This window comes from Paracoccus gahaiensis, assembly GCF_005048225.1.
Taxonomy (GTDB): domain Bacteria; phylum Pseudomonadota; class Alphaproteobacteria; order Rhodobacterales; family Rhodobacteraceae; genus Paracoccus; species Paracoccus gahaiensis.
Genome location: NZ_SUNI01000015.1, coordinates 56,355 through 112,815, shown reverse-complemented (window position 1 = coordinate 112,815; position 56,461 = coordinate 56,355). Strand labels below are relative to the sequence as shown.

The window sequence follows — 56,461 nt, the reverse complement described above, 5'->3', positions numbered from 1 at the left end:
CCCCAGCCCCAGCCCCAGCCCCAGCCCCAGCCCCAGCCCCAGTTCCAGCCCTATCTTGCCGCGCAGGTGGCTCAGGCCTCCGCACTGGCAGATGCGGCCCGCGACCTTGGGCGGCTGGAGGCCACGTTGCTGGCGCTGCCCGCAGCGGAGGCTGCTGGGACATGCGAACGACTGATCCATCTCGAGGTCGAGGCGATGCTGCGGGCGCAAGGGCTGATGCTGGGTCGAGACGAGATCGGCCGCGTGCTGATGGAGGCACGCGCCGCATCGGACCCTGAGGCGTTGCGTCTGGCGCAGTGGGCTGTCCGCCGGCTGGAAGGGCCGGGGGCTTTGATGGACCTGCCGGCCTTTCCTAGGCTGCATCGCCGCGTCGCATCCTATGGGCGTTGTTGCAGAACTCGGCATTGAAGGAGGGCTTTGCCTTACCCCGTTAAGCTCATGCCACGCGCTCGATCTCGGCAGTGCCGAGTGCATTGAAGCGATTCATGAGGGAGATGCGGATGTGGACCTCGGCGGCTTGCCTATCTGGGTTTCGCGATGCGATACGCTCGCCGAAGGATTTGAAGCAGCGCATTCTTGCCTTGATCCGACTTTGGACGTGGTAGCCGGACCAGTGCTTCTAATTGGCCCTGCCATCCGAGAACACCGGCGGGCGGCCTGGACGTCCTGCCTTGGAGGCCAGCCATACCATGTCCTTGTCCAGCCAGATCAGAAGTGACCCACGGCGCCTCAAGGCGGCATTATAGGACGTCCAGTTCGTCGTGCGGTAGCGGGCAGCTTTTGGTTTGCTCATTCCGAGACGCTTACCTTACCAGTCCGCCCACGTGAATCCTCCGGCAGGCCGAGTTCTGCAACAGCGCCGATCGGCACCATCACCGGCGAAGAAGCGGCCGCGCTCACCAGATTGGCCCCGGTCGCGCATGACAGCGGAACCCTTTGCGGGAAACGAACCATCGCGGGTGGTCGCCGTGCCCTGCGGCACGTGATGTTCCAAGCGGCCTTAGTCGCGGCACATCACAACCCGAGCCTGAGGTCCTTCGCAGATCGCCTCCGCCACGCCGGAAAACCGCACAAGGTCATCATTACCGCCGTCGCGAGAAAGCTGGTCACCATCGCCAACGCTCTGTGCAAAAGCCGTCAGAAATGGATCGCCACGACGACCTGACAGATACAGTTTCTAGCGGACACGCCCGGCCAGCGACTCTGCCGACTGCCGGAGCAGTACGTTCGAGGCAGATCCCAGCAAGAGGAACTGACCCGTCCGAAGCCCCTTGCGCCGTCGCATGTCGATCTGGCCACGCAGGCTTCTGAACAGGCCCGGCATTTGCTGAACCTCGTCAAGAATGACCAGCTTTCCGGCCTGTTCGTCCAGGTACAGATTGGGTTCGGTCAGGACTTGCCGGTCGGAGTCGCGTTCGAGATCGAGGTAGACCGATGGTTGATGTTCTGCGATGCGCCAAGCAAGGGGCGTCTTGCCCACCTGTCGGGGACCCAGAAGGACGCCGGCAGCCTGACTTGCAAGAGCCGATTGAACGGCCTGATCAACGTTTCGCAGATACATACCTTGCACCGGAGCTTTCGAAATGGCGAATGCGCGTCTGGAACCCGCCGGCCTCGTCCGTTCCTCGCATCGTCACCCCCTGTCCTTTCCGTATCACAAGTGAATCATGTTCCGCACATCGGGACGAGCCTCGAGCGAAACGCAGCCTGTCAGGGACCATCGGAACGGGGGGGCTTTGGCAGGAGGTCAAAATTCCCCAAACTTGACAGATTGAATCGGAAATCCTAACGGAAGAACAGCCAGCCATGTTGCGCGTCGATCAAGTGCAGGCATGCAGCTTTTCCCCATGACCCGAATTCACGCGTGTCGCCCAAGGACCCATGATGAAACATCCGATGATTGCCTGCCTGCTTGCCGGCGTTGCCGCCCTTCCCGCTGGCGCCCAGGACGCATCCCCGATCCTGCTGCCCGAGATCACGCTGGAATCCGAAAGCGACACAACGCTTGCGCAGGACGGCTATGTTCCCGGCATCAGCCGCTCGGCGACGAAACTCGACACCCCGGTCGGCAGGATCCCCCAGGCCGTCACGATCATCACGCAGGACCAGATCGAGGATCAGGCCCCGCGCACCCTGAACGAGGCCCTGAGCTATTCCGCCGGTGCGAACCCGAACAATTACGGCTTCGACACCCGGTTCGATGCCTTTTTCCTGCGCGGCTTTCCGGCCTATTACAACGGCTATTTCCGCGACGGGCTGCGCCAGTACACTGCCCCGACAGCCTGGTTCAAGACCGAGCCCTACGGGCTGGAAGGCGTGGCGGTTCTCAAGGGACCCAATTCGTCACTTCATGGCGTCAGCGGGCCGGGCGGCATCGTCAACCTGATCACCAAGCGCCCCAAGAGCGACCGCTTCCGCGAGATCGATGTGACGACAGGCGCCAATGACCGCGCCCAGATCGCCGCCGATTTTTCGGGTCCCTTGTCGGATGGCAGCGATTTCAGCTATCGCTTGACCGGCCTCGTGCGGCAGGCGAACAGCGATCTTCCGGGCTATGCCGACGACAAGACCTATGTCGCCCCGGCCCTGTCCTGGGACAATGGCGTGACGCGGGCGACGCTTCTGGCCGAGCTGTCCAATTCGATGACGGGCGGCACTGCCGCTTTCCACAACCCCGCCTATGGCGAGGTTTCCGCGCTGTATCAGGGCGATCCCGAATACAACGATTTCGATCAGGACCAATGGCGCCTTGGCTACGAGGTCGAACACGATCTGAACGACAGCGTGACGCTGCGCCAAAGCGTCCGGGCCGCCCGCGTGGACATCGACCTGGAATATAGCGGGCATTATGCCCTGGGCGCCGGGCTGGCGCGCTATTGGGGGCACTATAAGGAGGATATCGACACCCTGGCGCTGGACAACGGCCTGCGCTGGCGCGTCGACAGCGGCGCGGTGTCCCATGAGATCCTGGTCGGCATCGACATGACCCGGGCCGATTACGAGACCTACAGCACGATCGGCTATGTCTCGGCGGCCGAGACCGCCGCGGCTGCCGTGCCGTTCGACGGTGCGCAAGAGCAGCGCCAGCTGGGCGCCTATCTGCATGATCAGATGCAATGGGGCCGTTGGGAGGGCTTCGTGAGCGCGCGTTGGGACAATGTCGAGACCACCACCACGACGGCCGACCGTTCCAGCAGCCGACAGGAAGAGAGCGGCCGATCCGGGCGGTTGGCCCTGAGCTATGGCTGGGACAACGGCATCATGGCCTATGGCAGCGTCTCGACCTCTTTCGCACCCAATATCGGCTTCATTTATGACGATCCCGGCGATGACAGCACGCAGCGCGCAGCGCGGCCCACGCAATCCACGCAGCGCGAGATTGGCCTGAAATATGCGCCCGATGGGACCAACCTGCTGCTCTCTGCTGCCATCTTCGACATCGACCAGCGGGATGGGACCGTCCTGGACGTCTCGACGGGCGAGAACCGCCAGCGTCAGCTGGACCTGACCAGCCGCGGGGTCGAGCTGGAGGCGCAGGCAAACTGGGACAATGGCTGGAACCTGATCGCCAGCTATGCCCATCAGCGCGTCCAGATCGAACGGGGTGCGGCAGGCACCGATGGGAACGAGCTGTCCGGGACCCCCAACGACACGCTGTCGCTGTGGGGCAAGTACGATGTCGGGGCGGGGTGGGCCCAGGGCCTCGGACTGGCAGCGGGCTTGCGATATGTCGGCGACAGCTATGGCGACGACGCGAATGTCATCGCCAATGATGATCGCGTCTTTGTCGATCTGGGGGTCAGCTATCAGCCGTCCCGACTGCAGGGGGTCCGCATGCAGCTGAACGTCAAGAACCTCTTTGACGAGCAAAAGCAGACCTGCACCGCCGGGTATTGCTATCGCGACGAGGGCCGCATCTGGACGGCAAGCGTCAGCCGTCGCTTCTGATGAGCGTGTCAGGCGCGTTGCCCGGACGGGGCCTGATCCTGTCCGGGCTTTGGGCCGCCTATGTCGCGCAAAGCGTGATCGGCGGCCTGACCTGGGGCGGGCTGCCCGCCGTGCTGCGGGACCAGGGCTTGCCGCTTGACAGGATCGGCCTGCTGTCGCTGCTGATCGCGCCATGGGCCCTGAAGGTCCTGTGGTCCCCCATGGTGGAAAGATGGCGGTTGCCGCCCGGGCGTGCGCCGCGCAGCGCGGTGCTTGTGTCCCTGTTCGGCTTGATCGCCGTTCTGGGGCTGCTGGCCACCGGGGCCGTGGGGCTGGTCCCGCTGATGCCCGCGCTGGCCTGCCTGATGGTGGTGGCCTTTGCCACCTCGACGGCGGACATCGTGGTGGACGGACATGCGGTCGGGGTCTTGTCGTCAGATCAGCATGGCTGGGGCAATGCCGCCCAGGTCGGAGGCGCCTATGTCGGATCGGCCATCGGGGCAGGGCTGCTGCTTGTCGTGGTGGCGCGGATCGGCTGGACGGGCGCGGTGTGGTCGATGGCTGCCCTGGTGGCGATCCTGCTGGCATGGTTCGCCCTGACGGCGCGGGCGGCCGGCCCCGGCCCTGCGGCGCGGAGCCGGCCCAGCCTGCGTCGCGCCTTGGCGCGCCCCGACATCCGCGAGGGGCTGGTGCTGACGGCGATCTTCGTCATCGCGCAGAAGCTGTCCCTGGGCATGCTCGGGCCGTTCCTGATCGACAGGGGCAATTCGCTTGGGATGGTGGGGCTGCTCAACGGATTTGGCAGCCTTGTCCTTGGGCTTGCGGGGGCGCTGCTGGGCGGGGCGGCGGTCCAGCGATGGGGCGCGCGGACGACGATGACCATGGCCCTGGCCCTGCAGGCCGTGCTGATGTCCTGCCTGGCCCTTGCCGGGGCGGGGGTGGCCCTGCCGCCTGCCGTGCCGGTCGCGGCGGCGCTTGTATCGGGATCGGCGCTGTCGGCCTTCGGGTTCACCGGGCTTTATGCCCAGTTCATGCGCTGGTCTGATCCGGATCAGGGCGGGGTGGATTTCACCCTGTTCCAATGCCTGGACGGAGCGGTCAGCATGGCCCTGGGCTTGACGGCTGGCGTCGTTGCCCAGCATGCGGGCTATGGATTCCTGTTCGGCCTCGGCGCGGTCCTGCCACCTTTGGCCATCCTGATGCTGCGAAGGCTGGCCATCTGCCCGACACGGACAAGCGGGCCCTGATCGGCGCCCGGGCCCCATGCGGGCTGAGATGGCCTGGTCCTCACATCGTCCCGGCCGCGCGGCCATTCCCGGACCGATCCGGCATGCCGCGCCCGGCAGGAGGCGGGGCGCGGCACCTTGAGCCGTCCGGCAGACGACCGGTGCGCCCGGATCAGAACGCGCGGGTCAGCGTGACCTTGACGTTGCGGCCCGGTGCAGGGCCGGTCAGCCAGGTCGCGGGGACATAGGAGCGGTCGGTGACGTTGTCGATGCCGAGGGTCACCTCGATGCCCTGCGCGGTGCCCGCCTGCGGCGACCAGGTGGCAAAGATGTCCTGCACGCCATAGCCCGCCCGGCGGCTTCCATCGGGCTTGTCGCGCCCTGCGGCAAAGGTTCTGAGGGCGCCCACCCGCCAGGACGGCCTGACCTGCCAGGATGCATTTGCCGTCAGGCGATTGTTGGGCAGGCTGTTCAGATCCGCCCCGTCCTGATCCTCGCCCCCGACCACGGCGATGGCGGCGCCCAGGGTCCAGCCGCCCGAGACATAGCTGGCCTCGAATTCGCCGCCATGCAGATAGGCGCGGTCGATGTTAACATAGGCGGGCGTGGGGAAGTGGGCGTTGGTGCGTTCGATCCGGTCGTGGATATGGTTGCGAAAGATCGTCAGCTTGGCCGAGACCTGATCCCCGGCGGCGAACATGTCGGTGGCAGCATAGCTGATCCCGGCCTCCAGATTGCGGCCCGTCTTTTCGGTCATAGGTGTCAAACACGGTGATGGCGAGGCAGTTTGCGCGCAGATAAGCCCAGAGGTTCTCAGTCGGGTTCAGCTCTAGCGCATAGGGCGGAAGCGTCACGATGCTGATGGTGTCGGGGATGCGCAGAGCGCCGGAGTTATGCCAGCCGGCGCCGTCCATGACGAGCACGGCATGGGCGCCCGGCGCGACGGTTTTCGCGATTTTAGCGAGATGGGCGTTGATCGCCGAGATATTAACACGTGGCATGACAAGTGCCGCAGTCGTGGCGCGCGATGGACAGACGGCGCCAAAAATATAGGCCCATTTGTAGCGGGTGTCGCGCGGCGCGCGAGGTCGGGTTCCGCACTCGGCCCAGGTCCGGGTGAGCGTCCCCTGCTGGCCCACTCTGGCTTCATCCTTACATGAGGGTTCGATAGTCAATCTCTGGTTTTGGTTTCCCTTCGATCCGTTGAGTGGAGCTTTGTTTTTGTCGATAAAGGTCCGGGGTCGATCGCTTTAGCAGCCGCGGCTGCATCACCTTACATACGGTCGAGTTTTCACCCGCACCACGTTGCCTCATTCACGAGGCCTTCCCCGGCGAGATGCGACCAACCTGAAACTCGGCGGTTTAAATTGGCCGCCAATGACGAAAACGGTCGCGCGTCCTTCTCGACGCCAGCCAGCGTCCTGCCGGCGTCGATTCTCTTACGCCTTGAGTTCTACACCCTCCGGCAGCACACCAGTCTCGACGTAGCGCCACAGGGCGACGAGTAGTTTGCGCGCCACGGCGACGATTGCGATACGTCGGCTACGTCCGGCCAAGGCGCCGACACGCTCACGGAACCAGGCGACCAGCCCGCTTTCTGGCTGGTAGCGTAGCCAGAGCCAGGCGAGTTGTATCAGCGTTGTCCGCGCTCGAGCGTTCCCTGCACGTCCGATCCCACGATCCTGATCCATAGCGCCGCTCTGATGCGGTGTCGGGGCAATGCCCACATAGCTCGCAAGCTGCCGGCGGTTATCGAAGTGGCGATAGAATACCTCACGCGTGAGCACGGCTGCAAAGTTGTCGCCCACGCCTCGGACGCGCGACAGCGCCGCGACCTTGCGAGAGGTGTCATCGGAGGGCGCCTTCGCCAGCATTGTTGACCGTTCTGCCTCGATCTCCCGGATCAACTCCTGGGTCAGTGTGAGCCTGCGCTTCAGGCGGTCAATCTCCGCACGAAGAAGCGGCGGCATGGCGCGACCGTCCGCTGTCCGCAAAGCGTCCATCTCGGCATCCCAACGACGCAGGGAGGGGCGCTTGCGAATGCCCTGAGTGAGCAAGAGGGCCTCTATGCGGTTCTCGATCCGGACGCGCTCCTGAACGAGACGCTCGCGCTCCCGATGCGGCCGCTTGGCGTCTTCCTCCTCGGGAGTGGGAACGCGGAGGACGCTGCAGATATGGTGGTCGCCCCGATGGCGGGTCATCAGCACTCGCAGCAACCCTTGTGCATCAAGCCGGTCCGTCTTTGCGCGTCGCGATCGGCGGCTGATGAGTATGCTGGTGGGCTCCACGATGACGTTGTCGATGCCGTTCGCGTCCAGAAGCCGATGCAGCCAAAAGCCGTCCGGCCCCGCCTCGAAGCAGGAGGCGACCGTGATGGGTGCCCCAAGGCTAGCCTCGGTGCGTGTGCGATGCGCCGCGACAAAGGCGAGCAGCGCTCCCGTATCCCCCGCCTTCAGGCGATGAAAAACGAGCTTTTCGACGCCAGGCAGTCGCACGGCGACAAGCCAGATCGCCCGACTAAGTTCGAGCGCAACATAGACAGTCGTGTCGGCGGTATTGTCGATGGTTCGCATGATCAGCTCCAAGGGCATGAGGGACCCCGTCACTATCCCCGAAGCCCCGCTTCATAGCATCTGAAACCATACCTCCAATGGCTTCCCGTGCGCCGTCTTCGGCAGGGCAGCTTTTACCGTAGCAGCAAAGTTCTTTTAAATGCCTCCTGTGCCGACGGGTCGGATTTGGGGTGCTGTGGGCGCACCGAAAGGCGGCGGAAGCCAAGGGCTGCCAGCTGCTTGCCGACCGTCCGCTCGTGCATGACCACGCCGAAGCGATCTTCGATCTTGCGCTTGAGATCGACGCAGCGCCAACGGACCACCCCGTCGGCCTCAAGGTCAGGCCCTTCACGGACCATCCGGGCAAGTTCCGCTTTCTGCTCAGAGTTCAGGAGCGGCGTCGGGCCTGCCCAATACCGGTTCGACAGACCGGTGATCCCCTCGGCGTTGTAGCGATGAACCCAATCGCGGAGGGTCTGCCGATCCATGCCGCAGGCCTCCGCCGCCGTCTTGCGATCCGCGCCCTCCAGAACAAGAGCGATCGCCAGGATCCGCCGCACCGCCTTCGCATCCTTTGTGCGCGCCGCCGCCGCCCGAAGCTCGCTTGTCGACATATCCGTTCGAGTGATCTCAACCGCCATCAAAACCTCCATCTCTTGATGGCGATGATTCAGATTTTCAGGTCGAAGGGAATCCCCCGGGTCAGAGCTCAGGGCTGTTGGTATTAGCAGATTGCGGCAGGCTTCGGCCGGTTACTTAGTTCAGGCTGAACAACGCTGCCCGTGGGCGAGATAACCATTTCCTGTCCTGATCACTTGCAAGATAGCGGTCAGAATGAGGGCCAACAAAGCCCTGAGATGGGCCAGGATCTTGCGGATGTTGTGGCCGCAGCCGCAGAGCACGGCAAAGATGGCGTCGCCGGACGTGCCTTTCAGTGGGCAGCGCGACAGGCGTCCGTCTGTCTTCATGTGTCCGATCTCGGGCTCGATGGCGCTGCGTCGCCTCAGCAGCGCTTTCAGCTTTTGCGTCAGGCCGCGGCGGGTGCCGCTGATCAGGACCTTCGTTTCCGACACGCCATGGCCGCGATACCCGCGGTCCACGACGGCCAGCTCCGGGGTCCTGCCAGTCAGGATGGCCACCTGCTCCAGGGCTTCGGGCAAAGTGTGGCCATCGTAAGGATTGCCCGGCAGGGCACGCATGCCCACGACAAAGCCCTCGTCGATGGTGGTGGCCAGGCTGACCTTGGTGCCGAACTCGTAGCGTTTGCGGGCCTTGCCCTTGGAGATGCAATCGACCTCGGGCTCATGCAAGGCGTAGATCTTGCCGCGGCTTTTGGGGGTCTGATGGAGCAGACGACCGACGAGCACGAGAGTGTCCAGAACCCGTTCGCGGAAGGACCCCTCCGCAATCCCGTCCAACTGCCGGCGAATATCCCGCAGGACACGACCGGTGTATCCCCTCAGCTGTTTCAGAGCCTTGCCCATGCGTTTGGACTGCCGGGCATGGGCGTAGCGCCCGATCCGCACCGCCAGGCGCGGCGCGAGACGATTGTAGTTCTGCCGCAACGTGATCCCGCCTTCATTGGCGAGGGCGACAAGCTTTCCACGTGCGGTCTCATACAGGCGCGCATCGGTCGGGTGGGCGATGTTCTTTTCCATCACCGTCGTATCCACGGCGACACGCGACAGGCTGCGATCCTCCACCGCGCCTGATCTGCGCCCGGCCTCGATCGTCTTGGTCAGCAGCCACTCCGCACCTTCTTCGCCGATCCGCTTGCGCCACCGGGTCAGGGAGGATGGGTCGATCGGTGGGCTGTGCTGGAAGAACGTCTCACCGGTAAAATGCTGGTAGTAGGGGTTCTCAACCCAACGAGCGACGACGGCCTCGTCAGAGAGCCGATAGGCGTGCTGAAGATACAGCAGGCCCGCTACCAGCCGCGGCGAGGTTGCCGGCCGCCCTGTCGGGGAGGGAAAGAAACCCGCCCATTCGGTCTCGAAGAACTCCCAGTCAATCAGCGCGGCCAGTTTCGCCAGTTCATGGCGCAGATCGATCATGTCGGTCAGGCGGGGACGCAGGAGATCATCCTGCTCTTCAGCGCGCGGACGAGGCTTCATCACAGCTCCGGAAATTCGCAAGGTTTCAAGTACCAGCATACGAAACCTTGCAATTCCCCGCTATCGCTTTGGGAGAATAAGCAAACAAATCTAAATGGTTAAATGTTGTTCAGGCCGGACTACTTAGTACCGACTATGATATTGGCGGCCCTGATGGCTCTATGCATCGCCAATAGCCAGATTGCCAGGGCTTACAATGCCTGCCGCGCACGTATGGCTGAAAACAGAAATCCGTCGAAGCTCGGATCGTCAGGATCTGAAAGCTGCATCAAGGTATGACTGACGCGGGCAATGTGATCACCCATCGATTTGCGAGCGCGGACGCTGTCTCGCGCGCGTAGTGCCTCAAAGATATCCTGATGATCACCCAGCCACCTGCTGCGGTAGGTTCCGTCGAAAATCCGACTGTGCAGCTTGGCCCACATCCGGCTCCGGGCGCGCCTGTCCCAAAGATCGGTCACCATGCCGACCAAAGCGCCATTCTGCGTCGCCTCGGCGATGAGAAGATGAAAGTTGCGATCGGCAGAGTAATCCCCGTCGCCTTCCTCAATACTGCGACGCTCCTGCTCAAGTGTCCTTCGTAATGCAGCGATATCGGCTTTGGTCACAGTCGCTGCAGCCAATCCAGCCACGGCACTTTCCAGGACCATGCGCGCCTCAAGGAGTTCGAATGGCCCAATGTCATCGTCGACTTTCAATGCCGTCGTGACGGGACTTTTGATCAAGTAGATGCCTGACCCCTGCCGGACCTGCACCAGCCCCTCGACCTCGAGCATCACGATCGCGTCGCGCACGAGGCTGCGCCCCACATCCAGACGCTGCGCGATCTGGCGTTCAGTCAGCAAACGGTCGCCGGGACGAAGACCCTTGGCGCGGATCAGGGTGCGCAGTTCTGCGGCAACGTCCTGATAGCGCCGCTGAGGGGCAGGGGTCATCATGACCCCCATCCGCACGCAAGGCGCGCCGCCTTTGCAATCGCCTGTCTCGCAAGACGCTGACCAAGTGCGGCGCGCGGAAGCATCACTCGGCTTGGGCGCGGATCTGGTCAATCAGCTCGGCCATGTCCTCGCTGCTGGCCCGAGCTTCATCAACCATCGGCTGCACCGCTGTGATGAAAGGAGCCTTGTCGACTTCGTGAACCTCGACACCCATCTCGCTTTTGGCCGCCTCGACGGCTGCGGTCGCCGCATCCCGCCACTCTTCGGCATGCGAGAGCATCGAATTGCGCGCCGCTGTCGACAAGGCAGCCTGTTCCTCGGCCGTCATCTCATCCCATGCGCAGTTCGAGATGAAGACCACGGCAGGGATCAGGGTATGTTCGTCCAGCGAGAAGTGCTTTGCGACCTCGCCGTGACGAGCGGTAGTCAGGGCCGTCGGGTTGTTCTCGGCACCGTCCACGACGCCCTGCTGCAGGGCCGAGTAAAGCTCTCCCCATCCGATAGGGGTCGGGCTGGCGCCCAACAGTTCCACCATGCGAACGGCCGAGGGGCTGGGCTGCACGCGGATCTTCATGCCTTGCAGGTCAGCGGGCGACAGGATCGGCTTGGTTGCATAGAAAGACCGCGCGCCCTCGGTGTAATAGGCCAGACCGCGGATGCCCTGATCAATACCGGAATCCAGGATGCGCTGCCCGATCTCACCAGCGACGACCTGATCGAAATGATCCTCACTTTCGAATAGATAAGGTAGATTGAAAACGCCATAGGTCGGGACGAAGGCTTCAAGTTCAGCCGCATTCGAACGCGCCATGTCCAGCGAGCAGTTCTGGACCTGCTCGGTCGACTCGCGCTGCGTGCCCAACTGACTGTTGGCATAGATGCGGATCGTCACCGATCCGTCGGTCGCCTGCTCAACCTCGTCCGCCATGCGCTGCATGGACAAATGCACCGGGTGATCCTCGGGGTTATTGTGATTTAGGCGTAGCGTGCGGGCCTCTGCAGTGGCGCTCAGCGCCAGCAGGGCCAAGGCAGAGCTACAGGCAAACTTTGTCGCGATGGTCATAGGATCCTCCCTTTAAACTCTGGCATGTATCCGGTCCTTCAGACCGCCGCCATGTCGGAGCAGTCTGACCGGTCATCGGCGGCGGTTGTCAACCAATTTGATAAATAGGTTGACCAATTTTTCTGCCAGCGCCATCCTGCGGCCCAATCGGGCATGCTCGAAGGGGGAGGATCGCATCGTGATCAACATTCGAATACTTGTGGGTGGCCAACCATGAGACGTCTGGCAGATGCCACCCTGCGCCTTGGCATCATCGCCGTCTTCGCGGTCCTGCTGGGTTGCGTCAGCTGGCAGGTCGTCAGCCGCTATGCCTTGGGAACGCCTTCGACCTTGACGGACGAACTGGCGCGGTTTCTGTTCATGTGGCTGGCTCTGGTCGGGGGCGCATATACCTATGGGCAGGGGCGTCATTTGGCGATCGACATGCTCCCGACCGCTCTCAGCGGACGGCGCCGCCAGTTGAACGAGGCGTTGATCACCCTGCTAATCGCTGCCTTCGCGGGGGTCGTCATGATCTGGGGAGGCTTCCAGTTGGTTCAGAGAACCCTTTCCTCGGGACAAATTTCCCCCTCGCTGCAGCTGCCGATGGGTTGGGTCTATGCGGCCGTACCCTTGTCAGGGCTGATCATCATTGCCTATGCGGTTGCAAATCTAATCCGCATTTCACAGGGCGGCACTACGCTGAATCCACCTGAGGACATCCCTGCCCCTTCGACGGAGACCACGCCATGAATTGGGCTGCACTCGTTCTGTTCGGGTCCTTTGGAGCGCTCATGGTCGTTGGGGTTCCCATTGCCTTCGCCATCGGTATCGCCTCGGCCATGACCTTTCTGCTGTTCATGTCGGTCGACCAGACGATCTTCATCGTTGCCCAACAGATGGTATCGGGGATGGACAGCTTTTCGCTGCTGGCAATCCCGTTCTTTATCCTCGCGGGAAACATCATGAACCGGGGCGGCATTGCGCTTCGACTGATCGAGTTCGCCAAGGTCCTGGGCGGGCGGTTGCCGGGTGCGCTGGCGCATTGCAATGTCATCGCCAATATGATGTTCGGGGCGATCTCGGGATCAGCCGTGGCGTCCGCCGCGGCGGTCGGAGGGGTCATGGCTCCCTTGCAGCGCAAGGAGGGCTACGACCCCGCCTTTTCGGCGGCTGTCAACATCGCCTCCAGCCCGACGGGCCTGCTGATTCCGCCCTCGACCACGCTGATCGTCTTTTCGTTGATCACCGGCGGCACGTCGATCTCGGCGCTGTTCGTAGCGGGCTATGTCCCAGGGATCCTGCTGGGGCTGTCGCTGATGATCGTGGCGGGCATCATCGCAAAGCGGCGCGGCTATCCGGTAGCGCCGCGCCCCAGCCTGGCTGAAGTGCAGCGGAAGACGCTGGACGCGATCCTGCCCTTGGGGCTGATCATCGTCATCATGGGCGGCATCATCGGCGGTATCTTCACCGCGACCGAGGCATCGGCGGCGGCAGTCCTTTATTCGCTGCTGCTGGCGCTTGTCTGGTATCGCGAGATCGGCCTGCGCGACCTTCCGAGGATCTTCCTGGATAGCGCAGTGACGACGACTGTGGTCCTGTTCATGATCGGTACTTCGATCGCAATGTCCCGCGCGATGGCTTATGGGGATATCCCCTTCGTGCTGTCGGACTATCTGCTGCAACTGTCGGACAATCCGCTGGTAATTCTTCTGATCATCAACGTGGCGCTGCTGGTCATCGGCACCTTCATGGACATGACCCCCGCATTGCTGATCTTCACGCCGATCTTTTATCCCGTAGTCACCGACCTGGGCATGGATCCCGTGCATTTTGGCATCATGATGACGCTGAACCTGTCCATCGGGATCTGTACGCCCCCGGTCGGGTCAGCCTTGTTTGTGGGGTGTTCGGTGGGTGGCGTTCCGATCGCCCGGGTGATCCGCCCGATGCTGCCGCTCTATGCTGCGATGATTGTCTTGCTGGTAGCGGTCACCTTCATTCCTGAAATCAGCCTCGCCCTGCCGCGCTGGCTGTTGAATTACGGCGGTTGAGACAATGAAGACCTTGAAGAACTGGACCTTGGCCGGGCGCGAGGGGGCCACCGTCACCCTCTCCCTGCAGGGCGGTCGCTGGATGCGCATCAGCGTGCTGGAACAGGACCTGATCAGGGTTTCAGTTCTGGGGGCTGAGGGCTGGCGGTTGGACCGCAGCTGGTCCGTCGCCCCGCAGCAGGACGTGCCCTTCGAGGGGCGGCATCGCGATCTGCTGGACGGCTTCACCTGCCCCGATTTCGCGCTGGAGGAGGCCGAGGCCGGGCTCAAACTGACGACCGGGACGCTGCGCTTGACCGTCGCCTGGCCCCTGCAGCTCATCTGGGAGGTACATCTGGACGACGGCTGGCGCGTCTTCGCCGCAGACCGCCCCACCGGCGCCTATATGGCCGGGACTCGCGATCATGCCCATGCGCATTTCCTGCGCCGAGACCCCGCCGAGCTGGTCTATGGACTGGGGGAAAAGGCAGGCGATCTGGAACGCTCCGGACGGCGCTTCGAGATGCGCAATCTGGACGCGATGGGCTATGACGCGGAAACGACAGACCCGCTTTACAAGCATATTCCTTTCACCCTGACCCGGACCCCCGAGGCGGGCTGCTGGTCCGTCTTCTACGACAATCTCGCCAATTGCTGGTTCGATCTGGGCAACGAGCTGGACAACTACCACACCGCTTATCGGGTCTATCGCGCCGAGGACGGCGATCTGGACTATTACATGGCTTGGTCGCCGGATCTGGCCGGGTTGACCCGCAAGCAGGCCTGGCTGACCGGCGGCACCGCCTTTCCGCCCCGCTGGTCACTTGGGTATTCTGGCTCGACCATGAGCTATACCGATGCGCCGGATGCGCAGGCGCAGGTCGCTGGTTTCCTTGACCAGATCACCGCCCATCAGTTGCCTTGCGACAGCTTCCAGATGTCCTCGGGCTATACCTCGATCGGTCCGAAACGATATGTCTTCCACTGGAACCTGGCGAAGTTCCCCGACATTGATGCGATGACCGCGCAGTTCGCGGATGCTGACATGCATCTGATCGCCAATATCAAGCCTTGCCTGCTGCACGACCATCCCCGCTATGCCGCCGCCGCGCAGGCAGGGCTGTTCATCCGCGACAGCGAGGGGGACGGACCCGAGATCTCGGTCTTCTGGGATGACGAGGGCTCGCATCTGGATTTCACCAACCCCGCCACGCTGGACTGGTGGAAGGATAACATCACGAGCGAATTGTTGCACCATGGCATTGGCTCGACTTGGAACGACAACAACGAATACGAAATCTGGGACCGCGGCGCCCGCTGCCACGGCTTCGGACAGCCGATCGACATCGCGCTGATCCGCCCCCTGCAACCGGTGCTGATGACACGCGCCTCGCGCGATGCGCAGGTGGCCCATGCCCCCGAGGTGCGGCCCTATCTGATCAGCCGCTCGGGCGCGCCGGGGATCCAGCGCTATGCGCAGACCTGGACGGGCGACAACCGGACGGAATGGAAGACGCTGCGCTACAACAACCGGATGGGCCTTGGCCTGTCCATGTCAGGCATCTTCAACATCGGGCATGACGTGGGGGGCTTTTCCGGACCAAGACCGGGTCCCGAGCTGTTCCTGCGATGGGTGCAGAACGGCATCTTCCACCCCCGCTTCACGATTCATTCTTGGAACGACGACGCCACGGTGAACGAGCCTTGGATGTATCCGGAGATCCTACCGCAAATGCGTGCGGCGCTGGCACTGCGCTATCAACTTATTCCCTATCTCTACACTCTCCTGTGGCAGGCAGTGACCCAGCATCAGCCGATGCTGCGCCCGACCCTTCTGGATCACCCTGACGATCCTCGCTGCCGTCAGGAAAATGACGAGTTTCTGTTGGGGCGCGACCTGCTGGTGGCTACCGTGATCGAGGAAGGCGCGGCTGCGCGCGACCTGTGGCTGCCTGAAAACGGTACGGGCTGGTGGGATATTCACTCAGGGCAATATCATGCCCCCGGACAGCAGCTAAGCATGCCCGTCAATCTGGACACGATGCCAGTGTTTGTGCGTGCAGGAGCCGTGCTGCCATTGTCCCTAGGTGCCATGCGAGCCGACCCGTCCTGCGACCAAGGCCGCAGATTGGCCGTCTTTCCCGCGCCGGGAAATTTTCACGACGAAAGCCTCCTTTACGAAGATGACGGACAGTCCCCCGATGCCCTGGATGGCAATCACTGGTGCCTGTGCATAACCTTAACCGGTCGCAGCGATGTCCTCGACGTTACCCTGACTGCCGCTGGACATTGGCTTCCCGCGTGGGATCGTTTGGAATTGTCTCTACCTGCAGGTGAGCATCGCCCCCTTCGGGTTAATGGAAAAGAAACTAAAGTACTTTATCTAAAAGATATTCCTAATTCTTAGGCCGTATAGCAATTGTGTCTAACTGATAGGCTTTGCTTGCCATGGGATGCTTGATTTAAGGCATGGCGTTTGCGATGGTTGCGGGTCTGCGTGTGATGGCGTCAATAATGAGCTTGTGCGATTTGCCCCGCGTTTTAAGCCGCAATGCGACCGGCATAAGAACCGGATTGTGACAAGTGGCGGCAAGTGCGTCTGTGTACAACACATGCCGCACGGCTCGGCGCCCTCCGGCGATCGCCCCGCCTGCCTCGCATCGATCCACTATAGTGTGGCACGGCTGCGACCTCACCGGCGGTCATCCCATCAAGTTCCGGCCTGTCCGCAATCAGCATGACCGCAGAAACCGGGCCGATACCGGGAATTGAACGCAGGAGTTTCGCTTTGGCGGCAGAAGTTTCTTCCTGCGCGATGACGCTCTCGCTCCGGCGATCAAGGGTACCAATTTGGATCTTCAACACGGTCTTGAGATCCTCATCCAGGCTTTCGACATCGGCAGGAACGCTCTGCTTCTTCCGCGCATTGATTTGCGCTGCAAGCCGCTTGCGCATATCGACGATCTGGGCCCTCCGTGGTGTCAACGCTCCAAGAATAAGGAGGTTCTTACTCGGCAACCTTCGTCCAGCGTCTGGCCAGAAAAGAATGAACCAGGCGATAAGTTCTGCATCCGGCGGTCCAAGGTTGGGGAGCAGCGCAACGGTTGCTCTGCTCCCTGAAAACTGGACCGTTTGAAACTGGAGTTTTCGGTTAACCTTCCCTGGCTGGGAGAGGAGCTGAGAACGATGAAAGCATCGAGGTTCACGGAGGCGCAGAAGGCGTTTGTCCTGAGGCAGGGCGAGGAAGGCACGCCGGTGGCCGAGGTCTGCCGGAAGGCGGGGATCAGCCAGGCGACCTACTTCAACTGGAAGAAGCGGTATGGCGGGCTGCTGCCTGACGAGATGCGCCGGCTGAAGGCGCTGGAAGACGAGAACAGCCGGTTGAAGAAGATCGTGGCCGACCTGACTTTGGATCGGGAAATGCTGCAGGATGTCATCCGCCGAAAGCTCTGAGGCCTGCCCGGACACGGGAACTGGTCGACGGGATGTTAGTGAGCTGGGGCATATCGATCCGCCGGGCATGTGAGGCCCTGCGCTTTGACCCGTCGAGCTACCATTACAAATCCCGCCGAACCGGGCAGGCCGCATTGGAACTGAGGATCCGGGAGATATGCGAAACACGGGTGCGCTACGGATATCGGCGTGTCCATGTCTTGCTGCGACGGGAGGGCTGGCAGGTGAACATCAAGAAGACGCGCAGGATTTACAATGAGTTGGGTCTGCAGCTCAGGAACAAGAATCCAAAACGTCGGGTGAAGGCGAAGCTGCGCGATGATCGCCAGGAGGCAGTCGGACCGAACGATGTCTGGGCCATGGATTTTGTTCATGACCAACTCGCCCTCGGCAACAAGCTGCGGATCCTGACGATCGTGGATACGCATTCCCGTTTCTGTCCAGCAGCCGACCCGCGCTTTGCTTACCGCGGTGAGGATGTGGTCCGGACCCTGGAACGGGTCTGTGCCGAGGTCGGCTATCCCAGGACGATCCGAGTCGACAATGGCAGCGAATTTATCTCTCGCGATCTCGACCTGTGGGCTTATGCCAACGACGTTACCCTGGACTTCTCACGCCCTGGAAAGCCTACTGACAATGGCTTTATCGAGGCGTTCAACAGCAAGCTCCGGTCCGAATGCCTGAACGCGCACTGGTTCATGAGCCTTGCGGACGCGCAGGAAAAACTGGAGACTTGGCGTAGGCACTACAACGAGGACCGACCTCATAGTGCGATCGGATATAACGTCCCGATCGCCCTGCATTATCCCGGCGGCGCAGCCAGCCCGTCGCCATGACCGAGCCGGAAAACTCCAGCATCCGGCGGTCCAAGGTTGGGGAGCAGCGCACGGTCCGGCAGCCTCTCGTTATGAACGAGGGACTAATGGGGGGCAGGTCATGAGGAAAAGCCGGATCAGCCGAATAGTCCGCATATGCGAAAGCCATTGATGCTGCATGAGGTCTTGCGATGGCGCTATGCACAGATGATATGTTCACATCAGATCATTTTGGCAGGACATGATGGCTCGACCTACAATTTCTGACCTGGCCCAAGCCGCCAAGGTCAGTACCGCCACCGTCGACCGGGTCCTGAACGGCCGCCCAAATGTGCGAGAAGAAACCGTCCGGCGCGTCCATCAAGCCGCCGAAGAGATCGGATACCACGCAGCAAACGTGATCCGGCAACGGATGCTGGCCGACCGGCCCGAATTGCGTTTGGGGCTGGTTCTGCAAAAGCCGCGCCATCAATTCTATCAGGAGGCGTTGGCAACCTTCGAACGCCAAGCGCGCGCGAACACGGAAAGCAGGGTGCAGATCCTGCCGCGCTTCCTTGAGACAACGCAGGCCTCCGAACTGGCCGAAGTGCTGCTGTCCCTGAAGGGGCGGGTCGATGCCATCGCCGCCACCGGTCAGGATCATCATCTGGTGACGCAGGCCGTGCAAGTGCTGCGCGATGCGGGAACGCCGGTCTTTTCGCTGCTGTCGGATTTCGCGCAGGGCGTACGCGAAAGTTATTTCGGAATGAACAATTTAAAGGTCGGGCGCATCGCTGGCTGGTTCATCTCAAAGCTCTCGGTGCAGCAGGGCAAGGTCGGGCTTTTTATCGGGGGCTCGCGGTTTCATGGGCATGAACTGCGCGAGACGGGGTTTCGCAGCTTTTTCCGTGACGAAGCGGGCGGATTTCAGTTGCTTGACACGCAGATCAACCTGGAAACCCGACAACTGACTTACGAAGCAACGATCAACCTGCTGACCCGTCATCCCGACCTGGCCGGCTTTTACGTGGCGGGCGGCGGGATGGAGGGTGCGATCCAGGCCGTTCGGGAAATGCAGGCGGGCCACCGCGTGGTGCTGATCGTGAACGAGTTGACTCCCGACTCGCAGGCGGGCCTGCAGGACGGGGTTCTCAGCATCGTGCTGGCAACGCCCATGCGCGACGTGGCCGGGCAAGTGATCGCGATGGCACAGTCAATCCAGACGAACGGCATGGCCGCGGTTCCAGGCCAGCGCTTTCTGCCCTGCGAGGTCTGGACCCCGGAAAGCGATATGATGAGGTAATTACATCATCGAGGCGGCACGTTTACATCACCATTGATGTTATCTGCCGGTGATGATCGTTGACCGATTGTCCTGACTCCGGGCATCTTCCTGTCCAGCGGGGGGACGTGGAGGTCCCTCGCCCCTGTTGCACAAGCACTCCGTTTGCAGCGCCTTTGGGCGTCCGGATGCTCATTGCCTGCAGGCAACACCGGCGCCGATGCGCCACTCGAGGAGGAGATCGACGTGACGAAATTCCTGATGACCACGGCCCTGATGGCCAGTCTGGGCTCTGCTGCCGCTGCCGAGAACATCGGTGTGTCGATGGCACTGTTCGACGACAATTTCCTGACCGTGCTGCGCGGCGGTATGCAGGATTATGCTGCGACGCTGGACGACGTCAGTCTGCAGATCGAGGATGCCCAGAACGACGTGGGCCGCCAGCTGAACCAGATCCAGAACTTCGTGGCCTCGGGTGTCGATGCGATCATCGTCAATCCGGTCGACACGGATGCCACCATCGCCATGTCCAATCTGGCCGCAGAGGCGGGCATCCCGTTGGTCTATGTGAACCGCCAGCCGGTCAATCTGGACGAACTGCCCGAAGGTCAGGCCTTCGTCGCTTCGGACGAGCTGGAGTCGGGAACTTTGCAGACGCAGGAGATCTGTCGGCTCCTGCAGGAACAGGGCAAGGGCGAGGGTGCCCGCGCAGTCGTCATGATGGGCGAACTGTCCAATCAGGCTGCCCGCATCCGCACCCAGGACATCAAGGATGTGATTGCCACCGACGAGTGCAGCTTCATCGAGATTGTCGAGGAACAGACCGCCATGTGGTCGCGGACCCAAGGCACTGACCTGATGACCAACTGGCTGTCGGCGGGGATCGAATTCGACGCCGTGATTTCCAACAATGACGAGATGGCGATCGGTGCGATCCAGGCACTGAAAACCTCCGGCGTGGCGATGGACGAGGTCATCGTGGGCGGCATTGACGCTACTGCCGATGCTCTGGCCGCGATGGAGGCAGGTGATCTCGACGTGACCGTCTTCCAGAACGCTGCGGGGCAGGGCGAGGGCGCCGTCGACGCGGCCCTGAAGCTGGCGCGCGGCGAAGAGGTCGAACAGAAGGTCTTCGTGCCCTTCGAACTGGTGACGCCCGAGAACCTGGCCGACTACCAGAACTGAACGCTTGGCCGGGCCGCCTTGCCGGCCCGGCCTGTTCCTGGGGAGGATCCATCATGCTTGATCACGCAGACGCGCCCGCGCGCGCCGTCCACGCGGGCGACTACATCCTGGAGGTGGACAATGTCCGCAAGGAGTTTCCGGGCGTCGTGGCGCTGGACGACGTCCAACTGAGGCTGAGGCCTGGCACCGTCCATGCCCTGATGGGCGAGAATGGCGCGGGCAAGTCCACGCTGATGAAGATCATCGCCGGCGTGTACACCCCCGACCGGGGCGAGGTGCGCTTTGCCGGGCGGCCCTTGAACATTCGCACACCGCTGGACGCGCTGAATTCGGGTATCGCGATGATCCATCAGGAACTGAACCTGATGAACACCATGACCGTCGCCGAGAACATCTGGATCGGACGCGAGCCGAAGTCCTCCTTTCGGCTGATCGACCACGGGCAGATGACACGAATGACCGAAGCCTTGTTTGCCGATCTGGGCATCCGGCTGGACCCGCTGGCCATGGTGGGCGACCTGACCGTTGCGCAGAAGCAGATGGTCGAGATTGCCCGCGCGGTATCCTACAAGTCCGATGTGCTGATCATGGACGAGCCGACCAGCGCCATCACTGAAACCGAGGTCGAGCACCTCTTCCGCATCATCCGTGATTTGCGCGCCAAGGGCGTGGGCATTGTCTACATCACCCACAAGATGAGCGAGCTGTTCGAGATCGCCGACGAGCTGACCGTCTTTCGCGACGGCAAGTACATCGCAACGGTGAACGCCGCCGATGTTACCCGCGACCAGATCATCAAGATGATGGTGGGCCGCGAGATCACCGACATGTTCCCCAAGATCGACTGCGAGATCGGCGAGACGATCCTGGAGGTTCGGGATCTGACCTTGCCCGGCGTGTTCCGCGATGTCAGTTTCTCGCTGCGCCGGGGCGAGATCCTGGGCGTGGCGGGCCTGGTCGGGTCGGGGCGGTCGAATGTGGCAGAGGCCGTCTTCGGGGTGCGCCCCGCGACCGGCGGGCAGATCCTGATCGACGGCGAGGTCGTGAACATCAAGTCGCCGCCCGTCGCCATGCGGCACGGGATGGCCTTCCTGACCGAGGACCGCAAGGAAACCGGATGTTTCCTGAACCTTGACTGTATCGAGAACATCCAGGTCGCGCTGCTGTCGAGCGGCAAGGTCGACAATCGCGGCTTCGTCAACCAGCGCGAGGTGAACCGGCTGGCGGAGGAGTTCTGCGCGAAGCTGCGCGTCAAGACACCGAACCTGGCCGAGACCGTCGCCAACCTGTCGGGGGGCAATCAGCAAAAGCTGCTGATCGCCCGCTGGCTGCTGACAAAGCCGCGCATCCTCATCCTGGACGAGCCCACGCGCGGCATCGACGTGGGGGCGAAATCGGAAATCCACCGGCTGATCACGCAGCTGGCCGCCGAGGGCGTGGCCATCCTGATGATCTCGTCGGAACTGCCCGAGGTGCTGGGCATGTCGGACCGCATCATGGTGATGCACGAGGGCCGCGTCAGCGGCTTTCTGGACCGCGCCGAGGCCGATCAGGTGCGTGTCATGGAATTGGCGGCGAAATAAGGGAGGAACGCCGACATGGCGACACAGACATTCGACGAGCGCGCGGCACCCAAAGCGCACCGCAAGCTGCCGTCCGAGATCAACATTCTGCTAGTCCTGATCGGCATTGCCCTGATCTTCGAAATCCTGGGCTGGATCTTCCAGGGGCAAACGTTCCTGGGCAATATTGGACGGCTCAAGATCATGATCCTGCAGGTCTCGGTTATCGGGATCATCGCGGTGGGCGTGACGCAGGTGATCATCTCGGGCGGGATCGACCTTAGTTCGGGATCCATCGTGGGCGCGGTGGCCATGGTTGCGATGAGTTTCGCGCAGGCTGCCGACTACGCCCGGGCGGTCTATCCGGCACTGACGGACATGCCGGTGATTGTGCCGGTGCTGATCGGGCTTTTCTGCGGGGCTGTGGCGGGGTTCATCAACGGCTGGCTGATCGCCTATACCAAGATCCCACCCTTCATTGCCACTCTTGGGATGATGGTCGCGGTGCGGGGTTTTGCCAAATGGTATACCAAGGGCCAGCCGGTCAGCTTCCCGACCGATAGCTTTGCAAGTCTGGGATCGGGCATGATGCCGGTCTTCATCTTCCTGGGCGTGGCGGCGGTCTTTCACGTGGCGATGAAATACACCCGCTACGGCAAGTACACCTATGCCATCGGGGCCAATCCGCAGGCCGCCCGTGTCTCGGGCATCGACGTCGAGCGGCATCTGGTCAAGCTGTATGTGGTGGCCGGCGTCTTGGCCGCGCTGGCCGGGATCGTGGTCGCAGCGCGCGGCCAGACCGCGCAGGCCGGCATGGGCATGATGTACGAGCTGGACGCTATTGCCATGGCGGTCATTGGCGGCACTTCGCTGGCCGGGGGACGCGGCTCTATAGTGGGCACGTCCATCGGGATGGTGATCTTTGGCGTCATTATCTCGGGATTCACCTTCCTGCGGCTGGACGCCTATTACCAGGAGATGATCAAGGGCGTCATCATCGTGGCCGCCGTGGTGATCGACACCCAACGCCAGAAAAAGCGCGTCAAGAAGACCTGACGGGGGCTCAAGATGAAACACACGCTCGACCCTCATATGATCCGACATCTGTCCCTGGAGGATACCTGCCGCAAGGTCGCTGATCTGGGCTATGACCATGTCGAACTTTCTCCCCGCCCGGATTTTCTGTCGTGGTGGACCCGGCCCAAGGTCTGGCCCGAGCGGATTGCAGGGTTCAAGAAGGCACTGAAGGATCACCGGCTTGGCCTTGCCACGCTGCAGCCGATGTACCGGTGGGCCAGTCCCTATCCCGACGAATGGGACGCGGCCATCGAGAACTGGAAGCGGGCCATCGAGATCGCGATCGAGATGGACTGCCCGATGTTCGTCTCGGAATTCGGTCGCGGCGGCAGCCCCGACCGCAGCCTGAATGACCGCAGTGGCCTGCATCGTCCTGAAACCTGCGAGACGCAATTCTTCCGCGCGATGGACATTCTCGTGCCGATCCTGGAGCGGGAGGGTCTCATCCTGTCGCTGGAGGCGCATCCCGAGGACTGGTTGGAAGAAATCGCGCCTGCGATGGACATCATCAGGACCATCAACTCGAAGGCGGTGAAGGCGTCGTTCATTGCGCCGCACACCTTCTTCTATGGACCCGACATGGTTGCCAACCTGCGTGCGACCGAGGGCCTTCTGGTCCATGTGCGCCTGGCGGACACCTATGACCATACCAAGTCGTCGCAACTGCGCTACGTCGTGAACCCTCCGGGGTCGAATGTCCGCGTACACCAGCATCTGGATTTCGGGCAGGGCGAGATCGATTGGGACATCTTCTTTGCCACCCTTGCCGACATGAAGTTCGACGGCGTGCTGTCAAACTGTGTCTTTGGGTGGGAAGACCGGGCCGAGGACAGCGCCCGCTTCATGCTGGACGAAACCAAGCGATACGTCGCGAAATACTGGAAATAGGAAGACAACATGACCCTGAAGATCGGTGTCATCGGAACCGGCATGATCGGCCGCGACCACACACGGCGCATTGCGCAAGTGCTGGCGGGGGCGCAGATCGTAGCCCTCAGTGATTACAATCCGGATGCGGCCCGGGCCGTGCAGGCGGATCTGGCGCCCAACGCCACCGTCTATGACAAGGGCGAGGATCTGATCGCAGCTCCCGAAGTGGATGCTGTGCTGGTCTGTTCGACCGGATCGACTCATGAGGCCTATGTCCTGGCCGCCATCGCCGCCGGAAAGCCCTGCTTTTGCGAAAAGCCGCTGGCCACGACTGCGGACGGCGCCAAGCGCATCGTCGATGCCGAAGTGGCAGCAGGCAAGCGTCTGGTCCAGGTGGGCTTCATGCGCCGCTATGATGCGGGCTACCGGATGCTGAAGGAGGTCGTGGACAACCAGATCGGCACGCCGCTGATGGTCCATGCCGCGCACCGCAACCCGACCGTGCCCGACCAATACCTGACGCCGATGGCGATCCACGACACGCTGATCCACGAGATCGACGTGTTCCGCTGGCTGCTGGACGACGACTACGTCTCGGCCCAGGTTGTGTTCCCGCGCAAGTCGTCCCACGCCCATGCGCAGCTGGCAGACCCGCAGATCGTGCTGTTGGAGACCGCAAAGGGCGTGCGCATCGATGTCGAGATCTTCGTGAACTGCCGCTATGGCTATGACATCCAGTGCCAGGTAGTGGGCGAAGAGGGGCTGGCCAATCTCCCAGAGCCGATGGCCATCACCCTGCGCAAGAACGCCACGCTGCAAAACGCCATCATGACCGACTGGAAGGACCGCTTCGTCGACAGTTATGACGTCGAGTTGACAGACTTTATCAAGGCCGCGTCGCAGGGCACCGCTTCGGGTCCGTCCAGCTGGGACGGCTATGTTGCCGCCATCAGCTCGGACGCCTGCGTCGAGGCGCAGGAAAAGACCGGCCAGATCATTCCCATCACCCTGCCGGCCCGCCCGGCGCTTTACGACTGAGATCACACCATGCGTTTTGCCATCAACCATATCTCGGCGCCGAAACTCGGTCTGGCGGAATTTTTCGCCATGACCCGCCGGCTTGGCGCGACCGAGGTCGAGATCCGCAACGACCTGCCCGACGTAATGGGCAGCATGGACCCGGCCGAGGTCCGCGCCGAAGCCGAGCGCCAGGGCGTCACCATTCTTTCGATCAACGCACTGTATCCCTTCAACGTCTGGTCGGGTGATCTGCCCGACCGCGCAGTGGCCATGGCGGACTACGCCCAGGCCTGCGGGGCGCGCGCGGTGGTGATGTGCCCGCTAAACGACGGGACCGAGGTCGCCTTTGACGACCTGGTCGCGGCACTAAAGGCGATGAAGCCGATCCTGCAGGAACGCGGCCTGACCGGACTGGTCGAGCCCTTGGGCTTTCCCGTCTCGTCCCTGCGCAGGAAGGCCACCGCGATCGAGGCGATCAAGGCAGCCGACGGGGAAGGCGCTTACAAGCTCATGCACGACACTTTCCACCATCATCTGGCCGGAGAGACCGAGTTTTTCCCCGAATGGACCGGCCTCGTGCACATCTCGGGCGTGACGGACCAGCATGTCGCTGTGGAAGACATGCTGGACGCCCATCGCGTGCTGGTGGACGGCGATGACCGGCTGGAGAACCTGCCCCAGATCAAGGCGCTGCTGGAGGCGGGTTATGACGGCCCCTTCAGCTTCGAGCCTTTTGCGGCCGAAGTGCATGATGCGGCCGATCCCGAAGCCGCGCTGAAGGACAGCATCGGCCATATCCAGGCTGCGGCCTGACCTGGACGGTGGGCGTTCGCGCCCATCGACAATCGCTGAAGGAGTGACGGGATGAAGTCTGTTGATGTGATCACGATCGGGCGGAGTTCCGTCGATCTCTACGGCAGCCAGATCGGCGGGCGGCTGGAGGACATGGGGTCCTTCGCCAAGTATATCGGCGGCAGCCCCACGAACATCGCTTGCGGGACGGCTCGGTTGGGCCTGCGATCAGCGGTGATCACGCGGGTGGGCGACGAGCATATGGGGCGCTTCATCCGCGAGCAGCTGCTGCGCGAGGGCGTGGACGTCCGTGGCGTTGCCACCGACCCCGAGCGCCTGACGGCGCTGGTGATCCTGGGCATCCGCGACGAGGACAGCTTTCCGTTGATCTTCTATCGCGAGAACTGTGCCGACATGGCCCTGTCCGAGGATGACATCGACCAGGAATTCATTGCCTCGGCGCGCTGCGTCCTGGCGACCGGCACGCATCTGTCCAACCCCCGAACCGAGGCTGCGGTGATGCGCGCACTGGAACTGGCCCGTGCGCATGGCGCGCGGACGGCGCTTGACATCGATTATCGCCCGAACCTGTGGGGCGTGGCAGGTCATGGCGACGGCGAAAGCCGCTTCGTCGAAAGCCAGGCCGTGACGGCGCGCCTGCAGACGACGCTGCATCTCTTCGACCTGATCGTGGGCACCGAGGAGGAATTCCACATCGCCGGCGGCACCACCGACACGCTCGCCGCCCTGCGCGCGGTGCGCGGCGTCAGCGATGCCACCCTGGTCTGCAAGCGGGGCGCCAAGGGGGCCGTCGCCTTCACCGGCGAGATCCCCGACAGCCTGGACGCGGGCGAGGCCGGTCCCGGCTTTCCGATCGAGGTCTTCAATGTGCTGGGCGCCGGGGACGGCTTCTTCTCGGGCCTTCTGAAGGGCTGGCTGGACGGAGAGAGCTGGCCGCGAGCGCTGGAATACGCCAATGCCTGCGGGGCCTTCGCGGTCAGCCGCCACGGCTGCACGCCCGCCTATCCCAGCCTCGAGGAACTGCGCTTCTTTCTGGATCGCGGCGTGGTGCGGCCGGACCTGCGCAACGATGCCGACCTGGAGCAACTGCACTGGTCGACCAACCGGCAGGGCCGGATGGGCGGCGACTGGACGACGATGCGCGTCTTCGCCTTCGATCACCGCATGCAGCTGGAACAGATGGAGGGATACAGTCCCGCCAAGGGCAGCGCGTTCAAGCGCCTGTGCCTGGAGGCGGCGCTGCAGGTCAAGGACGGGCAGGGGGGCTACGGCATCCTCTGCGACGACCGCATCGGCCGGGAGGCGCTGCATGCGGCCAGCGGCTCCGGCCTGTGGATCGGCCGGCCTGCGGAATGGCCGGGCTCGCGTCCGCTGGAGCTGGAGCCGGAGCTGGGCCCGGATTGCGGGGGCCTTGGCGAATGGCCGCGCGAGCAGGTCGTGAAGGTGCTGTGCTTCTGCCATCCGGACGACGCGCCCGACTTACGCGCCCGGCAGGAGGCGACGGTCGGGCGCCTGTTCACCGCCGCCCGCCGCAATGGGCTGGAGTTCCTGTTGGAGATCATCCCCTCGAAAGTGGGGCCGGTGGATGACGACACCACCGCAACGCTGATCCGGCAATTCTACGCGGCGGGCATCTTTCCGGACTGGTGGAAGCTGGAAGCTCTGGCCAGTCGCACCGCCTGGTCGACAGCCATCGCCGCCATCGAGGAAAACGATCGCCACACCCGCGGCATCGTGGTTTTGGGCCTGGATGCGCCCGAGAAGGCACTGGCGGACAGCTTCCGGATTGCTGCGGCCTTTCCCCTGGTGCGCGGTTTTGCGGTCGGCCGCACGATCTTTGGCGAAGTGGCGCGGGACTGGATGGCCGGAAACAGCGACGATGCGGCGGCGGTCGCCCGGATGGCCGAACGCTATGGGCGGCTGTGCGGGTTGTGGGACCAAGCCCGCGCCGCTCAGGCTGTCGAATGACACGGAACCCCCAGGGCGATGCGTCGCCCTCGACGACAGAACCGACACGAGGGCTGACGATGAGCGGAACGATACGATTGACGGCAGCCCAAGCCATGGTGCGCTGGCTGTCGGTGCAGATGACCGAGGACGGCGAGCGTTTCATCGAGGGGGTCTGGGCGATCTTCGGCCACGGCAATGTTGCCGGTCTGGGCGAGGCGCTGCACGGGATCGGGGAGGCCCTGCCGACCTGGCGGGGACAGAACGAGCAGACCATGGCCCATGCCGCCATCGCCTATGCCAAGGGCAAGGGCCGACGGCGGGCGCAGGCGGTGACGGCCTCGATCGGGCCGGGCTCGACGAACATGGTGACGGCCGCCGCGCTGGCCCATGTGAACCGGCTGCCGGTCCTGCTGATCGCGGGCGATGTGTTTGCCACGCGCAGGCCCGATCCCGTGCTGCAGCAGGTCGAAAGCTTTGGCGACGGCACCGTCAGCGCGAATGACTGCTTCCGCCCCGTCGTGCGCTATTTCGACCGCATCACCCGGCCCGAGCAGCTGCTGACCGCGCTGCCCCGTGCGCTGCGGGTGATGACGGACCCGGCCGAGTGCGGGCCTGTCTGCCTGTCCTTCTGCCAGGATGTGCAGGCCGAGGCCCATGACTGGCCCGAGGCGTTTTTCCAGCCGCGCACCTGGCGCATCCGTCGTCCCGCCCCCGATGCGGACGAGTTCGCCGCCGCCGCTGCCCTGATCCGCGCCGCGAGGTCGCCGATCCTGATATGTGGCGGAGGCGTGATCTACTCAGGCGCCGAGGAGGCGCTGGACAAATTCGCCAGCCAGCTCAACATCCCGGTGATCGAGACCCAGGCCGGAAAATCTGCGCTGGCGCAGGCGCACCCGATGAACTTCGGAGCCGCCGGCGTTGACGGCTCGGCTGCGGCGAATGCCGCGGCGCAGTCGGCGGACCTGGTGATCGCAGTCGGCACGCGCTTGCAGGACTTCACCACCGGCTCGCGCACCTTGTTTCCGCAGGCCAGGATCCTGGCACTGAATGTCCAGCCTCGTGACGCTGGCAAGCACGGCGCCACCAGTCTTGTCGCCGATGCGCGTGTGGCGCTGGAGGCGCTGTCGGCCGAGTTGGGCGATCTTCGCTTCGACGCGGCTGATCCCCGGGCGCGCGATGCGTGGCTCGCGGCGGTCGACGCCCATTGTACCACGGCACCTGAAGGGCTGCCAACAGATGCACAGGTGATCGGAGCCGTGCAGGCGGCCGCGCCCGATGGTATTGCCATGTGCGCCGCCGGCACCATGCCCGGGGCCTTAAAGTTGCTGTGGCAGGCCAGCCAGCATGGCTACCATATGGAATATGGTTATTCCTGCATGGGCTACGAAGTGGCGGGCGCCATGGGCCTCAAACTTGCGCGCCCTGACCGTCAGGTGCTGTGCTTCGTCGGCGACGGCAGCTACATGATGGCCAACAGTGAGCTGGCGACGGCGGTGATGCGCCGCATCCCCTTCACGGTCATCCTGACCGACAACCGGGGTTACGGCTGCATCAACCGCCTTCAGGCTCATTCCGGCGGTGCGGCCTTCAACAACATGTATGTCGATTGCCGGATCGAGACTCAGCCACAGATCGACTATGTCGCTCATGCTGCCAGCATGGGGGCGCATGCGGTGAAGGCTGGGGATCTGGCAGATCTGCAGGACCAGATCCGCGCCGCACGCGACCGCGACGTCCCCACCGTCATCGTGATCGACACCACCGCCCGACCCGGCCCCGGCGACGGGCTGGAGACGGCCGGGCATTTCTGGGACGTGGCCGTTCCCGCAGTGGGCGATACGGACAAACTGAAACAAGCCTATGCGCGCTATATCGAGCATGTTGCGCAGCAGGCCCTGATCAACTGAAGGCAGAGACATGATCCTCTACGGCACCAATCCGATTGCCTGGGCCAATGACGACGACCAGTCGATCGGCGCTCATATCCCGACCGAGCAGATCCTGCGCGAGGCGGGCCGTATCATCGGCTTCGACGGGATCGAGAACGGCCATCGCTGGCCCGACGACCCGCAAGCGCTGAAAGATCTGCTGGGCAGCTACGGGCTGCGCTTCATCTCGGGCTGGTACTCGACCGAGTTGCTGACCCGCTCGGTCGAGGAAGAGATCGTGTCGGTTCAGCCGCATCTGGCCAAGCTGAAGGCGAACGGTTGCAAGGTCTGCATCGTCTGCGAATGCTCGAACACCGTGCATGGCGATCCGGCAAAAGCAGTCAACGACCGGCCGCGCCTGACGGAAGCGCAGATGACCGACTTCGGCGCGAAGATGGAGGAGTTCGCGGCCTACCTGGCGGAGCAGGACATCACGTTGGCCTATCATCACCACATGGGGACCGTGGTTGAGAGCCCGCCTGAGATAGACGCCTTCATGGCCGCGACTGGCCCCTCCACGCATTTGCTGTTCGATGCTGGCCACTGCACCTTCGGCGGCGGCGACCCCGAGGAAGTGCTGCGCCGCCATGCGGGCAGGGTGGCACATTTCCATGCCAAAAACATTCGCCGTGTGGTCTGTGACCGGGTCCGGGCTGAAAGGCTGTCCTTCATCCAGGGCGTGATGACCGGTGCCTTCACCGTCCCGGGCGATCCGGAAGGAGCCATCGATTTCGTCCCGCTGCTGCGCATCCTGGCGGAAGCCCACTATGATGGCTGGCTGGTCATAGAGGCGGAGCAGGATCCCGAGTTGCGCAACCCGCTCCACTACCAGTCGATGGGGCTCAACGCTCTCAAGTCGGCGGCGCGCGAGGCTGGTCTGGATCAATCGATCGCGGCCTGAAGTATCAGAGAGAAGGAAGCTGGCATGGCAAACCTACTGCGCAAGCCGTTCGGTGCACACGGCGAGGTGCATCGCATTACGTCCACAGATGCCGGCTGGCGTTATGTTGGCTTCTCGCTCCATCGCCTCCGGGCGGGCGAGCGGATGGCCGAAACGACCGGCGATCGCGAAGTCATCTTGGTCATGGTTGAGGGGAAGGCATCCATTCAGGCCGCCGGCCGGGACTGGGGTACCTTGGGCGAGCGAATGGATGTCTTCGAGAAGACGCCGCCGCACTGTCTCTACCTCCCGAACGGGCAGGACTGGACGGCCGAAGCAGTAACTGATTGCGCCATCGCCATCTGCAGCGCGCCGGGCCGGGGAGGGCATCAGGCACGCCGGATCGGCCCCGACGGGATCACGTTGACGCAGCGCGGAGAGGGCACCAATACACGCTGGATCAACAACATCGCCATGGAGGCCGAAGATTACTGCGATAGCCTGCTAGTGACCGAGGTCTTTACGCCGGCGGGGAACTGGTCCTCTTATCCCAGCCACCGGCACGACGAGGATGATTTCCCCCGCATCACCTATCTCGAGGAAACCTACTATCACCGCCTGAACCCTGCGCAGGGATGGGCAGTCCAGCGAGTTTACACCGACGACGGCGAACTCGACGAAGTTATGGCAGTGCGCGACCACGACGTCGTCCTCGTCCCCCGCGGCCATCATCCATGCGCCGCCCCCTACGGGTTCGAGCTGTATTATCTCAATGTGATGGCAGGTCCTCGGCGTGCATGGCGATTTGTCTCCGCTCCCGAAATGTCACATACTTAAAATTCTGTGGCCTTAAGTTGTCAGCCGGAAAATACACACGACGTCGGCAAGCAGCTTACCTCGACGTCATGGTCCGTCCTTGCTGCAATTGCGCTTCGTCCCAGGCCCTCAGTCGAAGGCATCATTTAAGCAAAACGTTATCGGCTCCTGCTTTTTGACCATTAGGTTAACGAGCTGTTTAGTTGCAGAGACTGTGGAACTTCTTAAAGGCCCATATGGAACCGGACGTTGCCTGGGACATCTGCGAGCCGGATGTTCAGGTCGGCTTGCGCGGTATAAGGGACATCGGCCTGTAGCACACTCGTGAGTGCTACAGGCATGCAGCGTCGGCGTGAACGGCAAACATGACACTGGCATTCCTGCCTCACCAAAGGCTCAAATCGAGTGAGCAACGCGTTGGCGAGGCTGCCTGCGAACACGGATGTTCAAGTGGCTACAGCGCCCTAGCTGCGAGTGGCGATGAGGGCCTGCATCATCGCGACCTCTTCTTCTGTGAGGTCGGTCAGTGGCGCACGGACATGGCCCGTCTCGAACCCACGCAGGGCGACGCCTGCTTTGACTGCCGCCACTGCATAGCCCGCCTTACGGTCGCGGATCGCGGCGAAAGGGTAATAGAAGTCGCGCAGCAGCGTCTCGCAGGCGGCGTCGTCCCCGGCCTTGAAAGCGCGATGAAACTCGAGCGCGGTTTCAGGGACAAAGTTGAACACCGCCGAGGAATAGGTGGCCATCCCCGCGCCGCGATAGGCCTGCGCGAACAACTCGTGCGTGGGCATGCCGCCGATATAGGAAAACCGGTCGCCCATCAGCGCCGTGACGCGGCGCACCGTGTCGATATCGCCGGTGCCATCCTTGAAGCCGATCAGGTTCGGGCATTCCTCGGCCAGCCGAGCCAGGGCCTCGACAGACATGCGCGATTGGCCGCGATTATAAAATATGACGCCCATCTTGGTGGCGTTGCAGACCTGACGAACGCGGTCGGCGATTCCGTCCTGCGGGGCCTCGGTCAGGTAATGGGGCAGCAGCAGGATGCCGTCGCCGCCGGCCGCCTCGATCTCGCGGGCCAGATCACAGGCCATGCGCACGCCGTATCCGCAGCCCGCAATTACCGGGGCATTACCTGCCACCGCGCGGGTGGCACGGACGACATCGACGATCTCGGACGGGCTAAGCGAGAACATCTCGCCGGTGCCACCCGCCACGATCAGGCCCGCGACGGGGTATTGCGACAGCCATTCCAGATGCGCCTGAAATGGTCGGGGGGCGAAATTGTCCGCAGCGTCGAACGGTGTGACGGGGAAGGACAGCAGGCCGTGGCGGATGATCTCGCGCAGCTCATGGGGGGGGATCATGGTAGTCTCCTTTGGAATTGGTCAGGCCAGATCTGCGGACAACAGATTGGAGGGGATGTTCTGAAAACAGACCGGGCGCAGAAAGCGACGGATCGACATTGTTCCGACCGAGGTGGCCCCGAAATTGGTCGAGGCGGGATAGGGGCCGCCATGAACCATCGCATCGGCCACCTCGACGCCGGTCGGAAAGCCATTGACCAGCACCCGGCCCGCCTTGCGTTCCAGAACCCGCAGCAGGCGACGCGCCAGATCACTGTCGTCGTCATCCATGTGCAGCGTAGCGGTCAGCTGGCCCCGCAGCGCGCGGGCCAGATCCAGCATCTGGTCCGTGTCATCGACCCGCACGATCAAGCCCGCGGGGCCGAACACCTCTTCGGCCAGCGTCGTGTCCGACTGAAATGTTGCGGCATCGACCTGCCACAGATTGGGCCGCGCCTCGCGCCCTTCACCGAGATTGGTCAGCACTGGGCTCGCCCTGCTTGACAGATGCGCGACGCCGTCGTGATAGGCGGCGGTGATCCCCCGGCTCAGCATGATTTGCGGGCCGGTTGCGGCCAAGGCATCTCGGGTGGCGGTGACAAAGGCGTCTCCTTCGGCACCCGTCGGGACGAAGGCGATGCCGGGATTGGTGCAGAATTGCCCGGCCCCCATGGTCAGAGAGGCGGCCCATGCGGCGCCGATCCCGGCGGCCCGCGCAGCGAGGGCGTGGGGCAGCAGGAACATCGGGTTGACGGATCCCAGCTCTCCGAAGAAGGGGATCGGATCGCGGCGCGCGGCGCACAGGTCGAACAGCGCGCGCCCTCCCGCCAGGGATCCCGTGAACCCTACGGCTTGGATCAGCGGATGGGTGACCAGCGCGTGGCCCACATCGCGCCGTCCCCCCTGGATCAGGCTGAAGACGCCCTTATGCATGCCGGTGGCCTGAATGGCAGCAAGGATCGCTTCGGCGATGATCTCGCCGGTTCCGGGGTGAGCGCTGTGGCCCTTGACCACCACGGGGCAGCCGGCCGCCAGCGCCGCCGCCGTGTCCCCCCCGGCGGTCGAAAAAGCCAAAGGAAAGTTCGACGCGCCGAACACCGCGACAGGCCCGACAGGCCGCTGGATCATCCGCAGCTCGGGGCGCGGTGCGGGCCGGCGATCGGGCAGTGCCGGGTCCACGCGGCGGTCCAGATAATCGCCCTTGCGCAGATGTTCCGCGAACAGGCGCAGCTGGCCGGTGGTGCGGCCGCGCTCCCCCTGCAGCCGCGCCTCGGGCAGGCCGGTTTCCAAGGTGCCGATGGCGGTGATCGCCTCGGCACGGGCCTCGATCTGATCAGCAATGGCCTCGAGGAACGCGGCGCGGTCGTCGCGGCTGACATGGGCATAGGTTTCGAACGCCTCTTCGGCAGCACGGCAGGCGCGATCCACGAGGGTGACGGTTCCGGTTGCATAGGCAAAGGCCGGACCGGTCGCGGGGTCGGAGGTGAAGTTGCCCTCTGCCCCGACCCATTCACCCGCGATCAGGTGCTGTCCATGCGGGGCGGTCGTCGCGCTTTTCGCGTCCATGGTGTGTCCTTTGAGTGAATGATGCCTATCACAGGGCGCAGAGTGCCCTTGTGCGCATAAATACTAATATTTCAATTTGAGCAGACCGTCAAGCGAGGCGGGCCTGAAACGCGGCTATTTTGTCGCAAGATCGAGGGAGAACGAGGATCGTGTCGCGCCCGATGGTCTGGGCGGTGTCAGGTGAAGAAGTCGCGATGCTTATCGCGGAGTTGGGGGGCGTTCGTGACGGTTTCGCTAAGGTGGGCGCGCATGGCCGCCATGGCCTTGTCCTCGTCCTCGGACAGGATGGCCGCGACGATGCTCTTGTGGCCATCCAGGATATGACGGATCTTACGATCGTCGTGCGGCTGCATCTTGCGCATGCGGCTGAGGTGCCCGGAACGGGCGTTGATCAGCTGATGCAGGCGCTGATGCCCGACGCCCCCAAAAAGGGCGCGGTGAAAGCTGTCATCCAGCTCTTGAAAGGTGCGCAACTGATCCTGATCGTCCGCAATGGCTTCCTGCATGCGGATGATCGCCATGGCATCGGCCATCGTCTCCTTGGAGGATTGGTGTGCCAGGTGGCGCACGACTTCGGTTTCCAGGGCGACGCGCATGAAATGCGCCTCGTAGATCTGGGCGATGTCGATCTTGCTGACGACCGTCTTGGATTGCGGGTGGACGTGCAGCAGGCCGTCCTGTTCGATCCGTTGCAGGGCCTCGCGCAGGGGAGTCTGGCTGACACCGTATTCTGCCGCCAGTTCGGCCCGCAGCAGGACCGTGCCGGGCGGCAGGTCCAGCGAGATGATCCTCCGCCGCAGATCGTCGTAGAGCTGCGAGGCGACATTTCCATGCCCGGCGATCTCTCCTGTCCTGGACAGACCTGCCGGAATTTCACGCGCCTTGCTCATGCTGTCTCGTTTCGTGGAGGTGGCTTGACGCCGGTTATGTGGATTGACCGCCCAGTAACGGGACAGGCGCAGCTATTTCAATCCGCGCTTCCGGCGTCAAAGCGAAAATCCGTGTTCTGGCGTTCGATCATCGTCGCAATCTCGCGTTTGTCCACCGCCGACAAAACAGGTCCGGGCATGCGCAGGGCCGAACACCTCAGCGCCCCGCGCTGGCGCATCACCTCCTTGCGGATCGCGATGCCCCATTCGCCTTGGGCCTCGTAGCGCAACAGCGGCAGGTATCGCTCGAACAGATCATGCGCCGCTGGCAGATCACCGGCGGTGAAAAGATCATGTACCCCGGAGAGCATCTCGGGAAAGGAAAAGCCCGCCATCGGCCCGTCCGCCCCCCGCGCCAGTTCCTGCGGAAGATACAGACCGTTATTGCCGGTCAGGATCCGCACCCGGTCCCCCAATTCGTCGCGCAGCCGGGTGATCTTGGTGACGCTTGGCAGATCCTCTTCCTTGATGACCCCGATCTGGGGAAACGTGTCCACCAGCCGGCGAATCAGCGGCGGCGACATCCTGACCCCGGAATGCATCGGGAAATCCTGCAAGACGGTCGGGGTTTCGCCGATGCGGGCGAAGACGGCAGCGAAATACCGCATCAGATCCTCATCCGTCTGCGTTCCGCGCGGCGGGCAGATCATGACGGCATCGGCGCCCTCGGCCATGGCATCCCGGGTCACGGTGACAAGCTGCGCCAGACTTGGGCTGGACACGCCGACGATGATCCGATGGCCGTCGGCGACCCTGATGAACCGCCGGGCGACCGCGATCGCCTCCTGGGGGGTCAGCTTGGCCTGCTCTCCGCTGACGCCCAGAATGGTCAGGCCCCGCGCGCCATGGCTGTAATAGAAGGCCGAGAGCGTGTCGATGCTGTCCAGATCCACGGTGCCCTCGGCATGGAACGGGGTTTGGGCGACGACATGCAGCCCGGTGCAGTCCTTCAGGGACGATCTGCTCATCTACGTTCCTTGTGGCATGGGTTTGTGGCTGTCCGGATCGAACCGGCTATCTTTGCGCCTGCTCGCCCTGCGCCCTGATCTGGAACAGGGTGGCGCCCGACGACAGGGCCTCGGGGTCCAGGCGCAGTTCGATGACTGCCAGCGTGCCGGTCGCTTGGGCCCGCGCGAAGGCTGCGGGGAAGTCGGCCGTGTCATGGACGATCTCACCCGAGCCGCCATAGGCCCGCGCCAGCGCCGCGAAATCCGGGTTGGTCAGGGCGGTGCCCGAAACGCGGCCGGGATAATGGCGTTCCTGATGCATACGGATTGTCCCATATTGGCCGTTATTGGCAACGATGACGATCGGGACCGCCCCGTATTGCACCGCCGTGGACATTTCGTTCAGGGTCATCTGAAAGCAGCCGTCGCCTGCAAGGCAGACGACCGTACGGCCTGGGTGTTCGATCGCCGCCGAGACGGCGGCGGGAAAGCCATATCCCATGCTGCCCGAGGTCGGCGCCAGCTGCGTGAAGGGCTGCTTGTAGACGAAATACCGATGCAGGAATGCCGCGTAATTGCCAGCGCCGTTGGTCAGGATAGACTCCTCGGGCAGGTTGTCTGACAGCCAGTGGATGATCTGTTCCATCTTGACGCGGCCGGGAGTCTCCCTCGGGGTGATCCAGGCCTCGTAATCCGCGCGCGCCGCGGCAGTCCAATCGTTCCAGACGACGGCGTCCGGCACAGTCTGAGCAAGGGCCGCCAGCATCCCGGCGGCGGGCGCCACGATCCCGACATCGGGGCGATAGACGCGGCCCAACTCTGAAGCGTCGGGATAGACATGGACAATCGTCTTGCCGGGATCAGCCGGGTCCATCAGCTCGTATCCCCGGGTCATGCTGTCGCCCAGCCTGCCGCCGATCATCACAAGGCAGTCGGCATCCTTTAGCCGCGCGCCCAGCTTGGGATTCATGCCAATGCCCAGATCGCCCGCATAGGTCGGATGGCGATTGTCCAGATGGCATTGCCTGCGAAAGGGCACAGCCACCGGCAGGTTCCAGGCACTGGCAAAGCTGGCCAGATCGCGGGCCACCTGATGGTCCCAGAGTGTTCCGCCCACCATCAGCAAGGGCCGCCGGGCCTGCGACAGCGCCGTGGTCACGGCGTCGATCTGGGCGGGGCTGACCGGGGAAGGGACCGGCGCCCGTGCCGGGATGTCGGCGACAGCGGCCCGGGCGGAGAGCATATCCTCGGGCAGGGCCAGAACCACGGGGCCGGGGCGCCCCGACATCGCGACATGGAAGGCCCGAGAGATGTATTCCGGCAGGCGGTCGATCCGGTCGATCTCGGCCACCCATTTGGCGACCGGCCCGAACATGGCGCGGTAATCGACCTCTTGAAACGCTTCACGGTCGCGGTGGGCGCGGTCGATCTGGCCCACGAACAGGATCATCGGCGACGAATCCTGTCGTGCCACATGAACCCCTGCCGAGGCATTTGTCGCACCTGGCCCCCTCGTGACAAAGCAGATGCCGGGTTGGCCGGTCAGCTTGGCATGCGCCTCTGCCATCATGGCGGCCCCGCCTTCCTGACGGCAGACGATGTTCTCGATCGACGCATCATGCAGCGCGTCCAGCGCCGCCAGAAAACTCTCTCCGGGCACCGAAAAGACGCGGCTGACGCCCTGGATCTTCAGCTGGTCGATCAGAATTTGTCCGCCATGTCGCATGATGTCTGGTTCCTTGTGAGCGGGGGAGGATCGTCCGGCCCTTGTCAGGGCCGGACCGTTATGCGGCAGGCAGGGATTTCGGTTTGCGGATCACGATCATGTAGACGAAGGCTGCGGTCAGAAGCAGGAAGAACAGACTGTCCGGGCTGGTCAGGAAGATCAGCGGATTGTCATCAGACAGCGACATGGCGCGCCTGAAATACTGTTCCAGATCCGGCCCCAGAATGAAGCCCAGCAGCATTGCCACGGTCGAATAGTTCTGGCGGCGCATGTAGAAGGCCAGAATGCCCAGCACCAGCGACAGCGACATCTGAAAGACCGACAGCGTGGCCACATAACTGCCCACCAGCGCCACTACTGCAATCCCGCTGTAGAGAAGCCCGCGCGAGATGGTGACCATCTTCAGAAACAGCGGCCCCAAGAGGTACAGCGTCAGCGGGATCAGGATCAGCGCGCTGACGATCAGCGCCGCGAACATCGGCGAGATCAGGTCGGCTTGATTTTCCAGCAGCCGCGCGCCGGGCTGCAACCCGTTGATGACCAGAACCCCCAGCACGATCGCCGTGGTCGGATCCCCGGGAATTCCGAACATCAGCATGGGCACGAAGGCGCCACCGCACATGGCATTGTTGGCAGATTCCGCCGCAGCGATCCCCTCGCGGCTGCCTTGGCCGTATTCCTCGGGCTTGCGGGACGACCGCCGCGCCTCGATATAGGACACGAAGGCAGCCATCGATCCCCCTGCACCGGGCAGGATGCCGATCAGATATCCGATGATGGTGCTTTTCAGATAGAGCCAGATGCCGATTTCACGGACCTCGGACCACAGGGGAATAAAGTCGCGCCGCGTGATCTTGATCCTGTTGACGGCGTCCAGATCGATCGCCTTGTCCAGACGCCAGTTCTGAGCCTGCACCAGGATCTCGCTGATGGCAAAGGCGCCGATCACCAACGGCATCAGGTCGATCCCTTCGATCAGGCTCTCGGTGCCGAAGGTGAAACGGGGCACGGACAGCAGATCGTCGATCCCGATGGTGGCGATCATCAGGCCCAGCAGCATGGCGATGGCGGCCTTGGCGAGATTGCCTTTCTCGACGATGACGATGACGACCAACGCGAAAAAGATGAGTGCGAACTTGCCCGGCGTCTGGATCAGCAGCGACACCTTGGCCGCGATCGGCATGAAGGCCATCAGCAGCACCGCCCCAAGCGTTCCGCCGATCATCGATCCCAATGCCGCATGACCGAGCGCATTGGCCCCCTTGCCGCGCCGCATCAGCTTGTTGCCGTCCAGCGCGGTCATCATCGAGGAGGGCGCGCCCGGAATGTTGATGGTGATTGCCGTGATCGAACCGGAATACATGCCCGACATGAAGATCGAGGCGCACATGATCAGCGCCGGGACGACGTCAATCTGATAGGTCACCGGCAAGAGCAGGGCAATGGCCAGAACCGAGGTCAGGCCGGGCATCGCGCCGAAGAACGTTCCGATCAGGAACCCGCCCACCAGCATCGCAAAGTTCAAGGGATCCGTCAGGGCCGCGAAGCCGTTGAAGTAGCTGAGGAAGGTGTCCATCAGATGACCCCGAACAATTGCGGCAGTCTTACGCCGAAGATCACCGCATAAAGAATGTAGAAGGTGGCTGTCACGATCAGCGCGTACAGCGCGAATGCCGCCGGCTGCGCGGTCCTGAATTCAAAGATCACGAACAGGGCCGAGACGAAAAGCACCGTCGACAGGCCGTAACCCAGGGGCTGAAACAAGAAGATATAGGCACCGGTGGCCAGCATCACCAAAAGCGGCCGCAGGATCTCTCCCGGCTGATCGGGGGTCGTGTCCTGCCGGACCTGCCGCACCAGCACCACCAGAAGCAGCGCATACATCAACACCGAGGCGGCGATGGGCATGGCGCGCGGTCCCTGCCAGAACGCCCCGCTCTGTCCGCGGATCGCGAAGGTCTGGGCCAGATAAATCGTCGTCAGCACCAGAAAGAATGCCGGCAGGGCAAATTCCATCGTCAGAAGCCTGTGGCGACCGGTCATGTGCGTCTCCATGGGAAAGGGGGCGCGTCGGGCAGGGGCCCCGACGCGCAAGGCACGATGGGCCTGGTTACTTGGAGAGCACGCCCGCCTCGACCAGCGCATCCATCTGGCCGAACAACTCGGTCTGGGTCTCTTCCGCCCAGGCCGTCACGTCAGCGCTGCCCAGCCAGTCGGGGGTGACGCCCACGTTGGCGACCCATTCCTGGAATTCCGCGCTGTCATAGGCCGCCTGATAGGCCGCCTCGATCTTTGCCACGACATCGTCGGGCGTCCCTGCCGGGGCGGCCATGACGATGAAGCTGCCAATCTGCAGATCGACGCCCAGATCGGTGGCCAGCGGCACGTCGGGATAGGTCGGATTGGCCGTGGACGAGAATTCCGCCAGCCCGATCACCGTGTCATCTTCCAGAAGGTTGGCGAAATCGCCGAGCGAGGTGACGGCACCTTCGGCCTCGCCCGACAGGATCGCCTCTTTCTGAGGACCTGCGCCGCCAGGATAGGACACGGTCTTGAATTTGGTGCCGGACAGCTGTTCCAGCTGCAGCAGCGCCAGATGCACCCGGCCGCCGATATTCTGGATCGCGATGCGGATGGTGTCCGGCGAGTCCTTGGCGGCGGCGATCAGCGCGTCCAGCGTCTGGTATTTCGAACCCGAGTTGATGACGACCGAGTCGGGCTCGCTGGTGACGCGGGCGATCAGCTTGAGCTTGTCCATGTCATAGCCCGGCAGCATCTCCTGCCACGGGATGGTCACGACGCTGTCATAGGTCAGCGCCACGATGGTATGGCCATCCGGCTCGGCGCGCATGACCTGATTGACGCCGGTCGCGCTGATGCCACCGTCGATGTTCTCGACATACATCGTACCGCCCATCTCGGCCTCGGCCAGCAGGGTCAGCTTGCGGACGATGGCATCCGTGCCTCCGCCCGCGCCCCATGGCACGACGACACGGATGTCCTGTTCAGGGTAATCGGCCAGCGCCGCCAGGGGCGTGGCCATCACGGCACAGCTGGCCGCAAGGGCCATAAGAGTTGCGGAATTCATGTCGATCCTCCTCCGTTGCGATCAGGCGGTCAGCACAGGGCGCGGGCAATCTCGCCGGCCTGCACGGACCATGGGCACGGCTTGCCCGCCGGTCTCCTCCCGGCAGCCAAGCTGGCTGGTCTCAAACCATATATATTAATACTTGTGTTGGGAAGCAAATAATGGGAGCGTCATCGGAATTCGCGGATCCCGAACGAAGGGCCTTTGACATGATCTATGACCATCGCACCTATACCTGCCGCCCCGGCACGATCAGAAAACAGCTGGCCATGTACGCGGAACATGGCTGGCCGACACAGAGGCGTCACCTAGGCGACCCGGTGGTCTTTGCGGCGACCGAAACGGGGGACGTGAACGCCTATGTTCATATCTGGACCTATCAGAATGCCGCCGATCGCGACCGGCGCCGGCAGAGCCTGCAACAGGATCCCGCATGGACCGCTTATCTGAAGATGAGCGCCGAAGCGGGGAACCTCATCTCTCAAAAGAACAGCATTCTGATGCCGGCGCCGTTCTTTCCGAGCTGATCTCGGGCTTCCTTGGGTCGATGCCAGCCCGTCATCCGATCACCGGAAAATTTGCCATATCTGGCCATCCTGTATAAGACATGTTGGACAGGTAGAGGTGGTGCAATGATCAGACCCAAGGAACGGCTGTCCGCCAAGGTGGCGGATGCCCTGCGCAGCGAAATCGCCCAGGGCAGGGTCAAGCCCGGTGACCGCCTGCCCTCGGAATCCCGGCTGACCGAGATCCATGGCGTCAGCCGCACCGTCGTGCGCGAGGCCATCGCGACCCTGTCCTTCGAGGGGCTGGTCGAGGCGCGCAAGGGCGCAGGCGTTTTCGCGCAAGAGGCGCGCGGCGGCCCCTTCGTGAACCTTGATGCGGGGCGCGTGTCCTCGATCATCGAACTTCTGGAGCTGCGCATCGCCGTCGAGGTGGAAAGCGCCGCTTTTGCAGCGCTGCGCCGCAGCCCAATGCAGGAAGAACGGATCGCCATCGCGCATCATGCCGTCATCGACTGCCTAGCTGCGGGCAAGCCGACGCGCGATCTGGATTTCGATTTTCATCTGGCTATCGCGCAGGCCACCAACAACCCGCGCTTTGCCGAATTCCTGTCCCTGATCCGCCTTGGGATCATCCCGCGCGGCAAGCTGCAGACCGGACAGGATGACGTGCGGCCCCGTGACTACAACGTCCATCTTCAGGGGGAACATGACGCGATCTGCCGCGCCATCTTTGCCAGCGACGAAAGCGCCGCGCGCGAGGCGATGCGCACCCATCTTAAGGGCAGCCTGGCGCGCTACCGGGCGCTTCTGCACGAAACCAATCATACAGGTTCTTGACAGGTGTAGGACAACTTTTCTATGGTCCTCGCAATCAGCGGAGGACAAGATGATCATCACAGACGTGCAGGTGCGCCATTTTCTCAGCACCACGCGACGGCATTCCGACAGTGCCGGTCACGCCCATCCCGGTCCGCCGCATCAGGTCAAGACGTCGATCCTGACGATCCGGACCGAGGACGGCCATGAAGGCCACAGCTTTACCGTTCCCGAAATCGTCCGCCCGCACCTGATAGACAAGTTCGTCCGCACGGTCCTGATCGGTCAGGATCACCGGGACCGCGAACGTCTGTGGCAGGAACTGGCGCATTGGCAGCGCGGATCGGCCGCCCAGTTGAGCGATCGCACGCTGGCCGCTGTCGATGTGGCGCTGTGGGATCTGGCCGGGCGCGCACTGAACCAGCCGGTATACAAGCTGATCGGCGCCTATCGCGACAAGGTCCGGGCCTATGGCTCGATCATGTGCGGGGACGAGCTGGAGGGCGGGTTGGCCACGCCCGAGGATTACGGCCGCTTCGCCGAGACGCTGGTGGCGCGCGGCTATACCGGGATCAAGCTGCACACCTGGATGCCGCCGGTCAGCTGGGCGCCCGATGTGCGCATGGACTTGAAGGCCTGCGCTGCTGTTCGCGAGGCGGTCGGCCCCGACATCCATCTGATGATCGACGCCTTTCACTGGTATTCGCGCGTCGATGCGCTGGAGCTGGGAAGGGGCCTGGAGAAGCTGGGTTTCGATTGGATCGAAGAGCCGTTGGACGAACAGTCGATGTCCTCCTACAAATGGCTGGCGGACAATCTGGACATCCCGGTGGTCGGCCCCGAAAGCGCGGGGGGCAAGCACTGGCACCGGGCGGAATGGGTCCGCCACGGCGCCTGCGACATCCTGCGGACCGGGGTGAACGATGTCGGCGGCATCACGCCCGCGCTGAAGACGATGCGCATGGCGGAAAGCTTCGGCATGGATTGCGAGGTTCATGGAAACACGGCGATGAACCTTGCGGTCTGCGCCGCCTCGCGCAATTGCCGCTGGTACGAGCGCGGGCTGCTGCATCCGTTCCTGGAATATGACGACGGCTTTGATTATCTCAACCAGCTGTCCGATCCCATGGATGCGCAAGGCTGGGTCCATGTCCCTGACCGTCCCGGCATCGGCGAGGATATCAACTTCGACTTCATCGAGAACAACCGTGTCACCTGAGAAAGGCGATCGCCTGCTGTTGAACGTCTGGCGGGCAGACATGCCCGCCGGGAAAGATTTCTGCATCCAGCCGACCGCCCCAAATGCGGTGCAGATGCGCGAATGCCGGGGCGACGGCCGCAAGCGGCAGGTGTCGATCGGCATCGCCGGATCGCAGGAACAGCGGCTTCGGCGCGCCCGCCATGGCCAGATCGGGCAAGTCGGCCAGCCCGGTCAGGGACGGGTGCAGCATCCAGAAGGCGGCCTGCCCCGCGCTGAGGGGCGCCCCCAACCGCAGCAAGTCCCGCCGCCACGCCATCCATGAGATCGAGACCGCTGCCGTGACATGATCGCTGGTGGCCAGTGCCTGCCAAGCCCGGAAGGCGCCGAAGGAAAACCCCCATGCGGCAAGGCCAAGCCGCGCCTCTGGGCGGGCGGCGATCCAGGCGGCGATGTCGCGATCCTCGCCCGCGACCAGCCCGGCAAGGCTAGTGCCCAGGCCCATCGCTGTGCAGGCCAGCGCCTGCTGGTCGCCCGGCAACTGCCGGTCCCCCCAGCCCAATGTATCAAAACAGAAGACCGGATGCCCCGCCGCGACCAGCCGCTGCGCCGGCGGTCCGCCATAGAACCCCTGCGGGTCGGTGACCATCTTGCGCCAGCCCAGATCGAAGCGCCCACCATGGTCGTGCAGCATCAGGACGGCGCAGCCGGTGATGCGGTCGGGGATCAGCATCACGCCCGCTGCCTGCTTGCCGCTGGCAAAATGCAGCGCGCCGTCCTGAAAACCGGCGACGGGGTCGGAGGCGGGCATTGCCGCCGCCCATGCCGCGCGGATGCGGCGGTGCCAGTCCGGCGCGCCATGCGCCAGAGGCAGCGGAGCCTTCAGTCGCCGCCGCCAGTCCTCAGGCCAGTCGTCACATGGCGCGGTCATAGGCGATCGAGGCGTCGATCAGCTCGCGGGCATAGGGGTGGCGGGCCTGTTCCTCGGGGATACCGGTCAGGGCGCCGCGGGTCAGGGTCTCGACCAGATGGCCCTTCTGCATGACCGCGAACCGGTCGCACATATGGTCCACCACCGCCAGATCATGACTGACCATGATATAGGTGAAGCCCCGCCGCGCCTGCAGATCGGACAGCAGGTTCAGGATCTCGGCCTGAACCGACACGTCCAGCGCACTGGTCGGCTCGTCCAGCAGCAGGATCTCGGGTTCCAGGATCAGGGCGCGGGCAATCGCCACACGCTGCCGCTGGCCGCCCGACAGCTGATGCGGAAAGCGGTCCAAAAAGGCCAATGGCAGGCCCACATCGATCATCGTGCGGGTGATCCGCGCCTCGCGGTCGGGCATGCTGTGGATGCGCAGCGGCTCGGACAGGGTGGTGCGGACCGACTGGCGCGGATGCAGCGAGCCATAGGGGTCCTGAAACACCATCTGCACCGTCTTGCAGCGGCGGGCCAGAGGCATGGCGCGCAGGTTTTCGCCCCCGATCAGCACCTCGCCCTGCCAGGAGGACATCAGCAGCGACAGACAGCGCAGGATGGTGGACTTGCCCGATCCGCTTTCGCCGACAAGACCAAAGCACTCCCCCGCCCTGACGTCGAAACTGATGCCATGAAGGATCTGCACCGCGCCAAGCGTGATGGACAGATCGCGGACGTGGATGGGGTTCATGACGGCTCCTCGGCCCATTCGGGACGGCGTTGCAGGACTGGCAGAGGTCGGCGCGGCCCTCCGATGCGGGGTTGGGCGGCCAGCAGGCCCTGCGTATAGGGATGCTGCGCGCGATCCAGATCGCAGGCTGCCAGGCTTTCGACCACGCGGCCCGCATACATGATCAGCACCCGGTCGCAGAAATTGCGCACAAGGTTCAGGTCGTGGCTGATGACGATCAGCCCGATGCCCCGGTCGCGCACCAGCCGGTCCAGAATGGACAGGACCTGCATACGCACGGTCACGTCCAGCGCACTGGTCGGCTCGTCCGCGATGACCAGCTGCGGGTCGGTCAGCAGCATCATGGCGATCATGATCCGCTGCCCCATCCCACCCGAAACCTGATGCGGATACATGTCATAGACCCGTTCGGGATCGCGGATCGACACGCTCGTCAGCATCTCCAGCGTCCGGGCGCGGGCTTCCTTGTGCGAGGCGCGGTTATGGGCCAGCCAAGCCTCGGCCACCTGATCGCCCACCTTGCGGATCGGGTTCAGCGAGAATTTCGGGTCCTGCAGGATCATTGACATCCGCTTGCCGCGGATGCCCAGCATCTGCCGCTCCGATGCGGCCAACAGGTCCACATCCTGAAACTGCATCCGGTCGGCGGTGATGTCGGCGCTGTCCAGCAGCCTCAGCAGCGCCCGGCCCACGGTTGATTTGCCCGAGCCGCTTTCGCCGACGATGCCCAACCGTTCCTGCCCCAGCTGGAACGAGACGCGGTTGACGGCAGGAGACAGGGCGCCGCGATAGGCGACGGACAGGTTCTGGACGTCCAGGATCACGCTCATGTCACCTCCGGTTCATCTGTTTGGGGTCAAGCGCGTCGCGCAGCCCGTCGCCGATCAGGTTGAAGGCCAGGCTCACGCACAGGATCGCCACGCCGGGGAAGGTCACCAGCCACCAGCTGTCGATCATGTAGCGCCGGCCTGTGGCGATCATCGCGCCCCATTCCGGTAGCGGCGGCTGCGCGCCAAGCCCCAGAAAGCCCAGACCTGCCGCCGTCAGGATCACCGTTGCCATGTTCAGCGTCAGCCGGATCATGACCGAGGGCAGGCACATCGGCACGATGGACTTGCAGATGATGCGCAGATCGGACGCGCCTTGAAGGCGGGCGGCGGACACGTAATCCTCGTTGCGGAAGGTCATCGTCTCGGCCCGCGCCAGCCGCGCGACGGGCGGCCACGAGGTCAGGGCGATGGCGATGATCGCGTTCCTCAGGTTCGGGCCAAGGGCGGCCACGAAGGCCAGCGACAGGATCAAACTAGGAAAGGACAGAAAAATGTCTGTGATGCGCATCATCACCGTGTCGATGCGCCCGCCGTAATAACCCGCGACCGTGCCCACCGCCAGACCGATGGGCCCCACCACGATCGTCACCAATGCGATGATCGACAGAGTGATGCGGCTGCCCCAGACAAGGCGGCTCCAGATATCGCGGCCCAGCTCGTCGGTGCCGAACCAGTTCTGTGCCGAGGGGGGCGCCAGCGTGTTGGACAGGTCCTGCGCATAGGGCGCATGGGTGGCCAGCAGCGGCGCCGCGATGGCCGCCAAAACCAGCAGGGCGATGACCGCCAGCCCGAAGACGGAGGTCGGCTGGCGCATCAGAAAGCGCAGGATGCGGCCGAGGGGGGCCAACGCGGCAAAGGGCACGCTGCGGGCCTTGGGCAGGTCGTCGGTCATCATCAGCGCGTCCTCGGATCAAAGACGCGATAGAGCACGTCGGACAAAAGGTTCAGCGCGATGAAGATCACGCCCACCAGCAGCACGCAGGTCATCACCGCATTCATGTCGCCGGTCATCAGGTTCGAGGTCAGATATTGTCCGAAGCCTGGCCAGGAAAACACCGTCTCGATCAGGACCGCCCCCTCCAGCAGGGCGCCGTAGGCGAGCGCCACGATGGTCACCAGCTGCACCCGGATGTTGAGAAACGCATGCCTCCAGATCGTCTGGCGCCGGGACAGGCCCTTGACCCGTGCGGTGGTGATGTATTCCTGATTGATCTGATCCAGCATGAAGCTGCGCGTCATCCGGGTGATATAGGCCGACGAGGAATAACCCAGCAGGCTGGCCGGGAGGATCAGGTGGTTCAGCGCGGATCGCACCACATCCCATTCCCTGGCCAGCATTGCGTCAATGACGATAAAGTTCGTGACCGGCGGCACCAGCCCGATGTAATAATCGCTGATCCGCCCGCCACCGCCGACCCAGCCAAGCGCCGCATAGAAAATCAGCAGCGCGATCATCCCGGTCCAGAAAATTGGCATCGAATGGCCCATCAGACTGAAGATGCGGATCACATGGTCGGGCCAGCGGTCCTTCTTGACCGCCGCCAGCACGCCCAGGGGAATCCCCAGACCAGCGCCGATCAGGATGGCCAGCGTCGCCAGCTCCAGCGTGGCGGGCATCACCGCCATGATGTCGTTGATGACCGGCTGGCCGGTCCGGATCGAGGTCCCGAAATCGCCGGTCAGCACGTCGCGCAGATACATCAGGAACTGCACCGGCAGGGGCCGGTCGAACCCCAACTGGGTGTAGACCTGCATATAGGTGTCCTGCGTGGCCTCTTCGCCAACGATGGCGCGGACCGGATCGGCAGGCATCAGCCGTCCGATCGCGAAGGTCAGGACCAGAAGGCCCAGCAATGTGATGGCGATGGTGCCAAGTTGCCGGGCGAACCCGGTCATGCGCGATGTCGGTGACATGCCTGCCTTCCCTCCAGAGGTTGTGGACAGGGGCCAGAAAGGCCCCGGTCCTTCAGCGGGTCTTGGTCACGGTCGCCAGATCTGTGGACCACGAGGGGTTCAGAACGAACCCGTTCAGATCATCGCGATATGCGACCGAGGTCACCACCTCGGAAAAGGGAATGATCGGAGCCACGACCTCTTCGATACGGTTCTGGATGTCGGCATAGAGCTGTCGGCGGACCTCGTCATCGGCCTCGGCGGCGGCGGCGTCGATCATCTGGTTCAGCTTGGGATCGCTGAAGCTGGTGCGCCAGCCTTGAAAATTGGTCAGCCGCGCCTCGTCCGAGTTGTCGGGGTTATAGATCAGCGCACGCATATTGCTGTCCGGATCGGGCAACTGCCCGCCGCCCCCGCGCCCGACGATCATCTCGAAATTGCGTTCCCGCATGGCGCCATAGATCTGTTCGCCCGATCCGGTGATGACCTCGGCCCGCACCCCGCCCTGAGCCAGCGATCCCTGCATTGCGGTGGCCAGGTTCAGGAACGGATCGTCCGACAGCGCGCGCAGGGTCACGTCGATGCCGTCGGGATATCCCGCCTCTGCCAGCAACGCCTTGGCCTTCTCGGGGTCCAGCGTATAACCGGGATCGTCCAACAGGCCGAAGAACCCGCCCGAAATGGGCCGCTGATGCATCTCGCCGAAATAAGGCAAGATCGCGTTGTTCACCCCTTGATAGTCGATCAGATAGCGTATCGCCTCGCGCAGCTTGGGGTTCTGGAACCGCTCGTCCGCCATCGACATGGCCAAGTAATAGAACCCGGCCGAGGGTGTGGTCTGGATCTGGACTCCTTCGGTCGTCTCCAGCGCGGCCAGATCGGCAGGCGCTAGCTGGAAGGCGATGTCCAGATCGTGCTGGTCCAGCTGCAGTCGCTGGCTTTGTGATTCGGGGATGTGGCGCCAGATGATCCGGCGCATGGTCGAAGGCTCGCCCCAGAAATTGTCGTTGCGGGTCAGCAGGGCAAGATTGTTCGACTGCCATTGCTGCAGCGTAAAGGCCGCCGACCCGGCTGAGTTCTGCGCCAGCCATGCCGCTCCCAGATCGCCATCCACCTCGTTCTCGGTCACCAGAACTGAATCGATGATCGAGCCGGGGCCAACGATGCCAAGCGTTGCGATGATCAGCTGCGGGTTGATCTTTTGTGGCAGGGTCACGACGACAGTGCGGTCATCAGGTGCGGCAAATGCCTGTTCGGCCCCTTCGGCGGTAAAGCCATAGGTCTTTAGGAAGCTGGCCTGCGCCAGGTTCAGCGTCAGCAGGCGGCGGAACGACCAGACCACATCCTCGGCCCGGACCGGGTTGCCCGACGCGAACTCGGCCCCGTCGCGCAGGGTGAAGGTGATCGACATGGCATCTGGTGCGACTTCCCAGCTTTCGGCGAGGTCAGGCTGCACTTCGGTACGGTTCACGGGGTCCAGCTGGACCAACCCGTCATACACGTTGGCAAGGACCTGCACCGTTTCCTTGCCGGTGATCGCAGCGGGATCCAGTGTCAGAATGTTGGTCATGGAAAACCCGACGACCAGCTGGTCGTCAGGTGTTTCCGCCAGCACCACCGGGGCCGACAGGCCCAAGGCAGCAGCCGAGACAGTGGCGATCAGGCGTAGGCGCGTGGGTCCAGTCATTGTATCCTCCCATGTCTGCTGATCACCCGAACCTCCCCAGATGTCATACAGCATCGGCAATATGTTATACAAAGATGAAGGCTGTCAATAGTTTTGCGCGGTGTGGTCTGATGCCCTACGGGAGGTTGTGAGAGGGAACGGTCCATCTGTGCAAAAAAATAAAGTTATACATGAGTAGGAGCGTTTGGCTGGTGCCCGATTATTCTACCAAGATGGAAGGCAGCCATACGTATTGGTCCCTCGCGGGGGGTCCACGAACATGTACCACGCCAAAGTTGCAGTGCATCGACTGCAAGCGTCTTGCGACGCCAATAATGCCTAGCAAATGCGCTTAGTTTGGCGTCTATGCTGGGTGGCATGACTGCATCAACACCACGGACGGCGATGTATAGCACTTCCGGGTGTTAAAGGTGCCGGCGGTGACGCTGGCGATCTCATGATCTGGGGGAGCTGCAAGCCGACTGGCCGGTGCCCGCAGTTAGTGTGCTACCTTCGGGCAGTCGCGGCGGCCTCAGGTAATCGCGCGAATGCATGATTGCCGCGTCAATATCCGCGCCACATAGGGCGGCACAATGGGGCTGTCAAAGCCGCCCGTCGCCACCACAACCTGGTTGGCAGTGATGGCGCCGAGGCTGGTGGTCAGGTGCTAGAATAATGGCGCATATAGAACCAGCCCGAGTTTTGAGTACCAAACGGCTAGGTCTCCACCCCGGGCACTTCTCGCTAAAGGCGATAGGGTGATGTTTCACAAAAAGAGCCACTGCCCCTCCACCAGTTGCCAGAACCCAAAATTGCGCCCGTGCTTTTGCTTGAGAGCCTGAACAAAAGTCTCGGGCTTGAAGAAACCGCCGTAGTTATTGATGGATGCATCGCATGACTGGCAGTCGGCAAATTAACGCCTTCGTTTCGGTATACCTTGGATTTCCCCCATCCATCGTGTCCCGAACCATGGCGCGACGCATCAATGTCACAGCCAATGGATATCGAGGTTCGAGAGCGGCCGCCGATTTCGTCAATACGCGAAAGGAGTTTCCGTCCAGATCGTTCGTCCAGGCCAGCACCTCCCTTGCCACACGTTCATGAGCCGGCCAGTCAAGAAAAAACCGATGGCGGCATCGGCGTGAAGACAGCTTTGGCAAAATCAAAAGCCTCTTACTCTGCTTCAATATCGTCGAAGGTAGCCCGGCGCGCCCACTACGGAGGAATACGCGAACTGAACCGGATCTTCTCCTCCTGCGGCGCATCAGCTGCTCGGTCGCGCACCTCCTGTCTCTGCACCGGGATAGGCCCGATCCTGATCTGGATGTTCCTCTGAGGGCCGGTGCCGTTGTGGACAACGCGCGGCCGGCCATCGGGCAGGCACTCCTCAGCAAACTGCGCGACAAAACTCGCGGCCTCAGCCCTGCGCGCCGCAGCCAGCATCTGCCGGGCGCTGTCACGTGCGATCTTGGTAAGGGGATCAATGACAGATCCGGGCTACTGAAGCGAGGTGATCGTGATATCGTTTTCCAACGCGTATCGCTCCTTCGAGAGGTTCTGGTGAGCTTTGACACCCACCACGATACGCCGCCTTCTCAGACCCCATCACCCAAAATCGGCCATAGCTTACAGTCCATAGCCGCCGGTCGTTATACCAGAGGGCTCTACCGATCTTCATCATTTGGTCCCGGAAGCAACTTGCATGACTGGACGCCGACAGCCCAATAGTGAAGCTGTTATCGTGAAGGCCCGGGCAATTCCGCGTCACCATGGAAGGTCGAGATACATGATCCAACGCAACCTCGCGATCGTGACGCTCGGCATATGGATAATGGGCGCTGCTGCACATGCTGAACCGCTGACAGATCGCATGCAGATCGAGGTCTGGCCGGATACGCCGGTGGGGTCCGCCACGTTCGAAGAGCCGCAAGAGATCCGCGAGCGGTCGGAAGACCCTGCCGTGAAGGACCGGGCGGCGTTCAACATCACGACGCCCGACCTCATGGTCTACCTGCCCGAGAACCCGAATGGATCTGCAATGCTGGTGACACCGGGCGGCGCTTATGCGCGAGTTGTCTACGACAAGGAGGCAGATGAGATCGCGCCGGCTTTGAACGAAGCGGGGATCACAGTGTTTCGACTCCTTTACCGGCTCCCAGGTGGCGGGCAGGCAACCAGCGCGCCGATCGCAGACGCGCAAAGGGCGATGCGGCTGATCCGCACCAATGCGGCTGAGTGGGGTCTGGATGCCTCGCGTGTGGGCGTACTGGGCTTCTCAGCCGGCGGCCACTTGGCGGCCTGGCTTTCAGCCGCGCCCACTCTCGACGCCTACGAGCCTGTCGACGAGACAGATACGGCATCTGCCCGCCCCGACTTTCTCGCTCTTGGATATCCCGTGATCAGCATGGAGGAGGGCATCACTCACCCGCAGTCGCGTGAGGAGCTGCTCGGCACCACACCTGATGATGCTACGCTCGAGGCCCACTCGATCGACAAGCTTGTCACAGCCGAGATGCCGCCGACCTTCATCTTCGGGGCCAATGACGACGACGCGGTCATTCCGGAGAACACTTTCCGCTTTGTGACTGCCTTGAGGGAGGCTGGCGTTCCCGTCGAGTTGCACCAGTTCGAACAAGGTGGACACGGCTTCTCGCTACGCATGGTTCGCGACATGCCGGCGGAGGCATGGCCCGATCTCCTCGTGGAGTGGTTGGGATCTAAGGGAATGCTCGACTGAACGTGGCGCAGGTGTTTGATCGACGATTTTCGGTTTCGGTTGCTTGTCGGCCGTCGACTGGTCTTCGTAAACTCCACCATCAGGCTGTCACAACGTTCTGGACATGAAGCGACAGGACTTTTCAGCTCTCTCAGATTAGCACTTGAAGAGGAGAGCGCATGTGTCCGACCAATCATCAGGACATACTGTGGCGGGCGAAAGCGCTGATCAGGTCCGTGCGGGTCACGACACCGACCAGTTGCTGGCCTGTAAGAACCGGAACGGCGTCGACCTCACCGTCGGCCATCAGCGCAAGAAGGGTGCCGAGCGGTGTGTCCATAAAGGCCACAGGCACGCTCGTTTCCATCAGAACCCTGGCGGGACCGATTGGCACCGTGTCTGCCGTGATCAGATGGATTTGAAAGATCATACCAAGATAACGCTGGCCCTTGCTGGTGACCGGGATCGAGGTGAACCGATGCCGCCGAAACAGCGCTGCCACGTCCTGCACGCTCTTATCAGGCTCGACCGTCACCAGGTCCCGCGACATGATCGATCCCGCCGTGACAGGTCCCACCTGTTGTGCGGCAGCCTGCAGTTCGGCGGCGCCGACCAATCGCGCGAGATCCCCCGCGCCAAGATTGAAGTTCTGTCGATAGCGCTCCAGAAGGGTATTCAATTGTGCCGCAGACAGCCCAGCCCGCGTACTCGGGGAGGAGTCAACGGTATGGTTGGCATTCCGGTCGTCGACCTGTCGCATTGGATAATGGCGCCCCGTCAGCCGGGCATAGAGGGTCGCGACAAGAACCAGTAGCAACGTTCCCGCCGCGACCGGCGTCAGCGCAAAGCGATACCCAAGGTCTGCAATCGCTTCAGGGCTCATGGCTGCAGTCATTGCCACCGCGCCCGCGGGGGGATGTAGCGCGCGGCACAGGATCGTCGCGGTAATGGCAAGGCCTACGGCTAAGGCAATCCGCAGCGCCGGATCGGCGATGTGCAGGCAGACCGCCACGCCGATCAGCGCCGCCACAGTATTGCCCACGATCGCCGCCCAAGGCTGTGCCAGGGGACTGTTCGGGACGGCGAACAGCAGGACCGAACTGGCTCCGAACGGTGCGATCAAATAGAGGCCCAGCTGGCTGTCAATCGCAGGCGACAGCACGAACAGCCCGGCGAACACAAGCCCCACCACGGCGCCGATGCCCGCCCTGACCGCCTCGGTCAGCGGTACTGAGGCAACTGACGGTCCCAAAGCCCGCAAAGCACTGATCAGAGAGGGTGGCACTGTGATGCTTCCGGTCCAGTTGCACGATTGGCAATCAATATGCCCAAGACATGAGCAGATGGAAGGCAGGGGTCTCAGGAAACGAAATCCTAAGGACGGTCCTGAACTACGAACAGATGCTGGAAAGCATTTGGCATCCGTGCCACGTCTGACAGCCGACATGTGTCCAGAACGCCCATGAATGCCTCTCTGGCCTCGGAGATGACGGCCGGCAACCCGCAGCCCTGGGCGATGCGGCAGGTGCTGCAATCCACCAAAGGCTCATTCCCTTCGGTATGGCGGACGACCTGGCCAATGGTGATCTCCGTCGCCGGCCGCGCCAGTTGCAAGCCGCCTCGGCGTCCCCTGGTTGTCGTGATGAAGCCTGCCCCCCCAAGGTCCTGGACGATCTTCATCAGGTGGTTCTGGGAAATGCCATGGGCTTCGGCAATCTGGCGGATCGACACGAGCCCTCCATCGCTGGCCGCGAGGTAGATCAGCGCACGAAGGGCATAGTCGGTGTAGCGGCTCAGTTTCATGATGCAGAGATAGAAGTATTTGCATCGCATGTATAGAGGCGTATAGATGTACCAAGAATGCATGTTTAGGAGAATCATATGGCCCGCCCGTTGTCCCAGCAGACCATCACTGTCGTGAAGGCCACCGTTCCCGCACTGGAACAGCACGGACCGCTGATCACCGAGACCATGTACCGGCGGCTGTTTCGCAACAATCACATCGCCGCCCTGTTCAACCAGGCGAACCAGCAGAAGGGTACACAGCGGCTGGCGCTGGCCCATGCCGTGCTCGCCTATGCCCGCAACATCGAGAACCTTTCGGTTCTTGGCGCGGCGGTCGAGCGGATTGCCCAGAAGCATATCGGCTACGCGATCCTGCCGGAGCATTATCCGTTTGTCGGCGAGGCCCTTCTGGGCGCCATCAAGGAGGTTCTGGGCGACGCCGCTACTCCCGAAATCCTCGAGGCCTGGGGCGAGGCCTACTGGTTCCTGGCAGACCTGCTGATCGCCCGCGAAGCCGTGATCCGTGAGGGCATCGAGGCCCAGCCCGGGGGCTGGACCGATTGGCGCCGCTTTACGGTTGCCGAGCGGCAAGTCGAGGCCGAGGGGATCGTGTCGTTCGTCTTGCGCCCCGAGGATGGGGGGCCCGTCATCGCGCATCGGCCTGGCCAATATCTGACTCTGCGCTTTGACGAGGCGGGGTTGTCGGGCGTGAAGCGCAACTATTCGATCTCCAGTCGTCCGAACGACGAATGCTACCGGATCACCGTCAAGCGTGAGGCGGACGGCGAGGGATCCAGCTTCCTGCATGAACATGTCGTGGTGGGAACGGTTCTGGAAACCACACCGCCCGCCGGGGATTTCCACCTGGCCAACGATCTTCCGCGTCCGGTGATGCTATTGTCGGGCGGGGTCGGTCTGACCCCCATGGTCAGTATGCTGGAGGTTCTGGCCGAGCAGCATCGTGATGTACCGGTCTACTACGTCCATGGGACAAGCAGCCCTGCGCATCATGCGCTTGTCCGGCAGGTGCAGGAGGCATCTGCGCGGCATGGCAACATCGTGGTCGAAACCTTTTACGAAAGCGCTGAAGAGACCATGGCCCATCCCGGACGGATCAGCATGGAATGGTTGCAAACCAGCACCCCGCTGGCCGAGGCTGACATATACCTGTGCGGACCACGCCCGTTCCTCCGCTACTTCGTGGCTGGCCTGAGGGAGGCGGGCGTTCCTGCCGATCGTATCCACTACGAATTCTTTGGCCCGGCAGATGAACAGTTGGCTGCCTGATGGGGAAGGTAGTGACGAACCCGGTCATGCAGGTCGAATTCGCAGACGGGCAGCCCATTGTCGATGCCGCACTGATTGCCCCTCTGATGGATCTCGATTTGATCGGTTTTCAAGTGTTGATGCAGTCCGGCAGCATCAGCACTGGGTTGGAGAGGGGCACCGGAGACGATACAGGCAAGCTTCGCCTGACGTTTGTGTCCCCTCGGTGGCGCGTCAGACTCACCTGCGCGGAAGATGGGACAGTGCTGACGACAGCGCGTCTCAGAGTAGCGCGATCCCCGTCTGAATAATCATGGTGGCAAGCCAAGTGCAGCTGGACCCGGTGCGCGTCACCTTTATGGCTGCTCTGACAGCGGCGGGCGGCGGCACGCTGCTTGATCTTAGGGCATAGCATAGTCTTTTGGGTCGCCGAGGCAGGTCTCTGTTTGTTGGTCGGCCATTCCCCTCGTCCCACAGCCCGTCGCGATCTCCCCGCGGCACTTCGGCGCATAAGGCCGCATATGGAACGTCCTTTTGCTTGGACGAGCGGAACACCTCAAGTCGATGTCGCGCCGGCTTCAGTCGCTTGGATCTGAGATGATCGCAATCAACGTCCAGCTCTGATCACCTGATTCACATCAAGCCAAGCTCTCAGCCCGCTCAATCGCAGCTTCAAGTACCCGGCGGGTGATGCCATGAGCACGTTTGTGCAGCTGCTCAAAGCCATCACATGGCATGAGACGTCCCATGATTGCCGCTGCAAAGTCGGGATCCATTTTCTGGACGACTTCAAGGGTGGTCTTCGCTGCATCATGGAATTGCGAAAGGTCGGTGATAATCTTTTCTTCACCCAGTACTTGCGCTGCAGCAGCGATATCAAACATGTCACGCGGCTGCAGTGCTGATCCCCGGAACACCAGCTTTTTCCCGAGGATCTCGCTTGGAACTTCCCGAGCTACGAAACGCCCCCGAACTTCAGTGATCTCCGTAGGCGCATCGGTGACAGCCGCGCAGCTGATGAAGTCGATTTCGCCGACCCCATCAAAGA

At 62.9% G+C, this 56,461-nt stretch carries 51 protein-coding genes and 6 pseudogenes (2 of these 57 only partly in view); 25 read left to right on the top strand and 32 right to left on the bottom strand.

What is annotated here, in order from left to right; translation table 11 throughout:
• The 3 genes and pseudogenes from FA743_RS14765 to FA743_RS20945 all read right to left on the bottom strand — a co-directional run.
• Positions 1-210, bottom strand: the 5' portion of a protein-coding gene (locus tag FA743_RS14765) for a hypothetical protein (protein ID WP_169308905.1). The gene continues 21 nt to the left of window position 1, outside the view; the window shows 210 of its 231 coding nt (coding positions 1-210); it begins with the start codon at positions 208-210; its stop codon lies beyond the left edge, outside the window.
• A gap of 226 nt (positions 211-436) precedes the next feature.
• Positions 437-619, bottom strand: a pseudogene (locus FA743_RS20950) (IS5/IS1182 family transposase); the annotation flags it as partial.
• Positions 620-634: 15 nt separating this feature from the next.
• A pseudogene (locus FA743_RS20945) lies at positions 635-793 on the bottom strand (IS5/IS1182 family transposase); the annotation flags it as partial.
• Here FA743_RS20945 and FA743_RS20940 point away from each other — a divergent pair.
• Complete coding sequence (locus tag FA743_RS20940; RefSeq protein ID WP_136886874.1) at positions 740-1,165, top strand: transposase; 426 nt, start codon at positions 740-742, stop codon at positions 1,163-1,165. The pseudogene FA743_RS20945 and the gene FA743_RS20940 sit on opposite strands and share 54 nt — an antisense overlap.
• Positions 1,166-1,177: 12 nt before the next feature.
• Here the strand turns inward: FA743_RS20940 and FA743_RS14750 are convergent, their stop codons facing one another.
• Positions 1,178-1,561 carry an AAA family ATPase gene (locus FA743_RS14750; protein ID WP_425467190.1) on the bottom strand — a complete coding sequence of 128 codons (384 nt, stop codon included), beginning with the start codon at positions 1,559-1,561 and terminating at the stop codon, positions 1,178-1,180.
• Between the two features lie 323 nt (positions 1,562-1,884).
• Here FA743_RS14750 and FA743_RS14745 point away from each other — a divergent pair, with 323 nt between their 5' ends.
• Positions 1,885-3,948: a TonB-dependent siderophore receptor gene (locus FA743_RS14745; RefSeq protein WP_211242288.1), complete on the top strand. Its 2,064-nt coding sequence runs from the start codon at positions 1,885-1,887 to the stop codon at positions 3,946-3,948.
• Positions 3,948-5,174, top strand: coding sequence for an MFS transporter (locus FA743_RS14740; RefSeq protein WP_136886857.1), 1,227 nt, complete (start codon positions 3,948-3,950; stop codon positions 5,172-5,174). Before FA743_RS14745 ends, FA743_RS14740 begins: the two co-directional genes overlap by 1 nt.
• 151 nt (positions 5,175-5,325) lie before the next feature.
• On the opposite strand, the gene FA743_RS14735 is transcribed toward FA743_RS14740, so the two are convergent.
• The 7 genes and pseudogenes from FA743_RS14735 to FA743_RS14705 form a co-directional block, all read right to left on the bottom strand.
• On the bottom strand, positions 5,326-5,919 hold the full coding sequence (locus tag FA743_RS14735) for a TonB-dependent receptor (RefSeq protein ID WP_342774404.1): 594 nt from the start codon (positions 5,917-5,919) through the stop codon (positions 5,326-5,328).
• Positions 5,909-6,307 (bottom strand): annotated as a pseudogene (locus FA743_RS20660) (IS630 family transposase); the annotation flags it as partial. The pseudogene FA743_RS20660 and the gene FA743_RS14735, both read right to left, overlap by 11 nt.
• Before the next feature lie 285 nt (positions 6,308-6,592).
• Entirely contained in the window at positions 6,593-7,726 is a 1,134-nt protein-coding gene (locus tag FA743_RS14725) for an IS110 family RNA-guided transposase (protein ID WP_136886871.1), read from the bottom strand.
• 60 nt (positions 7,727-7,786) lie between these two features.
• Positions 7,787-8,349, bottom strand: a pseudogene (locus FA743_RS14720) (IS630 family transposase); the annotation flags it as partial.
• A 117-nt stretch (positions 8,350-8,466) separates the two neighbouring features.
• Positions 8,467-9,819, bottom strand: a complete 1,353-nt coding sequence (locus FA743_RS14715) for an IS5 family transposase (RefSeq protein WP_136886870.1) — start codon at positions 9,817-9,819, stop codon at positions 8,467-8,469.
• A 191-nt stretch (positions 9,820-10,010) separates the two neighbouring features.
• Complete coding sequence (locus FA743_RS14710) at positions 10,011-10,757, bottom strand: FCD domain-containing protein (RefSeq protein WP_246054978.1); 747 nt, start codon at positions 10,755-10,757, stop codon at positions 10,011-10,013.
• An 82-nt stretch (positions 10,758-10,839) separates the two neighbouring features.
• Positions 10,840-11,820: a TRAP transporter substrate-binding protein gene (locus tag FA743_RS14705; protein ID WP_136886853.1), complete on the bottom strand. Its 981-nt coding sequence runs from the start codon at positions 11,818-11,820 to the stop codon at positions 10,840-10,842.
• A 213-nt stretch (positions 11,821-12,033) separates the two neighbouring features.
• On the opposite strand from FA743_RS14705, the gene FA743_RS14700 reads away from it, so the two are divergent.
• From FA743_RS14700 to FA743_RS14690, 3 genes are read left to right on the top strand one after another with little or no spacing between them, the layout of a single operon-like run.
• On the top strand, positions 12,034-12,552 hold the full coding sequence (locus FA743_RS14700) for a TRAP transporter small permease (protein WP_136886852.1): 519 nt from the start codon (positions 12,034-12,036) through the stop codon (positions 12,550-12,552).
• The gene (locus tag FA743_RS14695) at positions 12,549-13,853 is read left to right on the top strand and encodes a TRAP transporter large permease (protein WP_136886851.1); all 1,305 of its coding nucleotides are present in this window, start codon (positions 12,549-12,551) and stop codon (positions 13,851-13,853) included. The genes FA743_RS14700 and FA743_RS14695 overlap by 4 nt, the downstream gene beginning before the upstream one ends.
• 4 nt (positions 13,854-13,857) lie before the next feature.
• Positions 13,858-16,239 carry a glycoside hydrolase family 31 protein gene (locus FA743_RS14690; RefSeq protein WP_136886850.1) on the top strand — a complete coding sequence of 794 codons (2,382 nt, stop codon included), beginning with the start codon at positions 13,858-13,860 and terminating at the stop codon, positions 16,237-16,239.
• A 134-nt stretch (positions 16,240-16,373) separates the two neighbouring features.
• Here FA743_RS14690 and FA743_RS14685 read toward each other — a convergent pair whose 3' ends face one another.
• A complete protein-coding gene (locus tag FA743_RS14685; RefSeq protein ID WP_169308902.1) occupies positions 16,374-16,850 on the bottom strand; it encodes a hypothetical protein in 477 nt (158 codons plus the stop codon).
• 168 nt (positions 16,851-17,018) lie between these two features.
• On the opposite strand from FA743_RS14685, the gene FA743_RS14675 reads away from it, so the two are divergent.
• The 12 genes from FA743_RS14675 to iolB all read left to right on the top strand — a co-directional run bounded on the left by FA743_RS14675 (position 17,019) and on the right by iolB (position 31,483).
• A protein-coding gene (locus FA743_RS14675; RefSeq protein ID WP_136886847.1) for an IS3 family transposase occupies positions 17,019-18,121 on the top strand; the annotation gives its coding sequence in 2 pieces (ribosomal slippage) (positions 17,019-17,280 and positions 17,280-18,121; 1,104 coding nt in all).
• A gap of 223 nt (positions 18,122-18,344) precedes the next feature.
• Positions 18,345-19,382, top strand: a complete 1,038-nt coding sequence (locus FA743_RS14670; protein WP_136886846.1) for a LacI family DNA-binding transcriptional regulator — start codon at positions 18,345-18,347, stop codon at positions 19,380-19,382.
• A gap of 225 nt (positions 19,383-19,607) precedes the next feature.
• On the top strand, positions 19,608-20,546 hold the full coding sequence (locus FA743_RS14665) for a sugar ABC transporter substrate-binding protein (RefSeq protein ID WP_169308901.1): 939 nt from the start codon (positions 19,608-19,610) through the stop codon (positions 20,544-20,546).
• A gap of 53 nt (positions 20,547-20,599) precedes the next feature.
• The gene (locus FA743_RS14660) at positions 20,600-22,129 is read left to right on the top strand and encodes a sugar ABC transporter ATP-binding protein (protein ID WP_136886845.1); all 1,530 of its coding nucleotides are present in this window, start codon (positions 20,600-20,602) and stop codon (positions 22,127-22,129) included.
• A 15-nt stretch (positions 22,130-22,144) separates the two neighbouring features.
• The gene (locus FA743_RS14655) at positions 22,145-23,164 is read left to right on the top strand and encodes an ABC transporter permease (protein WP_136886844.1); all 1,020 of its coding nucleotides are present in this window, start codon (positions 22,145-22,147) and stop codon (positions 23,162-23,164) included.
• Positions 23,165-23,176: 12 nt separating this feature from the next.
• Positions 23,177-24,073 carry a sugar phosphate isomerase/epimerase family protein gene (locus FA743_RS14650; RefSeq protein WP_136886843.1) on the top strand — a complete coding sequence of 299 codons (897 nt, stop codon included), beginning with the start codon at positions 23,177-23,179 and terminating at the stop codon, positions 24,071-24,073.
• 9 nt (positions 24,074-24,082) lie between these two features.
• Positions 24,083-25,093 (top strand): Gfo/Idh/MocA family protein, encoded by a 1,011-nt coding sequence (locus FA743_RS14645; protein WP_136886842.1) that lies wholly within the window; start codon positions 24,083-24,085, stop codon positions 25,091-25,093.
• 9 nt (positions 25,094-25,102) lie between these two features.
• Positions 25,103-25,888 carry a TIM barrel protein gene (locus tag FA743_RS14640; RefSeq protein ID WP_136886841.1) on the top strand — a complete coding sequence of 262 codons (786 nt, stop codon included), beginning with the start codon at positions 25,103-25,105 and terminating at the stop codon, positions 25,886-25,888.
• 51 nt (positions 25,889-25,939) lie between these two features.
• Positions 25,940-27,856, top strand: coding sequence for a bifunctional 5-dehydro-2-deoxygluconokinase/5-dehydro-2-deoxyphosphogluconate aldolase (locus FA743_RS14635; protein WP_136886840.1), 1,917 nt, complete (start codon positions 25,940-25,942; stop codon positions 27,854-27,856).
• Between the two features lie 59 nt (positions 27,857-27,915).
• The gene (gene iolD, locus FA743_RS14630; protein ID WP_136886839.1) at positions 27,916-29,745 is read left to right on the top strand and encodes a 3D-(3,5/4)-trihydroxycyclohexane-1,2-dione acylhydrolase (decyclizing); all 1,830 of its coding nucleotides are present in this window, start codon (positions 27,916-27,918) and stop codon (positions 29,743-29,745) included.
• A 10-nt stretch (positions 29,746-29,755) separates the two neighbouring features.
• The gene (gene iolE, locus FA743_RS14625; protein ID WP_136886838.1) at positions 29,756-30,667 is read left to right on the top strand and encodes a myo-inosose-2 dehydratase; all 912 of its coding nucleotides are present in this window, start codon (positions 29,756-29,758) and stop codon (positions 30,665-30,667) included.
• Between the two features lie 24 nt (positions 30,668-30,691).
• On the top strand, positions 30,692-31,483 hold the full coding sequence (gene iolB, locus FA743_RS14620) for a 5-deoxy-glucuronate isomerase (protein ID WP_136886837.1): 792 nt from the start codon (positions 30,692-30,694) through the stop codon (positions 31,481-31,483).
• A gap of 443 nt (positions 31,484-31,926) precedes the next feature.
• Here the strand turns inward: iolB and FA743_RS14615 are convergent, their stop codons facing one another.
• From FA743_RS14615 to FA743_RS14580, 8 genes are all read right to left on the bottom strand, one after another.
• Entirely contained in the window at positions 31,927-32,829 is a 903-nt protein-coding gene (locus tag FA743_RS14615) for a 5-dehydro-4-deoxyglucarate dehydratase (RefSeq protein WP_211242289.1), read from the bottom strand.
• 24 nt (positions 32,830-32,853) lie between these two features.
• Positions 32,854-34,377, bottom strand: coding sequence for an aldehyde dehydrogenase (NADP(+)) (locus tag FA743_RS14610; RefSeq protein WP_136886835.1), 1,524 nt, complete (start codon positions 34,375-34,377; stop codon positions 32,854-32,856).
• A gap of 176 nt (positions 34,378-34,553) precedes the next feature.
• Positions 34,554-35,267 carry a GntR family transcriptional regulator gene (locus tag FA743_RS14605; RefSeq protein ID WP_136886834.1) on the bottom strand — a complete coding sequence of 238 codons (714 nt, stop codon included), beginning with the start codon at positions 35,265-35,267 and terminating at the stop codon, positions 34,554-34,556.
• 77 nt (positions 35,268-35,344) lie between these two features.
• A complete protein-coding gene (locus FA743_RS14600) occupies positions 35,345-36,274 on the bottom strand; it encodes a dihydrodipicolinate synthase family protein (protein ID WP_136886833.1) in 930 nt (309 codons plus the stop codon).
• A 46-nt stretch (positions 36,275-36,320) separates the two neighbouring features.
• Entirely contained in the window at positions 36,321-37,979 is a 1,659-nt protein-coding gene (locus FA743_RS14595; RefSeq protein WP_136886832.1) for a thiamine pyrophosphate-binding protein, read from the bottom strand.
• A gap of 58 nt (positions 37,980-38,037) precedes the next feature.
• Complete coding sequence (locus FA743_RS14590) at positions 38,038-39,555, bottom strand: tripartite tricarboxylate transporter permease (RefSeq protein ID WP_136886831.1); 1,518 nt, start codon at positions 39,553-39,555, stop codon at positions 38,038-38,040.
• Positions 39,555-39,995 carry a tripartite tricarboxylate transporter TctB family protein gene (locus FA743_RS14585; protein ID WP_169308900.1) on the bottom strand — a complete coding sequence of 147 codons (441 nt, stop codon included), beginning with the start codon at positions 39,993-39,995 and terminating at the stop codon, positions 39,555-39,557. The genes FA743_RS14590 and FA743_RS14585 overlap by 1 nt, the downstream gene beginning before the upstream one ends.
• 94 nt (positions 39,996-40,089) lie before the next feature.
• A complete protein-coding gene (locus FA743_RS14580) occupies positions 40,090-41,067 on the bottom strand; it encodes a Bug family tripartite tricarboxylate transporter substrate binding protein (protein ID WP_136886829.1) in 978 nt (325 codons plus the stop codon).
• A 209-nt stretch (positions 41,068-41,276) separates the two neighbouring features.
• On the opposite strand from FA743_RS14580, the gene FA743_RS14575 reads away from it, so the two are divergent.
• The 3 genes from FA743_RS14575 (at position 41,277) to FA743_RS14565 (ending at position 43,608) form a co-directional block, all read left to right on the top strand.
• The gene (locus tag FA743_RS14575; protein ID WP_136886828.1) at positions 41,277-41,594 is read left to right on the top strand and encodes an NIPSNAP family protein; all 318 of its coding nucleotides are present in this window, start codon (positions 41,277-41,279) and stop codon (positions 41,592-41,594) included.
• A 105-nt stretch (positions 41,595-41,699) separates the two neighbouring features.
• Positions 41,700-42,410, top strand: a complete 711-nt coding sequence (locus FA743_RS14570; protein WP_136886827.1) for a FadR/GntR family transcriptional regulator — start codon at positions 41,700-41,702, stop codon at positions 42,408-42,410.
• A gap of 49 nt (positions 42,411-42,459) precedes the next feature.
• Entirely contained in the window at positions 42,460-43,608 is a 1,149-nt protein-coding gene (locus FA743_RS14565) for a mandelate racemase family protein (RefSeq protein WP_136886826.1), read from the top strand.
• Here the strand turns inward: FA743_RS14565 and FA743_RS14560 are convergent.
• The 9 genes and pseudogenes from FA743_RS14560 to FA743_RS20925 all read right to left on the bottom strand — a co-directional run.
• Positions 43,601-44,518 carry a hydrolase gene (locus FA743_RS14560; protein ID WP_136886825.1) on the bottom strand — a complete coding sequence of 306 codons (918 nt, stop codon included), beginning with the start codon at positions 44,516-44,518 and terminating at the stop codon, positions 43,601-43,603. The genes FA743_RS14565 and FA743_RS14560 overlap by 8 nt on opposite strands.
• Complete coding sequence (locus tag FA743_RS14555; protein WP_136886824.1) at positions 44,502-45,257, bottom strand: ABC transporter ATP-binding protein; 756 nt, start codon at positions 45,255-45,257, stop codon at positions 44,502-44,504. Before FA743_RS14555 ends, FA743_RS14560 begins: the two co-directional genes overlap by 17 nt.
• A complete protein-coding gene (locus FA743_RS14550; protein WP_136886823.1) occupies positions 45,254-46,087 on the bottom strand; it encodes an ABC transporter ATP-binding protein in 834 nt (277 codons plus the stop codon). The genes FA743_RS14555 and FA743_RS14550 overlap by 4 nt, the downstream gene beginning before the upstream one ends.
• Position 46,088: 1 nt before the next feature.
• Positions 46,089-46,979 carry an ABC transporter permease gene (locus tag FA743_RS14545; protein WP_136886868.1) on the bottom strand — a complete coding sequence of 297 codons (891 nt, stop codon included), beginning with the start codon at positions 46,977-46,979 and terminating at the stop codon, positions 46,089-46,091.
• 2 nt (positions 46,980-46,981) lie between these two features.
• Positions 46,982-48,001 (bottom strand): ABC transporter permease, encoded by a 1,020-nt coding sequence (locus tag FA743_RS14540; RefSeq protein ID WP_136886822.1) that lies wholly within the window; start codon positions 47,999-48,001, stop codon positions 46,982-46,984.
• Positions 48,002-48,053: 52 nt separating this feature from the next.
• Positions 48,054-49,667 (bottom strand): ABC transporter substrate-binding protein, encoded by a 1,614-nt coding sequence (locus FA743_RS14535; protein ID WP_136886821.1) that lies wholly within the window; start codon positions 49,665-49,667, stop codon positions 48,054-48,056.
• Positions 49,668-50,412: 745 nt separating this feature from the next.
• Positions 50,413-50,544: pseudogene (locus FA743_RS20935) on the bottom strand (hypothetical protein); the annotation flags it as partial.
• A complete protein-coding gene (locus FA743_RS20930; RefSeq protein WP_425467189.1) occupies positions 50,522-50,911 on the bottom strand; it encodes a DUF6880 family protein in 390 nt (129 codons plus the stop codon). The gene FA743_RS20930 and the pseudogene FA743_RS20935, both read right to left, overlap by 23 nt.
• Positions 50,865-51,131 (bottom strand): annotated as a pseudogene (locus FA743_RS20925) (IS256 family transposase); the annotation flags it as partial. The pseudogene FA743_RS20925 and the gene FA743_RS20930, both read right to left, overlap by 47 nt.
• Before the next feature lie 301 nt (positions 51,132-51,432).
• On the opposite strand from FA743_RS20925, the gene FA743_RS14530 reads away from it, so the two are divergent.
• Positions 51,433-52,383: an alpha/beta hydrolase gene (locus FA743_RS14530; RefSeq protein WP_169308899.1), complete on the top strand. Its 951-nt coding sequence runs from the start codon at positions 51,433-51,435 to the stop codon at positions 52,381-52,383.
• 175 nt (positions 52,384-52,558) lie between these two features.
• Here the strand turns inward: FA743_RS14530 and FA743_RS14525 are convergent, their stop codons facing one another.
• On the bottom strand, positions 52,559-53,653 hold the full coding sequence (locus FA743_RS14525; protein ID WP_425467191.1) for an HPP family protein: 1,095 nt from the start codon (positions 53,651-53,653) through the stop codon (positions 52,559-52,561).
• 83 nt (positions 53,654-53,736) lie between these two features.
• Positions 53,737-54,165 (bottom strand): RrF2 family transcriptional regulator, encoded by a 429-nt coding sequence (locus tag FA743_RS14520; protein ID WP_136886818.1) that lies wholly within the window; start codon positions 54,163-54,165, stop codon positions 53,737-53,739.
• A gap of 78 nt (positions 54,166-54,243) precedes the next feature.
• Between FA743_RS14520 and hmpA the strand changes: the two genes are divergently transcribed.
• The 3 genes from hmpA to FA743_RS20915 are packed head-to-tail and all read left to right on the top strand — an operon-like array spanning position 54,244 to position 55,825.
• On the top strand, positions 54,244-55,434 hold the full coding sequence (hmpA, locus tag FA743_RS14515; RefSeq protein ID WP_136886817.1) for an NO-inducible flavohemoprotein: 1,191 nt from the start codon (positions 54,244-54,246) through the stop codon (positions 55,432-55,434).
• Positions 55,434-55,724 (top strand): DUF6522 family protein, encoded by a 291-nt coding sequence (locus FA743_RS20920; RefSeq protein ID WP_425467188.1) that lies wholly within the window; start codon positions 55,434-55,436, stop codon positions 55,722-55,724. Before hmpA ends, FA743_RS20920 begins: the two co-directional genes overlap by 1 nt.
• Before the next feature lie 2 nt (positions 55,725-55,726).
• Positions 55,727-55,825 carry a TRIC cation channel family protein gene (locus FA743_RS20915; RefSeq protein ID WP_169308898.1) on the top strand — a complete coding sequence of 33 codons (99 nt, stop codon included), beginning with the start codon at positions 55,727-55,729 and terminating at the stop codon, positions 55,823-55,825.
• A 226-nt stretch (positions 55,826-56,051) separates the two neighbouring features.
• Here FA743_RS20915 and FA743_RS14510 read toward each other — a convergent pair whose 3' ends face one another.
• A protein-coding gene (locus tag FA743_RS14510) for a nucleotidyl transferase AbiEii/AbiGii toxin family protein (RefSeq protein ID WP_211242285.1) crosses the window boundary here: on the bottom strand, positions 56,052-56,461 show its 3' portion. 262 nt of this gene lie beyond the right edge of the window; the window shows 410 of its 672 coding nt (coding positions 263-672); its start codon lies off the right edge, out of view — the gene reads right to left on this strand; its stop codon occupies positions 56,052-56,054.

What these genes read in the sequence shown, in the direction of transcription:
- FA743_RS14750 (WP_425467190.1), bottom strand. Translation starts at nt 1,561, where the DNA reads ATGTATCTGCGAAACGTTGATCAGGCCGTTCAATCGGCTCTTGCAAGT.
- FA743_RS14745 (WP_211242288.1), top strand. Translation starts at nt 1,885, where the DNA reads ATGAAACATCCGATGATTGCCTGCCTGCTTGCCGGCGTTGCCGCCCTT.
- FA743_RS14740 (WP_136886857.1), top strand. Translation starts at nt 3,948, where the DNA reads ATGAGCGTGTCAGGCGCGTTGCCCGGACGGGGCCTGATCCTGTCCGGG.
- FA743_RS14725 (WP_136886871.1), bottom strand. Translation starts at nt 7,726, where the DNA reads ATGCGAACCATCGACAATACCGCCGACACGACTGTCTATGTTGCGCTC.
- FA743_RS14715 (WP_136886870.1), bottom strand. Translation starts at nt 9,819, where the DNA reads ATGAAGCCTCGTCCGCGCGCTGAAGAGCAGGATGATCTCCTGCGTCCC.
- FA743_RS14710 (WP_246054978.1), bottom strand. Translation starts at nt 10,757, where the DNA reads ATGATGACCCCTGCCCCTCAGCGGCGCTATCAGGACGTTGCCGCAGAA.
- FA743_RS14705 (WP_136886853.1), bottom strand. Translation starts at nt 11,820, where the DNA reads ATGACCATCGCGACAAAGTTTGCCTGTAGCTCTGCCTTGGCCCTGCTG.
- FA743_RS14700 (WP_136886852.1), top strand. Translation starts at nt 12,034, where the DNA reads ATGAGACGTCTGGCAGATGCCACCCTGCGCCTTGGCATCATCGCCGTC.
- FA743_RS14695 (WP_136886851.1), top strand. Translation starts at nt 12,549, where the DNA reads ATGAATTGGGCTGCACTCGTTCTGTTCGGGTCCTTTGGAGCGCTCATG.
- FA743_RS14690 (WP_136886850.1), top strand. Translation starts at nt 13,858, where the DNA reads ATGAAGACCTTGAAGAACTGGACCTTGGCCGGGCGCGAGGGGGCCACC.
- FA743_RS14670 (WP_136886846.1), top strand. Translation starts at nt 18,345, where the DNA reads ATGGCTCGACCTACAATTTCTGACCTGGCCCAAGCCGCCAAGGTCAGT.
- FA743_RS14660 (WP_136886845.1), top strand. Translation starts at nt 20,600, where the DNA reads ATGCTTGATCACGCAGACGCGCCCGCGCGCGCCGTCCACGCGGGCGAC.
- FA743_RS14655 (WP_136886844.1), top strand. Translation starts at nt 22,145, where the DNA reads ATGGCGACACAGACATTCGACGAGCGCGCGGCACCCAAAGCGCACCGC.
- FA743_RS14650 (WP_136886843.1), top strand. Translation starts at nt 23,177, where the DNA reads ATGAAACACACGCTCGACCCTCATATGATCCGACATCTGTCCCTGGAG.
- FA743_RS14645 (WP_136886842.1), top strand. Translation starts at nt 24,083, where the DNA reads ATGACCCTGAAGATCGGTGTCATCGGAACCGGCATGATCGGCCGCGAC.
- FA743_RS14640 (WP_136886841.1), top strand. Translation starts at nt 25,103, where the DNA reads ATGCGTTTTGCCATCAACCATATCTCGGCGCCGAAACTCGGTCTGGCG.
- FA743_RS14635 (WP_136886840.1), top strand. Translation starts at nt 25,940, where the DNA reads ATGAAGTCTGTTGATGTGATCACGATCGGGCGGAGTTCCGTCGATCTC.
- iolD (WP_136886839.1), top strand. Translation starts at nt 27,916, where the DNA reads ATGAGCGGAACGATACGATTGACGGCAGCCCAAGCCATGGTGCGCTGG.
- iolE (WP_136886838.1), top strand. Translation starts at nt 29,756, where the DNA reads ATGATCCTCTACGGCACCAATCCGATTGCCTGGGCCAATGACGACGAC.
- iolB (WP_136886837.1), top strand. Translation starts at nt 30,692, where the DNA reads ATGGCAAACCTACTGCGCAAGCCGTTCGGTGCACACGGCGAGGTGCAT.
- FA743_RS14610 (WP_136886835.1), bottom strand. Translation starts at nt 34,377, where the DNA reads ATGGACGCGAAAAGCGCGACGACCGCCCCGCATGGACAGCACCTGATC.
- FA743_RS14605 (WP_136886834.1), bottom strand. Translation starts at nt 35,267, where the DNA reads ATGAGCAAGGCGCGTGAAATTCCGGCAGGTCTGTCCAGGACAGGAGAG.
- FA743_RS14600 (WP_136886833.1), bottom strand. Translation starts at nt 36,274, where the DNA reads ATGAGCAGATCGTCCCTGAAGGACTGCACCGGGCTGCATGTCGTCGCC.
- FA743_RS14595 (WP_136886832.1), bottom strand. Translation starts at nt 37,979, where the DNA reads ATGCGACATGGCGGACAAATTCTGATCGACCAGCTGAAGATCCAGGGC.
- FA743_RS14590 (WP_136886831.1), bottom strand. Translation starts at nt 39,555, where the DNA reads ATGGACACCTTCCTCAGCTACTTCAACGGCTTCGCGGCCCTGACGGAT.
- FA743_RS14585 (WP_169308900.1), bottom strand. Translation starts at nt 39,995, where the DNA reads ATGGAATTTGCCCTGCCGGCATTCTTTCTGGTGCTGACGACGATTTAT.
- FA743_RS14580 (WP_136886829.1), bottom strand. Translation starts at nt 41,067, where the DNA reads ATGAATTCCGCAACTCTTATGGCCCTTGCGGCCAGCTGTGCCGTGATG.
- FA743_RS14575 (WP_136886828.1), top strand. Translation starts at nt 41,277, where the DNA reads ATGATCTATGACCATCGCACCTATACCTGCCGCCCCGGCACGATCAGA.
- FA743_RS14570 (WP_136886827.1), top strand. Translation starts at nt 41,700, where the DNA reads ATGATCAGACCCAAGGAACGGCTGTCCGCCAAGGTGGCGGATGCCCTG.
- FA743_RS14565 (WP_136886826.1), top strand. Translation starts at nt 42,460, where the DNA reads ATGATCATCACAGACGTGCAGGTGCGCCATTTTCTCAGCACCACGCGA.
- FA743_RS14560 (WP_136886825.1), bottom strand. Translation starts at nt 44,518, where the DNA reads ATGACCGCGCCATGTGACGACTGGCCTGAGGACTGGCGGCGGCGACTG.
- FA743_RS14555 (WP_136886824.1), bottom strand. Translation starts at nt 45,257, where the DNA reads ATGAACCCCATCCACGTCCGCGATCTGTCCATCACGCTTGGCGCGGTG.
- FA743_RS14550 (WP_136886823.1), bottom strand. Translation starts at nt 46,087, where the DNA reads ATGAGCGTGATCCTGGACGTCCAGAACCTGTCCGTCGCCTATCGCGGC.
- FA743_RS14545 (WP_136886868.1), bottom strand. Translation starts at nt 46,979, where the DNA reads ATGACCGACGACCTGCCCAAGGCCCGCAGCGTGCCCTTTGCCGCGTTG.
- FA743_RS14540 (WP_136886822.1), bottom strand. Translation starts at nt 48,001, where the DNA reads ATGTCACCGACATCGCGCATGACCGGGTTCGCCCGGCAACTTGGCACC.
- FA743_RS14535 (WP_136886821.1), bottom strand. Translation starts at nt 49,667, where the DNA reads ATGACTGGACCCACGCGCCTACGCCTGATCGCCACTGTCTCGGCTGCT.
- FA743_RS20930 (WP_425467189.1), bottom strand. Translation starts at nt 50,911, where the DNA reads ATGCGCCGCAGGAGGAGAAGATCCGGTTCAGTTCGCGTATTCCTCCGT.
- FA743_RS14530 (WP_169308899.1), top strand. Translation starts at nt 51,433, where the DNA reads ATGATCCAACGCAACCTCGCGATCGTGACGCTCGGCATATGGATAATG.
- FA743_RS14520 (WP_136886818.1), bottom strand. Translation starts at nt 54,165, where the DNA reads ATGAAACTGAGCCGCTACACCGACTATGCCCTTCGTGCGCTGATCTAC.
- hmpA (WP_136886817.1), top strand. Translation starts at nt 54,244, where the DNA reads ATGGCCCGCCCGTTGTCCCAGCAGACCATCACTGTCGTGAAGGCCACC.
- FA743_RS20920 (WP_425467188.1), top strand. Translation starts at nt 55,434, where the DNA reads ATGGGGAAGGTAGTGACGAACCCGGTCATGCAGGTCGAATTCGCAGAC.
- FA743_RS20915 (WP_169308898.1), top strand. Translation starts at nt 55,727, where the DNA reads ATGGTGGCAAGCCAAGTGCAGCTGGACCCGGTGCGCGTCACCTTTATG.